Below are 57,671 nucleotides of genomic sequence, written 5' to 3'. Positions count from 1 at the left end.
AATCTTAAGGACCTAAAGCCTTCAAACTGAGCCATTAAATATTAGCCGTAAAATCTGCTGCTCGACAAAACTGTGGGAATAATAACGGTAAATAAGCTAAACGCCTTCTTTTATTTGCGCTAGCGAGGTTTGGTATCAGCTCTAGGGCAAAGAAAATACGCCGCAGCTGACAGTTTTAATCTGCATATCCGCGATATCACGCTAACAGGTATGAACTCAGCATCAAGCTCAAACCCGTTTCTAAATTTTACCTATGATCCGCTGATGCCTTGGGTCAACCTCAAAATAAACGCAACTGAAACGGCTCGATTTATAGCTGCGCATCACATCCTTGCTCGCATCTTTAGCCCTTAGTCTGTATACTCCGCGACCTTATTATCCCAACTTTAATGTTTTGGCTTAGAGTGGGTGAAGCGCATGTTTCATTTTGAGGCTTGTTTGTCACAATCCCCGTTAGCAAATACCTAGGAAAGCTCCTTTGATCTCTACCGCGAACATCACGATGCAGTTTGGCCCTGAGCCATTGTTTGAAAACATTTCAGCGAAATTTGGCAACGGTCACCGCTATGGTTTGATCGGCGCGAATGGCTGTGGCAAATCGACCTTTATGAAGATCCTCAGCGGAGCGTTAGTGCCAACCTCTGGCAATGTGTCCATCACGCCTGGCTTAAAAGTCGGTACCCTAAGCCAAGATCAGTTCGCGTTTGAACAATACAGTGTGATCGATGCGGTGATCATGGGGGATGTTGCCCTGTGGAAAGTCAAACAGGAACGCGATGCAATCTACGCCAATCCGAATATGACCGAAGAAGATGGCATGCGCGTTGGCGATCTTGAAAGTGAATTTGCCGAAATGGATGGCTACAGCGCCGAAAGCCGCGCCGGTGAAATTCTGCTCGAAGCGGGTATTGAAGAATCTTTCCATTACGGCCTAATGCAACAAGTCGCACCGGGTTGGAAACTACGAGTCCTGTTGGCACAAGCACTATTTGCCAACCCAGATATTTTGCTGCTCGACGAACCAACCAACAACTTGGACATACATACCATTAGCTGGTTAGAAGCCGAGTTGAACAAACGCAAATGCACCATGATCATTATTTCCCATGATAGGCATTTCTTGAATGCCGTATGTACCCACATGGCCGATATCGATTACGGCGAACTGCGCATTTACCCTGGTAACTACGAATACTTCCTTGCACAATCGTCTTTGATCCGTGAACAATTATTATCGGGCAACGCCAAGAAAAGTGCTGAAATCGAAGAACTGCAAGACTTCGTCAACCGCTTCGGTGCCAACGCATCTAAGGCAAAACAAGCCAGCTCGCGCGCGAAAAAAATGGACAAGATCAAGCTTGATGAAGTGAAATCATCAAGCCGTATTCACCCTTCTATTCGTTTCGATGCCGGCAAGAAAATGCATCGCCAAGCACTGATCCTCGAAGATTTGGCCCACGGGTTTGATGGTGAGCTGCTATTCGAAGGCGGCGACTTAATCCTCGAAGCCGGTGCAAAATTAGCGATTATCGGCGAAAACGGCGTGGGTAAAACCACTTTCCTACGTTGCTTAGTCAATGATTTAGAACATAATAAAGGCTTGATCAAGTGGTCAGAAAACGCATCAATCGGCTACTGTCCACAAGACAGCAGTGACGAATTTGATAATGACTACACGTTAATGGATTGGATGTCACAGTGGCGCCAACCTAAGCACAACGATCTTATGGTACGCGCCATGTTAGGCCGTCTGCTGTTCACCGAAGATGACGCGAACAAGAAAGCCCGTAACTGTTCAGGTGGTGAGAAAAACCGCTTGTTATTCGGTAAGTTAATGATGCAAGACATCAATGTGCTAATCATGGACGAACCGACTAACCACATGGACATGGAAGCCATCGAAGCACTCAATAATGCGTTGAAAGACTTTGAAGGCACTTTGATATTCGTCAGTCATGACCGTGAGTTTGTATCGTCACTCGCAACACGTATCATTGATATTAAAGATAAAAAAGTGATTAACTTCCAAGGCACTTTCGATGAGTACCTTTCAAGCCAAGCTGAAATGGAAGCGAGAAAAAGCGCGTAATGTTATTCGGCTAACTTACGTCGATTAACCCAGCGTTATCGCATAAAAAAGTCGTCATTGGTTATCCTGTGACGACTTTTTGTTGGGCTAAATCTGACTAGTTACTCATTAGCTTATTAATTTTTTTAACCAATATCTCACGATTTTTAGCCAGTTTAAAAATTGTCGGCAAATGTCGAATGACTATCGGCTCAGACTCGAATACCGCATTGCGATCTTTGGCCTGAATATAATCACGGATCTGAAGCATCATCTGTTTATTAAATGCCCAAAGTGAATGACCTTTAAACTCAAGGGAATAAAATGCGTCATTGGGCCATTCAAGTCGATGTTTCTGTTTTGCCATACACTGATAACAACAAATAAGACCAAGATCTGTACCATCTGTAAAAGCACTGTTCGCCCTATGTTCCCAAGTCGAAGTACCTTGGTATTTTTCTGGCAATTTTTCCCGCCAAGAAGCATCCAATAGCGGAGGGAAAAACAGCACACCAGGCCATTTATGGGCAAACCTTTGATTAAACTGCTTGATCTCAAACTGCCTACCCTCAAATAAATGCACATCTTTTTTCTCTAAACGAAAAACATGGGCAAAGGTAAAAGTGGCGCAGCCAGTACAATGGGGGCAAGTAACCTCAACTCCGTTTGGCAGGCTAAAAAACTCATAAAATCCTGTCATAGATACGACATTCCAAATGATTTAGAGACTAATTTGGAGCTCATCAATTTTCCAACCACCTTCATTTATCATGCTAATTCTTTGTTTTTCATTCGCCTCCGATGCATTACCACAGAGATCTTTTTGTGCATATTCAAGAACGGCCGTATCCCCTTCTATCACCTGCGACACTAAGGTGAGTGCTTTGCACTTGGCAGTCGCTTTTGAAAATGAAAGATAAGATGCGATCACTTCATCGCGGGACTGCTTCATCTGCTGCATATACTGTGGGAACTTAGACTCAACATCCGCTTGCTTACGTTGGGTATAGTAAGCCTTGTCCTCTTGATAACTCATCCCCTGCTGTACCTTAGCATTGTACTCGTCATAGACTTCGCTCGGCGATTTAGGCGTTGTACAACCTATCAGCACAAGCACAGATATGGGCAGTAAGAAAATCGATTTCATCATCTAACCTCCAAAACTAGACATGTATTATCAATAAATTCCATGGTGCATTCATCTGCTTGTTGTCACTGAACGAGTGCGCCATATATGTCTACCAAATACTCCTTATTCTCTTTGAAATCAATTACCTTGGCAGAAATTAAACCTTTACTATCAACAGGTAACAAAATCAATGAAGATAAAATGTAATGCCACCAAGATAACATGTAAATAGTTCATTGATTACTTTAGCTTGGCAGCGTTGCTCATTCAATTGCAGCACAGTTGCTTACCTTGGCGAGTGCTAAAAATAAGTGCCATAAAGCTGTGAGCATGCTCTAAATTGCAGTATTTGACAGGTCATTGTCTAATGCGTTAAAAGGCACAAAGGTCTTTTTATCGAGCCAGAGAGGCGAGCGATTTTGTCCTGCAAGCTGATAAGCCCAAGTAGTAATGGCTTCAGAGCGATCACTCTCACAGACGAAATATCGACTGAGTTCAGAGTGTAACGTTTGGCCATGCTGGATAATATTTTGCTCATACCAGTTATCTTTATGGTGCTGAGCGGCAAGATGATCGCGTTTTTGATTATTACAACTGCTATGTGCGAGGACAAAATTATGGCCTAAATCATTAGGATATCGTGCCCAAGGGATAAAATGATCCACTTCGCCTGTTTCTTTTAATGATTTTTGGCAATAGAAGCATTGGCCTTTTTGAATATCAAGCAGTACAGGTCTAGCATGGGTGATCGTCTGTCTGTCGCTACCAAACAGAAACTCACTTAAATTGCCTTTACTGCCTATAATGACCTGATTTGCTGGAAACTCGGCGATTTTTTGTACCCATTGAGTACGAGCCAATGACACCACTAAATCGTGAAATCGCCTGAAGCAAAATGCGATACCCGGATTCAACTCGATGTAATTTTTCGTTTTATCATGGGGATAAAGAAAACATTCTTCATTACGTGACAAGTTTTGTAAGCGCCATAAGGGGCCATCTTTAAACGTACCGCGCGTTTTACGCAATAAAGCTGGATAACTAAGATGCACTTTTAACTGGGATAGACTGTTAACACCTTGATGGCGTAGTTCAATCAAACTGTTGATCAAGGCTGATTGCTTTCCACTATTTTGGATCAGGACAAAATACCCATCATTGGCACCAAAAGGCAAAGAGTGTTGCCAGTAAAGTTCAATAAACTTCTCTACCAAATCATCAATACTGATCGCGGTTTTCAGCGCAGGATCGGCATTGAGTATTAATGGCCGTTCGATACAGATATCGGCGATCGCATGCAGTAAGGCAAATTTGTAAGTTGCAACGAAATCCCCTTCAACTAACAGACGTTGTAAATAGCTAATAAATTCAACTTGTCTTCTCGCATCAATCGGCATTCAGTCGCTCCTGAATAATAACGCTTGCTTCAGGTGCATTTACGTTTGGCATCAGTTTGGGTGTAAAAACTAGCGTCTGCCAATGCACTTGTGAGCGACCGAGTTTATCGGTTTCATCTTGGCTCAAATCTAAAAGTTGTAGCTGACAATCTGCAGCCAGTGTGAGCAGCTCATCGACACTGACTGGGTGCATAACGCGCGCATCGGGGCTTGGGCCATGGCGCAAACTGATGACTAAAAGTCCAGTCGAATTGAGTAAGCGTGAGAGTGTTACTAGTGCAAGTGGGCGCTCTGAGGAAGATAAATGCATCCACACAGCGCTGAGTAAAATCAGATCAAACTGTTGCGCTAGGCCAACCACTTTTTGCAACTGAGGTAAACCATCCTCAATCCAACGCACGGGTAGATCCCGAGTTAACACCTGCCCCATTTTCGCTAAAACAACCGCAGGTTCGACTGCAATAATTTGTGTCTTTTTGCTCTGTGCTTTTTCGGCTAAATAATACACATCCCGCCCAGAACCAGCTCCCACATCCAATATCGACAATGTATTTTGGGTGAGTAGAGGCAAAAGATGATGCAACCAACTCGAATGCACTTCTTCAAAGGTTTTAGACAAATACTGTGCCGCGAGTATTTCGGCGTGGTCATTATAAAACACTGTGCTCACTGACAACGATCCTTTTGCAACAAGTGATTATTTTTACAGACGCTAACTTATCACAATCGTATTTGATAAAAAATACATGTCATCATTATCATGCTGTTTTGCATAAAATATTTAGCATTATGCAGCTCGCGATCACTGTGCTGATTTCGGCTATTCGCCCCAATATTCTTATCAATGCCTATGCAATCTCAGCATTTTCCCGTCGTTTTTTTCGCAGTGGTTTACACTCTATGAGTGAGTGTAAAGATAAGTGCAATTGATTGAATCTGTTACATGCTTCTCCAGAGCAGTTTCCATTTCAGTGTGGGAGTGAACGGGTTTTAACGTCTTGGCGTAGCGTCTATATAGAGATTAAGACCTAGGGCTCAATTATTTAGGATATCTATTGCCTATGAGTTTTGAAGATTCGTTAGAGCAACTTAAACGACAGTTTTTACATGCACTGCCGGATAAAAAGAAACAAATCATTACCTTGTGGATTTCATTGCGTAAAAATTGGGACGCTCACATGCTGTCTGCCGTGTACCGAGAGGTGCATAACTTAAAAGGGTCGAGCGAGACCTTTGGGTTGTCAGATACCAAACACATAGTCGATAAACTGGAGTTGCTGCTTAAGGGGCTGCTCAATGCGCCAGCCCCCGAACTTCCTACTATCAAAGGCTTAGATACCCTCTTCCACCAGTTGTTACAAAACAATATGCGTGGCCAACCGTCGGCGCCAGTAGTAGAGGCGCAAATGCAGCAAAGCCCCTATAAACCGTCAAAGGCGCGCCATGAGCACCATATTGCCATCATAGAAGACGATGGTAATGTCGGTGCGATGATCACAAAGCAGCTGCGAGAGTTCGGTTTTAGTGTGCAGCATTTTTTGAATTTCACGAGCTTTTTGGTGGTGCAAAATGAAACGCCCTTCGATCTGATTCTATTGGATTTAATTCTGCCCGATTGGACTGAAGAGGCCTTGTTCGAAGCCGCCACTGAGTTTGAGAAGAACAATACCCGAGTGTTTGTTTTATCCTCGCGGGGGGATTTTGACATGCGGCTATTGGCCATTCGTGCCAACGTCAGCGAATATTTTGTTAAACCTGCGGAAACCACTTTATTGGTGCGCAAAATCCATCAATCTCTCAAAATGTCAGAGAAACAGCCGCTTAAGGTGTTACTGGTGGATGATCAACAATCTATGGTGGATTACTTTTCAAGCCTGTTACGCAGCCATGGTTTGATGGTAAAAGGGTTGTCCAGTGCCGAGCAAGTCTTGCCTGCCCTTGAGCAATTTGAGCCTGATTTGTTTATCTTCGATTTGTACATGCCCGAAGTGAACGGGCTTGAGCTGGCAAAGATGATCCGCCAATTGGATAAATACACCTCGAGCCCAATTCTCGTGTTGAGCTCAGACGATACAATGCAGAATAAAGTCAGCATCATACAAGCGGGATCAGATGACTTAATTTCAAAGCAAACCGCGCCGAGTTTATTCGTCGCGCAGGTGATTTCCCGTGCTCAGCGGGGTCATGACATTCGCAGTTCGGCTAGTCGCGACAGCTTAACTGGGCTGTTAAACCATACCCAAATTCTGGTGGCTGCGAGACGCTGTTTTAACGTAGCGAAACGGATTAACTCTCAAGTTTGTATTGCCATGTTCGATTTAGATCACTTCAAAAAGGTCAACGATACTTATGGTCATTCCGGTGGTGATAAGGTGTTGTTGGCATTTGCCCACCTGTTACAACAATCCTTACGTCAAACTGACTTTACCGGCCGCTACGGTGGTGAAGAATTTATGTTAGTGCTGCCAGATATGCAAAAACCACTGGCGATTGCCAAGTTGAATGCGATCCGTGAAAGCTTTAGCCATATCGTATTTGTTGAAGATGGCGTCGAATTTAAGGTGACGCTCAGCGGCGGTTTAGCCTTTTCGGATCAATGTGAGGAATTTCAAGATTGCCTGTTACTGGCAGATAAAAACCTTTACGAAGCTAAGCGTTTAGGTAGAAATCAGCTCGTGGTTTCTCCGACTGACTAACCCTAAACAGAATGAGCCACTGCAGCGCACAAATCAGTTCGGCGTAATGCTCTTCCTGCGAGACTCACGCTCTATTCGTTACTTTTTAATCCCACTCAGCGTGGGCGGTCACAGTGAGCTTAAATGGTTAATGAGCTTGCTCGGCATCTGCGATAACTCCACCACATAATCTACTGCACGGCACTTTATTGCTTCTCGTGGCATGCCAAATACCACACAACTTTGTTCATCTTGGGCAAATGTAGTGACGCCTTTTTGGTGTAGCGCCACCATGCCTTCGGCGCCATCTTTGCCCATACCAGTTAAAATCATCGCGCTCATATTGGGCGCGGCACATTGGGCCAAGGCCGTAAACATCACATCGACCGAAGGTCTGTGGCCACTGACCTTTTCATCTTGGGTTAATTTGACTTTATAACTACCACCCACTTTGATGATCTCAAGGTGATGATCCCCAGGGGCAACATAGGCATAACTAGGTAAGAGTCGTTCCCCATGCTCGGCTTCTTTGACAGTGATCCGTGACTGTCGGTTTAAACGTTCCGCAAAAGTTCGGGTAAACCCCGCGGGCATATGTTGGGTGATCACTATCGGCGGCATAGCCGCGGGTAAATGTTGTAATACATAAAGAATGGCTTCAGTACCGCCAGTAGATGCGCCTATCGCGACTAAATGCTGTGTCAGGGTTGTATTGGCCAATACTGGTCGCTTACTTGAAACAGGGCGTACTGGCTCAACAAATTTCTGCGGCTTGATGATTTTAGCTTTCGCGGCAGATTTGATCTTATCTAAAATCAAATCCTGATAATCATGGATACCTTGGGGCGAGTCTAATTTCGGTTTAGGGATAAAATCCACCGCGCCTAAGGACAAGGCGTTAAATGTCGCATCAGCGCCCTGCTCGGTTAACGATGAAATCATCACTACTGCAGTGGGTCTGGCTTTCATCAAGCGGTCCAAAAATGTTAAACCGTCTACTTTGGGCATTTCAATGTCTAAGGTAATCACATCGGGGCAAAATTGGTTCACCAGATCCTTGGCCTCATAGGCATCGGCAGCGAGCCCAACCAGAGACAGTTCAGAGTCAGCCTCAATCATTTTACCGAGCAAGCTGCGCATCAGCGCAGAATCGTCAACAACTAACACTTTGATCGTCATAACTTAATCACCAAATAGTTCAACGTCGCCGCCCGAAGGTAAATTACGAACCCGTAAACGGTACTCACTTTCCCTGTCAAGAATTGTGCTGTTATGCATGGATTTAATTTTACGGACTTTCACTTTTCCCGAATGGGGGAAAAAATACACTTTGCGCGGATACACATCGAGTAAATCGGCAGCAACGATAGGGATATTTTCCAGATTGAGGTATTCAATCACAAACTCAGCATTACGCTCACCAATGTTGTGCACAGTAAAACTACGTAACATATTACCGCCCCCAAACACCTTAGCTTCGAGTGAATTACGCTGTGCGCCAAGCTTGAGCAAGTCGTTGATTAACAACTCCATGGCATACACGCCGTAACGGGCTGAATCGGCGAGCACCCCAGTACAATTACTATTGTCACTTGGCAATAAAAAGTGATTCATTCCACCAATTTTGAGCTTAGGGTCATACAAGCACACTGAGACGCAGGAGCCTAATACTGTCACTATCATGGTATCTTCACGGGTTGCAAAATACTCGCCGGGTAATATTTTTACCGCATCGCAACCAAAATGATGATCGTGATAGCGATTCGGCTCTGCAATAGCATATTCGATATTAGGTTTTAGCACTCATGAGCCCCTTCACTGGCCGATAGGTTGTTTGACCAACGGCAGTGATGATTTGCGGGAACATATTAAAATTTTCCGAATGTCCCGCAATATAAAGCCCATCCTCACTAAGGGAGTTCATCATGTGTTTTAATATGACTTCCTGTGTTTCTTTATCAAAATAAATCATTACATTACGGCAAAAAATCACATCGATTGGTGTTTTTAGCGGCCAAAAAGAATCGAGTAAATTGATGCGGGTAAACTTGAGCATCTGCTTTAATTCGGGCACAACGCGCACATTACCCAACTGTGAACCCCTTCCACGGTGAAAAAAACGTTTCTTACGGATATCGCTGACAGTATCAATACGATCTAAGGGATAAATGCCCATTTCAGCCTTTTTAAGCACGCCGCTGTCGATATCGGAAGCAATGATCTCGATAGGCGTTTTAAAACTGTTGAAATGTTCAGCGACGACAATCGCAATCGAGTAAGGTTCTTCCCCTGTGCTACTGGCAGCACACCAGATCCTGCGGGTATCTGGGTTATCGATTAAATACTGTTTTAACACCTCAAAGTGATGTGGCTCCCGAAAAAATGCTGTTTGATTAGTGGTTAACGCATTGATAAATTCTTGGTGTTCGTTTTCATGGCTTAACAGATACTCAAAATAAGCCGAAAATCCGGCTAATTTCAATGTTCTGATCCGCCGCACTAAACGGCTATACACCATAGCATCCTTGCTATCGGCGAGTTTGATCCCTGCTAAGCGGTACAGCGTCGTCCTCGCGGTATTAAAGTGCACCGAGGTATAGGCAAACTCTCGTTCCAATGGTTTGTTTTCACTCAATTAAAATTCTTCCCATTCATCTTGATCTTGCTTAATGGGCTTCATCGCATTGGTTTTAGGTTTCTCTGTCACTCTGGCTCTTACCATAGGTTGAAGCTGCTGTTTGATGGGTTTCATCGCCTTCGCTTTGGGCGCCGCTAATCTCGCGTTGCTGCGTCTTGGGGCTTCATCTTCGTCGTCCACGCGAAAACTGGCAACACTGTCTGAGAGTTGCTGCGCTTGGGATTGCATGCTTTCCGCTGCAGCGGCCGCTTCTTCAACCAATGCCGCATTTTGTTGCGTCATTTCATCCATTTGCACTACGGCTTTGCTGATCTCATCGATACCGATGGCCTGCTCATTAGAGGCTGAGGCAATTTCCGCCATGATGTCGTTCACCCGTTTAATGGCGATGACAATTTCCTTCATGGTATCGCCGGACTTACCGACAAGGCTGTTGCCACTCTCGATTTTAGACACGGAATCCGATATCAATGCCTTGATATCTTTAGCGGCATTGGCCGAGCGTTGGGCTAAGCTGCGCACTTCTGATGCGACTACAGCAAAGCCGCGGCCTTGTTCGCCCGCCCGCGCCGCTTCAACCGCAGCATTGAGCGCTAAGATATTGGTTTGGAAAGCAATGCCATCGATAACACCAATAATGTCGGCAATCTTACGCGCCGATTCATTAATCGATGCCATGGTCTGGACGACTTGCTGGATAAGCTCACCGCCATCCACTGCGACTTCAGCCGCTTTAGAGGCTAAGGCATTGGCTTGACTGGCGTTATCCGCATTGAGTTTCACTGTACCTGTGAGTTCCTCCATGCTGGCCGAGGTTTGCTCTAGGCTCGAAGCTTGCTCTTCGGTGCGGCTGGATAAATCTGCGTTACCTTGGGCTATTTCTGCCGAAGCGGTATTGATGGTATCCGCAGCTCGTTGAATATCTTGGATCATGAAGGATAACTTTTCAGCAGTTTGATTTGAGTAATTTTTCAAATCATCAAAGGTGCCTTCATAATCGTTATAAATGCGAGTGGTCAAATCGCCATCCGCTAGCGCCATCAGCACACGCGCCACATCTTGCAATCCACGTTCCGAGGTTTCAATTAACGAGTTTAAATTGTTCGCCAGCATTAAAAAGAAACCTTGCTTGCCATCTGTTTCCGCCCTTTGGGAGAAATCACCTGCCGCTGCGGCTGTGACTATGCGGGAAATTTCCTGCTCAGTTTGGACTTCAATGGTGCGGTCGAGCCATTCAACCACAGTCCCTAAGCGCTCACCTTCTTTAGACACTATGGGGCTAGCGGTTAAACGAAAGTGGCAACTGGCCACCTTAATAAGCGATTCATATTTACGGTCTAATTTATCGAGTAAACTTGCTTGGTGGGCAGGATTGCGGTGGAAGATATCCATAGAGCTGCCGAGGATTTTATCCACGGAAAAATGCGGTAAGGCTTGTCTGATCTCACTTTCAGAATGGCGCAACATAGTTTCGACCGAGCGATTCATATAAATGATCGTACGGTTAGCATCGGCTATCATGACGTTGGTACTGGTATTATTGAGCGCTTCGAGGATGCGCTGGGTTGCTCGCTCGGCTTCGATACTTTCGGTGCGGTCTATCCACTCAACACCTGTGCCTAAATGCTTATTTTCAGCGGTGATAATCGGCGTCAGAATCAACCTAAAGGTACGTTTGCCTATGGTGATTTGCGCGGTATGGGATTGGGTTAGACGTTCTAATAAATTGCGCTGATGTGCAGGATTTTTATGGAAAATGTCGATATTACTGCCGATCAGTTTGGCAACCGAGAACTGAGGTAACTCTTTACGAATATCGTCCTCTGCCTCTTGCAGTAAACGGACGACGGCTTTATTCGCATAAATAATATTGCGCTGACTGTCAGCGATCATAAAGCTGTTGCCACTGTTATCAAGTAGCTGAAAATAGCGCTGACGCTCTTCATCCCTTTGCTCACGCGCCTCATCATTGCCAAAAAAATTGAAAATACTCATTATTGTTACTCCTGATCAGTCAGACTATTTGCATCAATTAGACCCAGCTCATCACTGCTGATCAGAGCCTGAATATTTACTAAAATGATCATCTTATCCTCGACCGTGGCTAAGCCTTTGAGGTAGCGGCTATCGAACGCCACCCCAAATTCTGGGGCGGGTAAGATTTCCTCCGCCGACAGCTTAATCACATCGGAGACGGCATCGACCACTATGCCGACTATACGTTCAAACACGTTGAGCATAATAACGATAGTGAACTCGTTATAAGTGGCGGTTCCAACAGCAAATTTCATCCGCAAATCCACTATGGGCACTATGTCACCGCGCAAATTAATCACGCCTTTTATAAAACTGGGGGCGTTGGCGATTTTAGTGACCGACTCATAACCGCGAATTTCTTTGACGGACATAATGTCAAGGGCGTAGTGCTCTTCGCCTAACATAAAGCTTAAAAACTCCACCTCATCATGGGCGTTGTATTCCACTTTGGCGGTCATAGTTGATCGACTCTCCATGGCTATTTCCTTAATTTTTAATGTGCAGAGCGAGCGATTCGACATCGAGGATCAACGCGACGCTACCATCGCCCATGATGGTGGCGCCGGAAACTCCGGGGATCCTGCGATAATGTTTTTCAAGACTTTTAATCACCACTTGCTGCTGGCCAACTAAGGCATCAACGCACAGGCCAAAGCGCTTGTGGTTGCTTTCGAGCAATACGACTATGCCCTCTTCTGGGCAGCGGGCATTGGGCTCAATTTCCATCAGCTGATAAAGATTGAGCAGAGGTAAGTACTCTTCACGTACTTTTAAGAGTCTTTCTTTGGCGAGAAATTTAAGTTGTTCCGTTTGCGGCTGAATAGATTCTATGATGTGCACTAAGGGCAAAATGTAGATCTGATTTCCCACAGAAACCGTCATACCATCGACAATGGCGAGCGTGAGTGGCAACTGGATTTCAAAGGTTGAGCCTTGGCCCTCAGTGGACTCAATATCAATGCGTCCACCTAAGGCTTCAATATTACGGCGCACCACATCCATACCGACACCACGGCCAGACACATCTGTGACTTCCTCCGCAGTTGAAAATCCTGCGGCAAAAATCAATTGCCAAACTTGCTTGTCGCTACTGTTATCAGCCACTTGCAAACCGTTTTCCCGCGCCTTTTGAATAATGCGTTCACGATTTAAGCCTGCGCCGTTATCGTGCACAGCGATAACGATATTGCCGCCCCTTTGACTGGCTTTAAGGGATAACACACCTACTTCGGATTTACCCGCTGCGAGCCGTTTTTCAGGTTTTTCGATACCGTGATCTAAACTATTGCGCACTAAGTGGGTCAGCGGATCGACGAGCTTTTCAATCATTCCCTTGTCAATTTCTGTGTTGCCACCTTCAATCACGAGATTGACGTTTTTACCCAGTTGCTCAGAAAGATCCCTCACCAAACGATTGAAACGGTTAAACACAAAAGATACCGGCAGCATACGTACCGACATCACAGCTTCTTGCATCTCACGGGTATTACGTTCCAATTCATTGAGTGCGGTCTTGAGTCGCTCACCTAAATCGCCCGTCATCTCGTTACCAATGAGGGTCAACATAGACTGAGTGATCACCAGCTCGCCCGCGAGATTAACCAGGGTATCTATTTTGGAGGTTTCGACCCTTAAGGTGGCATCTTGGGCTGGCGTGGCTGATTTTTTAGTCGCGGTTTTCACCTCTGTGGTATTGGGCTTTGGGGCAACGGATGAGTTTGATGTTGCATTTGAACTCAGTATTGCAGGCGAGCTTGCTTTCACAGAAGGACTCGTGGGCACGGTTGAATCAGGTACGGTGGGCTCAGTCGCTTTGGCTTTAAATAGGGTGTTTTTGGATTGGCTACTTCCAGTTTCCTGGGCTTGATGTGCTCGAGTGGTCGCTGGCTTATAAACCTTCTGCACTAGCGGTTTTGAACTTAATAACTCGATTTCATTGGCGAAGGATTCTGGCGTTAATGCTTCAAAAAAACCAAAGCCTAACTCATCATCGTCAATTGTCACATCACACAGCTCAGCAGTACGCTCTTTATTATTTGCCACACTGTCAGCGCTGATGTCTTCCGCTTGATAAGCCTCATCAAAAAATCCAAAGTCTTCACCTTCGATGGCAATATCACGTGCTATTTCATCTTCAAAAAATCCAAAACCCAGATCTTCTGCCTCCACTGGTTCGGTGGGTGTTGCATTTATGATGGGAGTGCTAGCGGCGTCTGTACCATTACGTATCGCAACTGATGAACTAAAAGGCTCACCATTTAACGCCGCAACCAACTGACTTTTACTGTATTCGACCTCCTGCCAATCAATCTGCTCTTCTTCGCGGTACAAGCTCAAGATATGGGATAACGTGTCCACAGTACTCAGCAGTAAATCGATAATAGATGACGTTAATTGGAAGTTACCCTTACGCGTTTTATCCAGCAGGTTTTCCATCACATGGGTGACACTGGTTAATGCGGTAAAACCAAAAATACCACTGCCGCCTTTTATAGAATGTGCAGCACGGAAAATGGTGTTCAGTTCTTCAGGATCGGGAGAAGCAAGGTCCAATGCCAATAGCAATTGTTCCATATTTTCAAGATGTTCATGACTTTCTTCAAAAAAGACCTGATGGAACTCGGCCATATTGATGGACATAGCGCACCCCGTTGCAGTTAACCCAGCACTTTAGCCGTAATAGCCAACAACTTTTGAGGATCAAAGGGTTTTACCATCCATCCCGTCGCACCCGCGGCTTTCCCTTGGGCTTTCATATCATCGCCCGCTTCCGTGGTGAGCATAATGATCGGCGTACGCATAAATGCCGACATAGCACGTAAGGATTTAATTAAGGTCAGCCCATCCATTCGAGGCATGTTTTGGTCTGTCAGAATGAAGTCAAATCTTTGCCCATTACAGATATCAAGGGCTTCTCGACCATCTTTGGCCAGTACCACTTGATAATTAGCCGATTTAAGGGTCGCTTCGACCATTTGTCGAATCGCTGCGGAATCATCAACAATTAATATTCTTTTACTCATGCGCTATTCCATTATGACTTTAGTTATATTCCCTGGCGGTACTAATTCGTAGGTCTTAGATAATGTTTTCACCAGTAAGAGACCGCGCCCAGACAACTGAGGAATGTCCGCCATCAAATTTTCATCACCCTCAAAGCCTTTGCCACTGTCAGCCACGCTAATATGTAATTCATCCTGCGATGAACGCCAGATGATGCTCACTTTTACCCAATCATTTTCCGTGAGCCTATCTGCAAAACTGTCCCTAATACTATGGTACAGTTCGAAGCCTTCTGGATCATTTTTTAGTCGAGAATCTAATTTTAGTACACCATGATCAATAGCGTTGCTAAATAACTCTGCGACAACAGTAAAAACCCGTTGACAGAAATTGGTCGCAAATCCCAATATACTGAGGAACTGATTCAATGAACTTAAATAATCAGCGCTGAGTAACATAGGCCCTGCAATACTGACATCCCAGCAGAACTCTCCATCCATAATGGCTTTAATACGACTAACATCACGATCTTGATGCCAAGTGTTTAATCGTTCAAAATCTAAGGTACAAATAGTGATGTCATCGGCAATATTTTCAGCAGAACAGTACTCATGCATATTGTTCTCTAAATATTTGACTAGACCACCTGACAAATGAATAAATAGATCTTTTAATTTATCAATGCCAAATGGATTGCCGTCATGGGTATATTGCTCTATTAAACCATCACTAAAAAGGCAAGCATGCCCATGGGATGGTAAATCAACCGTAACAATATCCGCTATAAAAGTATGCGGAGGTAAAATACCAAGGGCCATATTTGTCGATTTAAATTTATCGATGGATTGATTACTGACTGAACGAGAATGGTCAGTTTCTTTAATATTGTGGTTTGTTAAACAGTCAATTCCACCCGTTTGAATATACACGGGGGGCATACCACCATTCCAAATGTGTAATTTATTACGATTAAAATCGGCTTCTAAAATAATACAGGCAACAAATCTGTCTTCAGGGTTTTCTCGGTGGAGCTTAGCATTCAGTTCATAAATAAACGTAACTAAAGAAAATCCCTTTGAAACCATGGCCCTAAATGTACTGGCAACACGCATGATGGGCATGGCTGCACTCAGGCCATGACCCGTTGAATCGGCGAGAATTAAGAAGAAATTGCCATTAGGCGCTATGCCATTGAGGATAATATCACCGCTAAAATTGGCACTGGCTTGGCAGTAAGTATGTACAAAATCAAAGTCAGTATTATCAATATTGACTAAGTGCTCAAATAAATGCCGGGCCATGTGTTCTTCTCGGGCCTTTTCATAAAGCATTTTTTCGAGTTCAATTCTTTGATGTTCTACTTTATGCTGAAGTTGCACTCGGGTAAGTAAACATTCAACCTTGTACCAAAATATTTCAACATTTATCGGTTTAACAACAAAATCCAAAACCCCCATTCTAAAACAGGCTAATACGGATTGATTTTCTTTTGTCTCGCTCATGACTATAACAGGTGTTTCTTTTTTGTCCTTATTCAACTTATCCAGTAACGCCAGTGCGGTACCATCCTTTAACCAATAGTTAATCAGAATTAAATCAACCGTATTTTGCGTTATTTCAAATAAACCTTCTTCTAGATCACTACAGACAATGACGTTGTAACCTTTGCTATGAATAAAGTCACTGATCCTTTGACTCGCAATAGCGTCATCATCGATAACTAAAATAAAATGTTCCGGCTGAGTAAGCGATACCATAATGAGTGTTACTCTATGATGTATATTTTCTGCATATTGGCAATACTAAGGATTTCATTCGCCTGACCATGTGCAGCTTTTACAGACGTAGAAATATGTAACTCCTGCGCCTTACGATGCAGCAATACCATCATGCCTAAAGCAGAACTATCAAGGTAAAGCACTCGACCAAAATCTAAAATAATATGGTTAACCTCTGGAAGCGTTAAAATATCTTGATAATCACTGGTGAATTTCTTGTGGTAATAAAAGTCAAAGCGCTCTGGCAATGAAATAACTTTAATATTTGACATTTTGTTATCCCTAATTAAAAGAGTTCAATTTCACCACAGGTAATTTGATCCCTTGAAACGGGATTATGAGTATCCTGACGTCTGCGACTCATTTGTATTGTGATGTCATCACCCTTAATGCCAAACTCCTGTTGTGACATAGTGGTGACGCGATTGAGCGATTCTTTTAAATGGTTTAGGGACTGATTTGTGTAAATCAGGCTTTGGGAAGTAATATCACTGAACTGCAATCCCCGAATAGTATCCGAGATGGCTTGTTCTAGTTCATGTGCCGATGAATCGATACGTTCAATCACTTGAGAATCCTTCTCTGCTTTAACGATAATCTGCCTTAGTGCAGTATCTATATCCTTTTTGGCATCAATAATATAAGTCATATCTTGAGCGGCGACTTTACTCACGTGTACGGTTAATTGCTCAATCTGAATTTGAATTGATTTAAGCTGTTTTTGTATGCTTTCACTAAAACCTGCGCTACGAGTGGATAAAGCGCGCACTTCATCTGCCACAACGGCAAAGCCTCTACCCGCATCACCCGCCCGCGCCGCTTCAATTGCCGCATTTAAAGCGAGCAAATTAGTCTGGGACGAGATTTGATCTATGTCTTGCAAGGCTTTCATTGCTTGAGGCATAGACTCGTAGATGAGATTCACTTTTTCCAACAACTCCATAGTTGATGCCGACATTTCTATGGTGGATTGAATAAAGCGCTCTAACGTCATTGAGGTATTGTTGGCAAATTGTTTCATTTGGTCTGAATGGAATAACTCAGCATCGTCAGTGCTTTGAACAAGAGCGGAAATGAACCCTGTTTGCTCGGTCATTAATCGCCCTAAGCCATCAAACGATTCTCCCAGCAGATTGACCGCATCGCCCTGCACCGCAAGTACGCTGTCAATGTTAGATTCACAACTGTTGAGTGTGGTGATCGTTTCTTGATATAGACTGACGTGAGCTTGCCAATCGGCGGCAAGTTGGTTGTTTGAGGACTTATCATCATGCTGTTGAACTGATTGTATTTGCTTGTGCTGAAAAGATTGCCACAGCAACATAATCAACACGGAAATAATCGGCCCCATAGCCCAGAATGTCATTAAGCTAAGCAGATATCCAATGCCTGCCGCACTCACTGCAACGACCCCATCCTTGAATGTCATATCTATTTCACAATAATTGTACAGTGATTAAAAAGTAGTTTGGTACTGAGCAATTTTCAAACATGAAAGTGAAATTTTTCACATTGTTACGTGTGGCAATGCGGAAAATGCAGTTATCCCGTTAGAAATCCTCAGTATTGGGCGCAAATCTTCAGTAAATCGCTGTAAATTCATGATTTGCTAATAAACTTACCTTTATAGAACCCTAAACTTAACTGTGCAGTCCTCATACCCTAGGTTACACTGGAAGCGTCATTGATTGGGATGGAATCGCTTATGAGTCAACGTACATTACACTCCTTATTTAAACCGACTTCCGTTGCCATTATCGGCGCTTCGAATACTGAGAAACGCGCGGGTAATGTGCTGATGAAAAACCTGCTCTCCAGCGGTTTTTCGGGGCCTATCATGCCAGTCACCCCTAAATATCGGGCTGTGATGGGCGTGCTCGCCTATCCCAATATTGAAGCGTTACCCATCAAACCCGATTTAGCCGTTATCTGTACCCGCGCTTGCCGTGTGCCCGCCATCGTTGAAACCCTGGCGCAATTTGGCTGTAAAGTGGCGATAATTATGGCGTCGGGCATGGCGCAGGAATTTAACGAAGATGGCGTGAGTCTGCTCGACCTAACCATGCAAAATGCCAAGCGTTACGGGATGCGTATTCTGGGGCCAAATAGCTTAGGTATGCTATTACCCCCATTGGGATTAAACGCCAGCTTAGCCCACGCCAGCGCCCTACCGGGTAAAATTGCCTTCGTGTCTCAATCCGCCGCCATTTGTACAACGGTACTCGATTGGGCGAATAACAAAGGTATTGGCTTTTCGTCCTTTATCTCTCTGGGCGATGCCACCGACATTAACTTTGACGAATTGCTCGATTACCTTGGTCGCGACAGTCGCACCAGTGCCATCATGCTTTATATCGATTCTGTGAATGAGAAACGCCATTTTCTCTCCGCTGCCCGAGCCGCCTCACGCAATAAACCGATTCTGGTGATTAAATCTGGTCGCAGCGCCGAAGGGGCCCGCGCTGCAAAATTACATACGGGCGGCGTTGGCGGTAACGATGCCGTGTATGAAGCCGCATTTCGCCGTGCGGGTATGCTACGGGTTAACGACTTAATTGAACTGTTTGCCGCGGTTGAAAGCCTTGCGCATTCCAATCCGCTGCAAGGGGAACGCTTAGGGATTATCAGTAACGGTGGCGGCCCCGCAGTATTAGCGGTGGATGAACTCATTATGCGCGGCGGTAAATTGGCAGAATTGTCAGATGACACCATAGCCAAATTAGAGGCCGTGTTACCTAATACTTGGTCAAGGCAAAATCCCATCGATATCATTGGTGATGCGAACGCGTCACGATATGCTAAAGCCTTGACTATCTTGATGGATTCCAATGAGCTGGATGCCATTTTGGTACTGCACTCGCCTTCGGCGCTCGGTGAAAGCGTTGAAATCGCCGATGCCTTGATTAGCGTGATCCACGCGCATCCGAAAAAGAATCGCCTTAATATTTTAACCAACTGGAGCGGCGAAGACTCAGCCTATCAGGCGCGAAAACGCTTCACTAAGGGCGGCATATCCACCTATCGTACGCCCGAAGGCGCCGTGGGTGCTTTTATGCACATGGTTGAATACCGCCGCAACCAAAAACTACTGCAAGAAGTACCGCAATCGATCCCCGACAATATTCCTACCGATAGCCACACGGCGCGCACATTACTGCAAGCGGCTCAAGCGAAAGGTAAATCGGTACTCGAAACCCACGAGGCGAGTCCTATTTTGCGCGCCTATGGACTGAACACGATAGACACTTGGTTTGTGAAAGATGCCGATGAAGCGGTCGCCATCGCTAATGAAGCGGGCTATCCCTTAGCGTTAAAAGTGCAGTCTCCGAATATCTTGCATAAGTCCGATGTGCACGGAGTGATGCTCAATCTAACCTCGGCCGAAGATATCCGCCACGCCGCGAGTGCCATTACCCAAAGGGTGCATCAAGCCAATCCCGAAGCCATTATCGAAGGCATGATAGTGCAAAAGATGGCGTTGACCGCTGGCGCACAGGAAATCCGTGTTGCTGTGATCAGCGATCCTGTCTTTGGTCCAGCAATTTGTTTGGGTGAAGGCGGTTCAGAGTGGGATCCCACCAATGACGCCGCCGTTGCCTTGCCGCCACTGAATATGGCACTGGCGCGGTATATGGTGATCCAAGCGTTAAAAACCCATAAGTTGAAAGACAGGCATTTACCGCTCGGTTTAGACATGAATGCCCTGTGCGTGATGTTAACGCAAATATCCCATATTATTATCGATTGCCCTGAAATCGCCTCGTTAGATTTAAACCCAGTACTGGCCGCGGGTGAAAACATCACTCTGCTCGATGTGAATATCCGTTTGCATGATGCCAATGCCGACAGTTCATCGCGGATGGCCATCATGCCCTATCCGAAGGAATTAGAAGAATTCGCCGAGCTAAAAAATGGCCTTAAGGTAATGCTAAGGCCGATTTTGCCCGAAGATGAACCTAAACATTTGGCCTTCGATAATTCGCTATCCGATGAAGACAGATACAAACGCTATTTTGGGGTGCGCTCGAAAATGACCCATGAAGAAATGGCGGTATTAACTCAAATCGATTACGCCCGTGAGATGGCCTTTATCGCCACAGCTAAGGGACCCGATGGCGATGACATCACCTTAGGTGCCGTGCGTGCATCTATTGACCCTGATAATACCGAGGCCGAGTTTGCCATGGCGGTGCGTGGCGATCATCAAGGTATAGGGTTAGGTAAGTTGTTACTCGAAAAACTAATCAAATATTATCAGGCCAACGACACGCCCGTGCTCACTGGCTTTACCATGTTTGAGAATCGCAATATGGCCAGTCTTGCCAAGAGTCTCGGTTTTAAAGTGACCTTCGATATGGAGGAGCATTTGATCAAAATGCACATGGATTTAAAACCGCCCAGTGATCAATAGCACCTACCCAGACGAACAAAAACGCCGCAAATCATTGCGGCGTTTTTTTATCCTAAGTAAATGATTATTTAGCGAAATAACGACCTAGCTAATACTTAACGCCTTGAAACATCGACACTCGCCCCCACATTCTCAGCCTCTAACACAGTTACGACCTTCGGACTTAGCTTGGTACAGTGCTTTATCGGCGCGACTAAACAGCGTTTCAGCATCATCCCCCTGTTGCAATGAGGCCATCCCAATCGAGACAGTAATCGCGCCAAGGGAAAGTTTTTTGTCTTTCCCTACCGTTAAGCGCCGCTCAGAAATACGTTCACGCAGATTTTCAGCCACTTGCAATGCGTCGTGAAAATGGGTGTTAGGTAGCACCACCACAAATTCTTCGCCGCCATAACGCGCAACAAAGTCATCCCCACGCACACATTGCTTTAAGGCTAATGCGACATAGGCCAATACTTTATCACCCGTTAAATGACCATAGGTGTCGTTAAAGGCTTTAAAATTATCGATATCAATCAGTAAGAGACTACAGCGGGTCTGGTGATCTTGTGAACGGTAGATTTGATCCTGAATACTCAATTCATAGGCGCGGCGATTATGCAGAGACGTTAATTGGTCTGTCATAGCCGCGAGGCTAAGATTTTCCATTTCCGACTTAAGATTTTGTACTTCTTGACCCATGGTACACAGACTTTGCTCCATCTCACGGTTGTTGATAAGTAGCATCTGCATCTCATCGACCACACCATCAACCAGCTCGTTCAAGGTATTGATATCGGGATTAGTCTGTAATCGCAAACCAAACTCGGCTAATGAGCCAGAAAATGCCGCGGTTCCTTGACTCAACTGGCTGATTTTATTCAACAGGCTATTGATCAAGATTTGTGTTTCAATCTGAACATTTTCAATCACTTCTGGTGACTGTTCTTGGATAAAGGTTTTATAAAGACTGGTATTAACTTCCTTGGTAAAAGAGACCGAATTCGCCAAAAAACCATCAATCGCGCGATTTAAATCGAGATTTGTACCTGCAAAATATTCATACCAAACAGTGTAATTTTCAGGAGTAACAGGAATATCGAGGGCAGACATTTGCGGCACGGCCAAACGCAAAATTTGCGCGGCAGAATCAAGTTCTTTATTTTCTGCAGTAGAAGACATAAATCGCGAACCATAGATTTGTTATGTTTTTGTATATATTAAGTTAACTCAACTGATTCAATTTGGATATGGGAGAAATCAATTATTATGACAGGGAGCAAAAGAAAAGAGGATGTTGCCATCCTCTTCCTCATCATGGTCTTGAACCAACTAGAACGAGCAAAACCTCGCGACAATTAAGTCCACAATTAACCGCGGCAGCGAGCAAAGATATCTAATTCAGGCTGATATACCGCAGTTTTGATATTCATTAGTCCCAATAGACTATCGAATAAATTGTCATGGGAGAAACCACCTTTAGCCGCATGCTCAGCCAAACAATCCATATCCAATTGATTATCTTGGCTAAAATCTTTTGACACCCAAGCAAGCATAGGAATGCTCGTCTGCTCAATCGGTGCGATACTGTAAGGTGCGCCATGTAAATACATGCCTTTTTCGCCTAAAGACTCGCCATGATCGCTCAGATACAACATGGCTGGATCAAATTTATCTTGTTGGTTTTCTAACTTTTTAACCACTTCGCTAATAATATAGTCAGTGTACAAAATACTATTGTCATAGGTGTTCATCAGCTCATCTTCACTGCAGTTTTGTATATCACTGCGCTGACAATCCGGTGTGAACTTACGGTGTTCTGCCGGATAACGTAAGAAATAAGTCGGGCCATGACTACCAATAACATGCAATACAATCACAGTATCTTTGCGTTCTGCGTTGGCTAAGGCTTCATCTAATTTGTTCAGTAACACTTGATCAAAACAATATTGGCCAGTGCACAACTTAGGATCACTGTTCAAATCAATGGTTATGTTTTCAACTTGGTCACACACCCCTTTACAGCCAGAATCATTGTCAAACCACTGCACTTTAATACCACCATGATCCAACACATCAACGGCGGTGTCTTGAGCATAGGCACGGCGTGAATCGTAATCTTCCCGTCCCATGCGAGAAAACATGCAAGGCAAAGATACCGCGGTTGCCGTGCCACATGAATGGGTATCTTTAAAGACTATTAATCCTTGGTCTTGGGTATGGGCGTTGGTTGGCTTGTCGTAGCCATAATACTGATAACTCATTGAACGCGCGGTTTCCCCCACGACGAGGACTAATAAATTCGGTTTACCATTTGAGTTGGCACTGACATTTTTTGCATCAAGGCCAAGTTGCTGATATTCCATTGGCGTTTGCAAGTACTGCACATTGATGTACTTAGACACAGCACCAATAAAATATGTCGGCACGATGTAACGTTTTAGCTCGTCGTTGTTACGGCCAAAGGCCGCGTAATCTTGAAAATAGAAGAAAGCAATAATGCCCAGTCCTGCCAACATCGCTAGCATAAAAAGCACTTTATGCAGTAGTTCTTTTAGGAAAGGTTTGTACTGAATATCCGCTTTATAGATAAGGTACGCGGGTAAAATTCCCGTCAGTAACATATTCATTATCGAAGCAAAATTCACATACATGAACGCTTCGGCATGATTGGTTTGAAAAGTGTTTTCTATCATGCCGTAATCGAAAACGACATTGTATTGGTAGGCAGCGAAGAACACACTCGATGATAACAAGGTGAGTAAGATGAAAAACGGTTTAACGAGATACTTCACCGTAAATAAGGAAAATATAAAACTGAGTGCAAAGGTTAAAAACAACGGCACAGTAGCGATGAAGATAGGATCGACATCAGGTTGTTTTTCAATGCCTTTCTTAATGATGCCAAACAATGGGATATTGAAAATACAGACGTAAAATAACGCTGTGATAAAAGTGAATCGATTCACCGATAGAGTCTTAAATCTTGCTAACACTGATAGCTCTCACTCAAATTAGTTGTTTGTCGAGAATAACTTAGTATTCTTAAGGTAGTCTTAGCCTTTGACAGTGAAATTTTTTCGCAATAGTAGCAAGCTCTCGGCAATGGCTCAAATTATCTGTGGGTATTGTTAACATTAAATAATAAACTTAAAAAAACGGCCGAACCTCAATAAGTTCGACCGTTTTCTGCTCCCCAACCTATTAGGGTCTTGCTCGGTTTTACCAGTGAAGAGTTAACAATTCATGCTAACCCAGCGGTAATTATCTTAATTGCTGTAATAAGTAGGCAAACGCCATTGAATTAAGTTCCGCGGCTTGATTATTATCTGCAGCGCCGGCGTGGCCACCTTCAATATTTTCGTAGTACAAAACATCAATTCCCATGTCTTTCATCTTAGCAACCATCTTACGGGCGTGACCTGGGTGAACCCTGTCATCACGGGTCGATGTGGTGAAAAAGACCTTTGGATAATGCACGTCTTTATGCAGATTATGGTACGGAGAGTACGTTTTAATGTAAGCCCATTCCTCAGGAATATCCGGATTACCGTATTCGCCCATCCAGCTGGCACCGGCGAGTAACTTATTGAATCTAAACATGTCAAGCAGAGGTACTTGGCACACGACAGCGTTGTACAGATCCGGTCTGCGGGTAAATGCCGCCCCCATTAACAGGCCGCCGTTACTGCCACCTTGGATGCCTAAATGTTTACTTGACGTGATTTTACGGGCAATCAAATCTTCCGCTATCGCCTCGAAATCCTCATAGGCTTTATGTCGATTTTGCTTTAACGCCGCTTGATGCCAAGCTGGGCCATATTCGCCACCGCCACGAATGTTAGATAACACATATACGCCGCCCTGCTCTAACCAGTTCTTACCAATGGTGGCCGAATAGGATGGACGCAGTGAGACTTCAAACCCACCATAGCCATAAAGTAGCGTAGGATTAGTGCCATCTAACTTAAGATCCTTAGCCATCACCACAAAGTACGGTACTTTAGTGCCATCTTTAGACGTCGCAAAGTATTGCTCAGTTTTAAACTTATCCGCAGCAAACTGTTGCGGCATACCTTTAATTTTCTTCGGATTTAAGGTTTTTGCATTAACCGTATAGAGGCTTGAAGGCTCAAGAAAACTGGTGTAATTCACGAAAAAATCATCACTGTCTTGCTCAACGTCCATTACCGTCAGGGCGCCATTCGCTTCGAATGGGACTTGGGTGCTTTGCCAAGCGCCCTTTTCGTCTTGCTCATACCGTACTAATTTGCTTTTCACGTTATCGAGCCAATTAACGAAAATCGCACTCTGACTAAAACTAAGCTGCGCTATCGATGCGGTCTGAGTCGGGCTCACAAATAAACTGAATTTGGCTTTTTGGGCGATAAGATCCGCCACATCGGCATACACGACCGCGCCTTGCTTAAAGTTACCGTCTTTATTTGTTAAATCGCTCTTTAACTCAATAAATAACTTACCTTTAAAATAACCTTTAATCTCAGCATCTTGAGGTAATGGCAACCCTATAAGTTTGCCATCTTGATAGACATATTGGCTGGCGGTATAAAAAGTATGTGCCTCGGTGACTAAACTCAGCGGCGTTTTATTATCGAATAAAACCCAGCCTGATACAGCGACAGAGGTTTTGTCACCAGTGAAAATCGGTTTTGCTTGCTCGAGTGCTGTACCACGTTGCCAGAGTTTCACCTCCCGTGGATAACCTGAGTCAGTCATGCTTTGACCATCACCAAAATCAGTACCGACAAAGGCGTGGTCTTTATCTATCCAGCTCAGACTTGATTTGGCTTCTTTCAAAAAGAATGGCTTATCTTTGGTGGCAACAAAGGATTTAGTATTTAAATTAAATTCTCGCACTTCCACCGCATCGGCACCGCCGCGGGAAAGTGAGACAAAACAGCGCTCATTTTCGGGATACTGACAGCTAATATCCTTAAATACCCAATTGACGGATTCAGCTTTACCTAGGGCATCGATATCAAGCACGGTTTCCCATTTGGGATCGGGTTTAGCATATTCTTCCATGGTAGTGCGGCGGTAAATACCGCGCACATGGGTATCATCCTTCCAAAAGTTGTATAACTTGTCGCCAATGTGGGTCGCGTAGGGAATGCGTTCTTTATCGTTCAAGATGGCGAGACTGTTCGCCACTAAGGTATCAAAACCTTTAAACGCTTTAATTTCAGCGGCAGATGCAGCATTTTGGGTTTTCACCCATTCCATCGGCTTTGCGCCTTCAACATCTTCTAACCAAATATATTTATCTTCTTCTGCGTGAAGTTGACCGCTCATACCGAGCACTCCTGCAATGCACCAAGGCAGTAATTTATTATTCATTCTATTCCTTTTAAACAAAGTCCATCTTGAGATCTGCCCTTACATTACCTTAATTAATATCCAGTTCAACTATTAATCCAACAAGAATGTAACAAAAGGTAAGGTACTGTAATAGTGATGATTAATCTAGAATGAATCGCGTTTTTAAAGATGTCATGCTATAAAAAAGCGTCCACGAGGGACGCTTTTTAGTGGATGAAATAGGGTAAATTAAAACTCGTTATTCATACGAGACAACAAATTGAGCAGTACGATTCGTTCCTCACTGCTCATTTTAGCGGTGAGATCTGTAGTGAGTTGTAGATGTAATGCATCATGTTCGAGGAACAAAGTTTGGCCCTTTTCGGTTAACTCCACCAGAATCGAACGACGATCGCTTTCATGGGGACGACGTACAACCCACTCAGCTTCTACCATTTTGTCGATTTGAACCGTTAGTGTGCCTGTTGTGACACCAATTTTATCTGCCAGTTCTTTCATTCTCATAGCGCCGTGCACGCCGAGTAACTCAATGGTGTGCACCTGCGATAGGCTAAAACCTTTGTCACGCACAATGGCGTGTTCCCAAGACGACAGCTTTTCGTAAAATTCAATAATCACATGATTTAATGCATGATCTGTTGAATGTGCGGCCGTTGAATGAGCAGTAGGCAAATGCGGCTCACTTGAATTCAGGTTTGATGAATGATGATGTTTAACAGTCATTTAGGCTTCCTTAGCCATACACTCGCGCTGACGGCAAGTATGGAGTTCAATAGTGATATGGGCCAATTCAGGAAATTGTGATAGTAACTGATTAAAATAACTGACATCTTTCGGTGAATGGGACACGATAGACACCATAATAGCATGGTGATCGGCACTCACTCGCCAAAGATGTAAATCGGCCACTTGATGATCCGGTACGGCCTCAAGAGTTTCCATAACTTTACGCTGTAATGACGCTTTAACACCACCGTCCAGTAAGATAGGACTCGTTTGCTGAATGAGGCCCCATGACCAACGGCTAATAATCACAGCACCCACGATACCCATAACCGGATCGAGCCAAGTCAGTCCCATGTATTTACCAAACAACAAGGCCGCAATGGCGAGCACTGACGTTAACGCATCGGCTAATACGTGAAAATAAGCGGCGCGTAGATTGTGATCATGACCACCGTGTGCCTTCTGACTCTCATGCTCATGCTCATGCTCATGCTCAGCAGCATGGTGCTCCTGTTTATGATGGCAATGGCTATGATCTTGATGACTTTCAACATGTGCATGTGAGTCATCATGTGTATGTGGACCCGCACCATGTGAATGAGCCGTATGGACGTGATCGTCATGGGAGGAGTGTGCTTCGCAGCTGTGATGAGCATGCTCATCTTCATGATCATCTTGATGTCCATGATCGTGACTATGACCATGAGCGTGCCCGTGGTGATGCCCATGGTCGTGGGTATGGTGATCTTTGAGTAAAAATACACTCAGCACATTAACGCTCAAACCTATGACAGCCACAAATATGGCTTCGTTAAAATGGATTTGCTCAGGGTTAATCAGTCGCATTCCCGATTCAATCAACATCACCAGTGCCACAAGTCCTAGCGCTATTGCGCTGGTATAACCGCCAAGCACACTCACTTTGCCAGTACCGAAAGCAAATGCAGGATCGTTAGCGTGTTTACGGGCATAGGAATAGGCGAATAACGTGATCATAAAGGCCGCGGCATGGGTTCCCATGTGCCAACCGTCGGCGAGCAGTGCCATAGAACCGTAGATGGTTCCGGCAGCAATTTCAGCCACCATAGTGATCACGGTTAAATACAGTACATAGCGAGTGTTCTTCTCGCCATCGCGGTTCTGACTCGAAAACTCATGGGCGTGCTGCCACTGGGCGAGTGAGTGCCCTTGGCTTCTTCCCGTAGTAGCTTGATGCCCTGTCGCTTGCTCGGCTGTCATTGATTTCATTGTATGGCCCCTGCTCCATTTCTATCGCTATTAATGGTAAAAAACTTGTCGCTTGAATTATAGTTTGAAAATCAAAATATATGAAGATCAAATTAACTATTTATCAAGATATACTGTTTTCAAACTTTTAAACGTGTATTTGAATACCATAATGCATCTGCGCATCTGCGCACCTGCCATCAGTCGAGACACTGATATGTGAATTAAGATAGGCAGCTAGACTAGGCAAAGGATATCAGGCAAGGTTTAATGGATTAGCGCTTGATTTATGAGTAAAAACAGCTCACATAGCTGAGTTAGATTGGCTTTATTACAGCCTTACGCAGTTATAGACAGACACAGCGGTGGCTTTTCAGTGCAAGTTGAAATCCAAGTTTTAAGGTTTTTATCTAGGCTATTTCATATATTTTTCGCATGATATTAGTCATAAAACAGCCACAGCAAAGAATTGAAATAGCTGCGAACTTAACAAAATAAATCATTGGAAAGTGTAATTAACCCTTATTATTCAGATTGATAAAAATTATTTGAGTAAAACTAGATTTTTTATTGAATAATTTAACCCTTTTTTACCTCTGCTGCGTTTATAGGGAGCAGAACACAGACAAATTTATCGACATCAATTCAGTTCGATTAGGAGAAACAAAATGAAATTGAAGACCTTATTTAGCGTTAGCGCTGTTCCCCTTGCATTTGCAGTATTGTCATTCAATGCCGCGGCGGTGAGCCCACCACATCCAACAGGGTTAAATGCGCCTATGATCAGTATTCAACGTTTCGATCCAAAAGATTACAGCGCACAGGAAGCCACTAAGATGTTCCCTGCTCCGGCAGCAGGTATGGTGCAGCACATTTTAAGTTTACCTAAATTAGAAAACGAAGATGACTACATGGTCGAAATCCAAATTGGTCAGACTCAAATGGTTGATTGCAATAAGCATGGATTAAACGGGGAATTGAAGGAACTGACAGTGCAAGGTTGGGGTTATAACTACTATCAAGTGGATGAAATCGCTGAAGGCCCAAGCACTATGATGGCCTGTTTCGAATTGGCGAAGAAAGAAGCTTTTGTACGTATTCCGGGTGAACTAAAAATGCGCTATGACAGTCGCTTGCCTAAGGTGTTTTATCTACCAGAAGGCGCTGAACTGCGTTTCAGAACTTGGAAAGTAGATTCAACCTATCAATATTCCAAGTAAATAGCCGAATTTAACTCTTGCGTCATCAATCAAATGCGCTTCGAGTCTTTGCTGATTGATAAAAGCAAAGACTCGAAGCGCATTAACTAGAATCGTTTTATTCTAACGACTTGCATAATTTCTATTTCAAAACCTGCCACAGTTTCTGTCTCTGGGTAATAGATGACATTGATCTTTTGCCCTTGCAGATTACGATACTTTTTGACCCGTCTAAATTTAAACGGTACGTCACAATCTTCAATCATAACAGTATGTTGTATCCACTCTGCCTTTTCCCTTTGCATATGCGAAACCACAGTCACACCTTCAGAGTGAACCAAATGTTCATGGGTGGCTAACATCTTTTTTACGGCCTTATTCATGTTCAACTCTTTTATCATCTAGTTGCGACAACAGTGACTCAACTTTCTGTTTAATTTCAGCATATCTCAATTTTTCACAGCGGCCGAAACCACTCAACTTACGCACTTGAAAACGACTCACCAAAGGAACTGACATACCAGCAAGGCAACGACAATAGGTATCAAGTGATAAAGCATCTATGCCTTTGGCCGTTAAATGATGCTTCAACTCATGCAAATCAGCCAATATCTGCTGATCTGTCGGCCAAGTCGGTTCCGTCGAATAACTCAACTTAGCGAAATGACCACGGCAGACACTACAATGACCGCAGACAGCCGGCGTCTCATTATCATCAAAATAACGGGATAAATTGTGGCTTAAGCACGTCTCAAGTTCAAAAAAACGGACTAACTGCGCTATTCGCGCAATTTCTTTCTGCTCTTTATCAATAAAATAATAGTACAGCTCATCGATGAGTTCCGGACGCGCTAATGTGGCAACATCCACCCGATACACATCGGTAATTCGTTTGGTTTCTAATTCAATCAACTGATGTTCAGCTAAATATTCCAGCGCGGCCAACACACGACTGCGTTCATGGCCCGTCGCACTGTACAAGGCATCAAAATCTAACGCGCCCCATATTTTCTTCATCTGCGTATGATTAAAAATTTGCGTCAAAAAGGCCTGCCGCTCTGGATTAAAGCGGCTCAGAATGACATGTTTATCCATTAAAAATTTGTAATTAACATCGGCGTAGTAAGCAAATAACGGCTTAACCACACCTAGAATTTCTAGCTGCACAAGTAACGTTTTTAACGGCAACTGGCGAATATTGCTCGCCGTCGACACGCCATTAAGCTGACATTCCCACTGACCAGAATCTTGTTCAAGTCGAATAGCTTCAATGACTTGCGCTATACCTTCTCGCTCAGGCGTATCGCCATACACAAAATTTTCAACGGTATTGAGTCCGTCAAGATTGGCTAAAGTCACACAATGGGATAACGCACCATCACGCCCTGCTCTGCCGATTTCTTGACTGTAGTTTTCAATGGATTTAGGCAAATCATAGTGGATCACAAAACGGATATTGCTCTTATCTATTCCCATACCAAAGGCGATGGTAGCAACAACCACTTGCAGCTTATCCTGCATAAAATCATTTTGAATTTGTTGACGTTTTTCATCTTCAAATCCAGCATGATAGGCACTGGCGACTATGCCTTGTTGGCTCAAGAGTCGTGCGACTGTTTCGGCGGTTTGCTGTAACGTCACATACACAATACCAGCACCTGAGAATGATGTTATCTGGTTAACCAGTAAGGCATTTTTCTCTTGCGTCGACACGGGCAGAACAGTCAAATCTAAATTGGGTCGATAAAATCCCGTTTGTACTATGTGTTCGGGCGCGATATCGAAGCGCTTGGCCATATCCAGTTTCACTTTACGTGTCGCGGTGGCCGTCAGTAACAGTACCAGCGGGATCTCAAGCTCGCGCCGATAATCGGGTAATTTAAGATAATCAGGCCGAAAATTGTGGCCCCATTCTGAAATACAATGCGCCTCATCGACGACCAACATAGACAGCGGAACCGATTGAATAAACTGCCTAAAGCGTTCATTTTTGAAACGTTCCACCGAGACCATTAAAATTTTCAATTTGCCAGAGCGCGCATCTGTCATCACTTGCTGACTCTGCTCGGCGCTTAAGGTTGAATCTATGCTGGCCGCATGAATTCCCTTAGATTGTAAAAATTCCAGCTGATCTTTCATCAAGGCGAGTAAAGGCGAAATCACTAAACTCAAATGGGGTAACTGCAATGCTGTAAATTGATAACAAAGGGATTTACCAGAACCTGTCGGGAAAATCGCTAAACTCGACTTCCCTGCTAAAAGTTGTGTTATCGTTTGCGCTTGACCAGGGCGAAATTCAGAAAAACCGAAATCCTGCTGCAACAAACTAACGTATGGATTGGTTTCCGGAATGGGATTGAACATCAACCGTCCTTTACACTTATCCTTACCACCCACAAAATTCGGGCATACCGCAAGAAAAAGATTCAGCATTAAGTGAGTCGACTAGTCTAGCAAATTTTGACGTACTTTACGGAGTTAATTAGCAACAACTGAGTTTTCAAGCCAACTTAACTGCTCATCAGCAGCGTAATTATAGGTGCGAATTTTGTTGCAAGACTATGATTAATATATAATTAATTTAATTTTTTAGTCAGCAATTAAATATGAAAATAAAACCGATTTGTAAAAATTCGATCCGATATCTCCTATAAAAAAACAAGACGTCAGATGAATCTCAGCAAAAAATACATCTCCGATAAATTGAGCATTTAAGGTTTTCTAGCAAGATATAGATTGATCAGCGACGTCAGTTTGTCCTGAAATCTTTCTTCAAAACCATCAATGTCACGCCCTATAGAGACTAAATATTTAGTTGCCTGCTCACGCGAAAGCAGCTTATTTGCAAGACTATATTGCATCTCTTCTAAGGTTTTATCATATCTTGGGATCAATACCCAAGTGCCGACATCGACGTCAAAATGTTGCATCGCTTTCTGGGCTAAAGCACAAAAAGCCTCAATATGATCTACGCCATCAGGTCCGAGACAGCCAGGTTCAATTCGGCATAAAACCGCAATTTTCCTATCGTTTGCAATACTTAAACTCATCTCTAATGCCCCGCGTTATCTAGTCGTAAACATAAGATCTTAACAGTAATTTTACGTGTCTGCACAGATAAGTCACGGCTAACTTACCCTTATTAGATAATCCATTTTAGGCAATAGAACAACTTTAAAATCATATTCTTCAAAACATAGATCCGCGGTTATTTTGTTCTATTCATCAATAATGTCGTCTACAACATCCTCATCAGTATGTTGTAAAATATTAAGCGAAATATTTTCATTATGCTCTGACAATAGGGTATCAATGGCTTGGTCAAAACTGTCTAACTTTTGAGTTTCCATATAACGTTTTAACCTCAAAATAATATCCCTGCTCAGCTCAATATGAGACTTTTTTTGCCGTTTTTTTATTTGAGATAATTCTTTGCGAACCATACGCCAGCCAAAATCCGTAAAATACTGATTGAGCATTTTGTTTACATTAGTAAGCTCGTTGTCGATCCGCTGTGCCTTTTTGCGTAATCGGACTAATTCATTTAGTTGTGTTACCAACTTAGTATAGGAAACCGTTTGTAACTCAGCGTCACAAAACCAATCTGGTTTAGATACCACAGCTTCAGGATTGATAAGGCGATAAATTAAGGGTAAGGCAAAAATTAATTCTGCTTCCTCAAGCAATAATAATTTTCTTCCTGCTGTCGGTTTGTCTTGTTGATATATCCAAGCTTGCGGTTCCATAAATACGTTTCTTTAGTTAAGCATGCGTCTAATGCAGATGAAATAAATCGGTCCTTATGCTAGTACAAATCGATAAGTATTAATATATGGTTCAACCATTTTTTGTGTGTGATATCGATTCCTTGTGCTTCCCTTTTACTTTAGGAAGAATAACTCAACTCGTATCAGGTCAAATACCTAATAAGCTGTTGTACTTATTAGCTTAAATTTCAGCCAATAGATAAGCCTAGTTTAGCGGCATTCCATTCAACAAAGTCAATAAAATGGTTAAACCATTCTTTAAAGTTGTGATTCTTTGGCTAACCAAGTTCGAAACCACCGCATATAGAAAGTACAAATTTCATACTATTTTTGCTTTTAATTCTATATCCGCATACTTAATCGCCATTGTCCAAATGGCTTTATCTTGGCTATTTTTTAAACTAAAAAAACCAACTAAATGCTATTTAATGCGCCCTATTCCGATAACAGAAGTTTATTTGAACAAATAAGCACTCTACCAGTGATAATGACGATTATCACTGGTAGATGTAGGCGTGATTTGCGTATAATTACGCCTTCTTAATTCGATATCAGGTGACTTCAACGGCATGTCTAAAATGATCCGGACAAATAATAACGCTCAAAATAACACCAATGTATCGAATGAAAGAGTGACTGGATCAGATCATCACAATAATAACCGTGCTGAACAGCTACGTTTTTTTGAAGAGACTTTCCTGCCACAATCTGTTCGAAGTGATTATTTAAGTGCTGCCGAAGAAACTGAATATGAAATTTCAGCCAACACCCGCCGTGTTTATAATACGAGCTTTAGTCTATTTAGCCGTTATTGTGCCGAACACCAACTGCAGGCCCTTCCCGCAGATCCCCGTAGCGTGATTTCATTTATTGGTCATCAGAAAGAATTGATCCAAGAGAGTACTGGAGTACAACTTTCTAAACAGACATTAACGACTCGACTCGCGGCGATTCGCTACCACCATATTCAAGCGGGATTCCACTCACCTACCGAGCACCCTCTGGTGATCAGAGTGATGCGCGGTTTAAGCAGAAATCAATCTCGCCATGTGAGTGATTATGATCAACAACCGATTATGTATAATGAAGTGGAAATGCTCATTCAAGCTATCGATGAACAAGTGCAGCCATTAACCCGAGCAAGAGACAAAGCCATTATTCAGTTAGGATTACAAGGTGGATTTCGCCGTTCTGAACTTGCAGATATAAAAGTTCAATATGTCAGTTTTTTACGCAATAAGCTAAAAGTTCGCCTACCTTATTCGAAGAGTAATCAGCAAGGTCAACGGGAATGGAAAGACCTACCGGATCATGAACCTTTTGCAGCACTCAACGCGGTAAAAAATTGGTTATCACTAGCCAATATAGAGGATGGACATTTATTTAGATCGCTTTCCCGTGATGGGAAATATTTACGCCCTTATCAAATAGTAGAACATCACTCTGAAGCTAATTCAAGTTTACATAAAAATAGTGGTTTTCTCACGGGAGACGATATTTATCGCATCATTAAAAAATATTGCACAAAAGCGGGCCTACCTGCAAAATTTTATGGTGCCCACAGTCTGCGTAGTGGTTGTGTCACTCAACTCCATGAAAATGATAAAGATCATTTATACATTATGGCCAGAACTGGCCATACCGATCCGCGCTCACTTCGCCATTATTTAAAACCAAGAGACTAAAACCCAAGAGACTAAACTAGATCATGACTCGATAAGGATCAGTTAGTCTTTTATCAAAAATTAAATAGAAATTATAACGTTAAAATAAATTTATCATGATTATGAATAAAAATGATATTCAGTAATTTATATTTAAATAATTTAAGCTTGAAAATAATTAAAGCAATAATTTCACATTATATATTTTTATCTTGGATACAAGATTTGACATTATAGCAAAATAAAAATTCTAATTGAGATACTGCGACCTCAGCATCTTAGACCATAGCAAACTGCTGGTTAACATTTTCATAGCATATCGGGTTTATTGCTCACTGCAGTATTATTGTAATATAAAATCATCTTTATTGTCATATTGATACTTTAGCCTTAGTCACGAAATTTAATCCATCGTACTAGCCGGAGTAATATATGAGTAAGGCCACCTTTGATCCTACACTTTATAATAAAAGTAATAACGAGCCATTTAACCAAGTGTTGGATAAACATTTATCTCGCCGTAACTTCGTCAAAAGTGGTTTAGGCCTCAGTGCTATGACAGCTTTTGCCAGTGTAGGCTTAACTGCTTGCGGATCAGATGACGCCCCTGTTACAAAACCTGTTGATCCAGTGACACCTTTGCCACCGACAAAAAGTACCGCCAAGCTAAACTTTACGTCAGTTGCGGGTTCTCGTTTAGATGCCGTCGTTGTGCCAGAAGGCTATACAGCGCAAGTACTTGCACCATGGGGCACGCCATTAAATGCAAAAGCAGCACCATGGAAAAGTGATGGTAGTAACACTGCCGATGACCAAGCGAACTCAGTCGGTATGCACCACGATGGCATGCATTTCTTTCCATTAAATGATACGGGTAATGACGGTTTACTTTGCATTAACCATGAATATATTGATGAAGTTGCATTACATCCTGCAGGACAAACTTTTGATCCTACTTCAGGTTTGCGCACGATTATCGATGAGGTACGTAAAGAAATCAACGCCCATGGCGTATCGGTTGTACGTATAAAACTGGTTAATAATCAATGGGAAGTGGTTAGCAATGATAACCATAACCGCCGATTCACCGGTGCGACTGTAATGGATATTAGCGGTCCTCTCGCCTACTCTTCTCTACTCGAAACCCGCTACTCTCCCGACGGTAGTCAGGCTCGCGGTACATTAAATAACTGCGGCAATGGTTACACGCCTTGGGGCACTTATTTAACCTGTGAAGAAAACTGGCCAGGCTATTTCGCTAACCGTGGTACGTTAACTGCCGAGCAAAATCGCATCGGGATCAGCAAAACCAGCACACGTTATGGCTGGGATGATCTTGCAGGTCATGATGAGGAACGTCTCGATGAATTCGCGCGTTTTGATGTCACGCCAAAAGGTGCAAGTGCTCAAGATGACTATCGTAATGAAGCGAATGGTCACGGTTATATTGTTGAAATTGACCCTTTCAATCCAACATCGCGCGCAGTAAAACGTACCGCGCTTGGTCGTTTCCGCCATGAAGGCTGTACCTTTGGCAAGTTAACCGAAGGTAAGCCAGTAGTGTTCTATTCTGGCCACGATTCACAATTCGAATACCTCTATAAATTTGTCTCGGCCGCGGCGTGGGATGCAAAAGATGCTGACAGCAGCAATCGCATACAAACTGGCGATAAGTATATGAATGAAGGTACTTTATATGCAGCTAAGTTTAATGCCAACGGTGGTGGTGTTTGGTTGCCTTTAACCTTAGATAGCCAGACTACAGACGGAAAAACCCTAGGCAATACTTTCGCTAGCTTAGCCGAGATTATTTTGAACACCGCAGGCGCAGCGGATCTTGTTGGTGCAACACCTATGGATCGCCCTGAATGGTGTGCTGTCGATCCTTTCACAGGTTCAATTTATTTGACCTTGACCAACAACTCAAAACGAACTGAAACCAATCCAGCGAACCCAAGATTGAAAAACCACTTTGGCCATATTATTCGTTGGGATGAAAGTGACAAAGATACTGAATTTACATGGGATATCTTCGTATTCGGATCACCAAGTGATGGTAACGCAGAGACAAACTTATCAGGCTTAACGGATCTTAACCAATTTGCCAGCCCAGACGGTTTGGCCTTCGATCAACGCGGTATTTTGTGGGTTCAAACCGACAATGGAGCCAAGGAGGTCGCAGAAGAAACCAACGATCAGATGCTAGCAATAGTGCCTTCAACGCTTGTTGATGGCCAAGAGAAACAGCTCGGCGTAACGGCTGATAACCAAATGGAATTAAAGCGTTTCTTCGTTGGACCAAACGACTGTGAGGTTACGGGTTTTGCTATTAGCCCTGATTACACTTCTGTTTTTGCTAACATTCAGCATCCCGGTAATTGGCCTTATTCGTCCAATGCCGCTGAAAAAACGCCTGCGGGCACGACATTACGCCCTCGCGCCGCTACGGTCGTTATCCGTAAGTTAGATGGCAAAGAAGTCGCGGTATAAACAATTATGCTTGTGCGAGGTATCTTCTTAAATATGAAGTTCCTATAAGTTAATTGCTACACATAACAAATCCCCTCACTGTAGGGGATTTGTTATTTAAGAAGATAGTTAACTAGCCTTTTTCAAAATTGATTAAATCCAACATCTATTAACTCTTACTACGACTTGCTTGTTCAAAAGCCAGTTCAAAAGCATCGGTAAAATCTGTAATTGGCAGAAGGTCCTCACGGCAACGGCGATTGCGGCCAAGTAAGGAAGATTCAACAAACAAATCAAACCAAGTACTTAAGGCTTTGCCATTAGCCGCTTCGCCAATCGCTCCTAAAGCCAATGATGCCACCTCGGCGGTGCCAAGTTGAAAATCATGACTACCTTTACGCAATGCATAGGTCGCGAGCGTGTCGGGATCGAAGGAAAGCAACGGCAGTGAGTGTAAGTAAGGACTCTTACGGAACATTTTAATCGCTTCACGCCAACTGCCATCGAGCATGATTAGCAGCGGCCGTTTACCTTCGGCCAATGTCGACATCGGCACTTGGTTCAGTACGGTTTGCCCTTGCTCTGCATATTGGGCAGGAAACACTAAATAGGGTTGATATTGCGGCGAATTCAGCAAAGCAAGCAACTCAGCTTCAGGTTCTGTACGTGACCAAATATAGGCGTGGGTATCAGGAATAAGATCCGCAATGAGTCGTCCACTATTAGTCGGCTTTAACACCTCATCGTTATACATAATCAGCAGGAAACTGGCGTGAGTATCTAACTGACGGCGTAGTGCACAGGTACAGAACTGCTCACCTAAGAGACATAATGGACAGCGGATCAGTTTTTTACCGCGGGCACCAAAGGGTTTAGTCGAAATAGACTTACGGTACTGATATAAATGGTGCACTGCATGGGGGGCTAAAGCCATAAAAACCAATTCTCTATCAAACTTATTAAGGATCGCGACCACATCAGTTAGCACTTTTAATCGCGGTGGCGCAGTTTATCCCTTGGCCATCAATGGTGCAATCGCACAATACATTATCGTGATAAAAGGCCGGTGTCAGTGGTTGATGGTTTCATCTGTAGCCTAACGTCAGCGAGATAATTTTAGAGCACCGAGCAATTATCCCTTAAAAAAGCTGTAATGTATTAATCTGTGTTACCACTTAGCATGCAACACTAAATCGACCAAATTAACGTTTAACTTACCTATTGGGGGAGTATTTAAGCTAAATATCAGTAATGACTTAACTTAGTGTGGAATTGCCCTAATATCATGCGAAAATCTACTCTACAAATACAGTTTCGATGAAAGGTCAATTATGCAACAAAAAGCCCCGATCGCTTTAATACCACTACTAAACGGCATCCTCATCTCTGCGGCCCTATTCTCTCATGCCACTGCAGCCAAAACACTTAATACCAAAGACATCCAGTCAATTGTAGATTCCGCAGTTAAACCACTGATGGCCGAGTATGCTATTCCCGGTGCAGTAATTGGCATCACCATAGAAGGTAAACAGTATTTTTACCAATATGGCGTCAGTTCTAAAACCTCAGGGCAAAGTGTGACTGAAGATACCCTGTTCGAGATTGGCTCTATCAGTAAAACCTTTACCGCAACACTGGCTAACTATGCACAGGGCGAAGGTAAATTAACACTCACGGATATGGCCAGTGATTATGTTCCAGCATTAAAAGGCAGCCATTTTGATAAGATTAGTCTCATCAATTTAGCCACCCACACAGCGGGTGATTTGCCGATGCAAGTTCCTGATAAGGTCACTAATAATGCAGAGTTAATGGATTACCTTAAGCATTGGCAACCATCATTTGCCGCGGGGACCCATAGGAATTACGCCAATCCGAGTATTGGGCTGCTTGGCATGATTGCCGCGCAGAGTTTAGGGCAAACGTTTCCACAAGTACTTGAGCAAACACTATTTCCACAATTGGGTATGACAAACAGCTATCTCAAGGTTCCTAGCAACAAAATGGCCGATTATGCCCAAGGCTATGATAAGCAAGACATGCCAGTGCGAGTCAATCCCGGTGTATTAGCCGATGAAGCCTATGGCGTTAAAACCTCTGCCAAGGATTTACTGCAATTTGTTGAGGCCAATATGCAAATGCACCCGCTTGCCAAACCACTGCAAACGGCACTCGATGAGACCCACACGGGATACTTTGATGTGGGCATGATGACCCAAGATATGATTTGGGAGCATTACTCATATCCTATTGATCTTGATAAAATACTTATGAGCCATACTCAGGAAGTCGTGTTTGGCAGTACACCCGTTAAACCCATAGTGCCGCCCCTCGCGCCGCAGCAAAATGTGTGGATCAATAAAACAGGTTCTACTGGCGGTTTTGCCGCTTATGCAGCATTTATTCCTGCAAAAAAACTCGGCATTGTACTGCTGAGTAATAAAAACTACCCCGTTCCGCCACGTGTCACTGTGGGCTACCAGATTTTAACTGGGATCGAAAAGTTGCAAAAATAACCATGCACTAGGATAGAGGAGGTAAGTATATTGGTGCTATCTCCTTTTTCTTAACAATATTCTTGTCGCTACTGATTTATGGCTGACACCTTGCTGCTAACTCACAGTTTCCTTGCAATCTCTCTTTTCTCATGGCGGCTTGTAAGAAAAGATGCACCGCAGGGTTAATCCTTGCGTTAATTCATTTGCAACTCATCGACCTAGTTAACAGACAAATAACCTATCGTAAGTTTAGCTTTACAGCTTAAAATCAGGATAAAAACTTATGCATCGCATTAAAAATTATTTCGTTAAATCAATATGATTGACACTTGAAGTTACGCTTTTAGGGAGTAAGATGCGCGCAAATACCTTAAGTGACCTTTTTCGGAAATATCATGTCAGGCACGCCACATTCTCCTATTCATCACGATGTCGCTCCAGCGGCGAGTCAGTCTAGCCTACTGTTAATGATTGTCTTTATGGTCGCCTGTGGCCAAATGGCGCAGACGATTTTTGTTCCAGCCCTTCCGCAAATCGCACTCGGGCTCCATGTGGACGCCAGCCAACTACAAGCCGTGATGGCCTGTTACTTACTCTCCTACGGGATGTTTCAATTTGTGTATGGCCCAGTGTCAGATCGCGTTGGCCGTAAAATGCCACTCATCGTGGGTATCGCAATTTTCGTTCTAGGCGCTGTGTTCGCGGCGAAAGCCACAAGTTTTAACCAACTGATAATGGCAAGCCTTATCCAAGGATTAGGCACAGCCAGCGCAGGCGCATTATGCCGGAGCATTCCCCGCGATCATTACTTTGGCGACCGACTGGTAAAATTTAATAGCTATGTCTCTATGGCTGTAGTGTTTTTACCTTTGCTTGCACCATTTATCGGCAGCGCCACTGCAGCCTATTTCGGCTGGCAAGCCGTATACTGGGTATTAGCGGGATTCGGTGTCGCGGTCTGGCTGTTGTTAATATTCCTCTTTAAAGAGTCTTTACCTAAGGCGCAACGGGAACATCAAGCCGTTTTCAAATCCTATAAGCATGTCCTGCGCCATAGAGCATTTCGCGCTTATTTATTTTCATTGATCGCCACCTTTGCCGGTATTGCGGCGTTTGAAGCAATTGCTGGCGTACTCTATGGCCAATATCTCGGACTGACACCTTTTATGGTCAGTTGTTATTTTGTTGCGCCAATTCCTGGCTACTTACTGGGGGCTCTCATCGCGGGCCGACAGAATAAGCCACAAAGGGTTGTTTACCAAGGTGTTGCGTTACTCGGTGCTGGCGCATTATTTATGTTGATCCCAGGTCTTTTTAATTTAGTGGTTGGCTGGAGTTTACTTATTGGATCAATTTTATTCTTCAGTGGCGCAGGCATGCTGTTCCCTACCCTAACATCTGCTGCGTTAGAGCCATTTCCACGTCAGGCGGGGATTGCGGGCGCATTACTGGGGGGATTACAAAATTTTGGTGCCGGACTTGCCGCATTAACTATGTCTTTAGTGCCTATGGGCGGCCAGTTGAGCATAGGTTTATTAAGTGCTGTAATGGTGGTTTTAGTGATTCTGTCTCTTTATTACGCCAAAGATCAAAATGATACTCACCAGAATTTAATGCCACAGATTTAATGGATATGATTTGAAGCGACAATTCATCTATTACCATCAGTCAATAAAAAGCCCACATTGTTGTGGGCTTTTTAAATCGATAACACACTGTAATAAATCAAAAATATCGATTAATTTATTGCTTCTATAGCTTTAATCGTTACAGAATGCGACGCAGTAAAAAATCAGCTTTAAGGCGACGAATTCTAGTCATGATCTTCTTCACTGGCGCAGGATAGCTCTGTAAGGTGTCTACTTGGCTGTAGTGATATAACCGCTGTGTGTGTTCCAGAATATGTGCCTGCTCGGCTTCAAACTGGGCTTTCCAGCAGCCAATTTCATCTTGGATCAACAAACCATTCTCAAGATCCAGCGCCCAAGCTCTTGGATTCAAGTTCGAGCCTGTGATCAAATGCTTATTACCGTCGGCACTGATGCCCTTGAGGTGATAACTGTTGATACCATGTTTCCACAAATGGATATTCAGCTGACCATTATCAATCGCCCACTGTTGGCGTTTAGCGAACTTACGCAATGATTGCTCATACATATAGGGCAATGCACCTATGGTCGAGAAATCCTGCTCTGGCGGAATATAAAAATCGTTAGCCGTCTTGTCGCCCACAACGATATCGATGCGTTTGCCATTGCGTAAATGCTTCGCTAAAGCGCGCACTAAAATGTACGGCGGATTAAAATAGGGCGTGCAAATAAACAGCGAGCCTTTTGACTCTTCCACCAAGGCGACAACCACTTTATTGAGCAAGTTTTTCTTACGTCCTAGCCCAAGTAACGGCGTGATGCGATTGCCATCACGGGTCTCCTTAAACTGATACTCAGCATCAGACAGTCTCAGCTTAAAGCTACGCATGTCCGTCTTTGGTGGTAGCACTTCTTGCTCAGCATCTTGCGTTAATGAACACACAGCTGGATCAGAAATGATATTTTTCTGGATCATCGCGCGCATACTGCGCGCTAATTCGGCAGACTCAATCAAGTGATAACGATCGAAACGGTACTTATCGTGTTGTTGCAAATAGATATTATTGAGACTGGCACCGCTATAGATCACCGCATCATCGATAATAAATCCCTTAAGATGCAACACACCCATAAATTCACGGGATTTGACGGGTACACCTAAGATATCGATGGGATGTTCGGCTTCAGCCATAACTCTGCGGTACATCAAATAGTTACCGCTATCACCTTTATGGCCAATCAAGCCACGTCTCGCACGGTGAAAATCGACTAACACTTTGATATCAAGCGTTGGATTTGCCGCTTTGGCATCCATGAGGGCTTGTAATATCTCACGACCCGCTTCGTCATCTTCTAAATACAGCGCCGCAATATAAATACTGTGCTTGGCGCTCGCAATACGAGCGAGTAATTCTGCCTTGAAACGGCATGGCGTGAGCAACCACGTTAAAGCCTCGGGTTGAACGGCTATTCCACCAAGCTTATCTAGCAAGGCATCCTCCTTTAAACATGCTGACCACCCCGATAGGAAGCGCTGGGGTTCAGTGATAAAAACATCACAGCAATATGTGTTAACTCTGGATAGGCCTCTGTCACTGCCAACCTGATCGTTTGTTCTACTTTAAGATGTATATCAGGGTCCTTAGGGAACCAGAGTAACTCAACTTGGACAAAGCGTTGATCAATTTTTCCATTTCGAAAACTGATGCTTGGGATCCAATCTAATGTGAAACTCTCTGCATTACCTTTACATATATCCGCCAATGACTGCAGTAATGTTTGGCTGAACGCTGCAACGACCGCTTGTGGTAAGCCGCGCATACTAATATGTGGCATGGTTTAGTTGTTACCTAAGAACCTAAAATCGTAAGGGGTAGAAATTACCGACTTCACCTCGTCTCGGCAAGACTTTTCTCCCAAAAGTCTTGTTAAACCTAACGGTTTTGCTGGTAATTTGACCTCACGCGATTTTATTCCACTTCAGTGCACCGATTTACCTAAAAATCTTCTTCATTTATCCTTGCTTGAAATCGCATTTTACGGCGAGTATTCTCGGCATTATTTGCCCGTCCACACAATATTTCGCCCCTAAATAGGGTGATTCTTAACGCTACAAATCAGTCCAAATTTCACTAAACTGCACCCAAAATGTCTGCCAAATCACAAAATAATCTTCAAACCCATTTCATTCACCCCGAATCCAGTGATTTAGCGTAAACTAAACCGCCTATTTGCGATTAGACCACACGATACAAGATTAAGAACTATGAACAAAAAAATTCTGCTGACGTTAGCACTGACATTGCTGTTTGCTTGGGGTATTTTCCATTTTAAAACCCAGTTAGGGTTACTCATCCTGCCGTTGTTTATTGGGCTAGTATTGTTTGTTACCCTACGTTTATATCGCTTGATGGAAAAGGATGACGGCAGCAGTGAGGATTAACCGCACACAATACCAACCTAATCTTAATGATGTTTTGATAAAAATGGCCAATAGCTAACATGGAAACGTTACTGAAAACCACTCTATATGCCGGCCTACTCCTAGCCGCAAGTCATAATATGGCCTATGCAGAGCAACATGATTCTAGGCCGATAAGTGCTCAAACCACTTCGCTTAGCCAAGCAATCAGTAAGATCAGCCCTCGACATTCACAAATCGCCTTACTGGCAATGAATATGTCGAACAATCAAGTGATCTATAGCCAACAAGCTGAGACCTTGTTTATTCCAGCCAGTACCCAAAAGCTGCTCACGGCAGTCAGTGCTATGGCTCAGCTTGGACCTGATTTTCGTTATGTCACACAATTATGGACAGATGCACCAATACGCAAAGGCCATATCGCAGGCAGTGCTTATCTGCGTTTTAGTGGCGATCCCACGCTGACTCAAGCCGATCTCAAGGCCATTTTTGCCAATCTCGTAAAACAAGGCATTAATCGCATTGATGGACATCTGTATTTGCTCGGCGATAAGCAGGAACAATTGCAAGCTCCGGGTTGGGTTTGGGATGATTTGGGCATTTGTTTTGCCGCGCCAGTGTCGAGTTATATTATCAATCAGAACTGCGTCTATGGTCAGTTTAGCCCCAGCTCTACCAGCAAACCTTCACAGGTAAGTCTGCGCGCGGGGAGTTATGGAGTCAAAATCAGCAGCGATGCGGTGTTTGATCAAAAGGCGAACCGCGAATTTTGCCAACTTGATATGGTCAGATTAGGTCAAAATAACTACCATTTACGCGGCTGTTACCCTGGCGGTGAGGCGATACCACTGGCGATTGCGGTCAGCGATCCGTTCAAATTTGCCCAAGATAACCTCACCTCCCTACTTAAAGGCGAGATGTCTCTTGCGGGTAAAGTACAACTCGGCACTAGCTTACCCCAAAAGGCAAAACTAATTGCCAGCCATAGCTCTGCGCCCTTACCTGAGCTGCTCGAAACTATGCTGCTCAAGTCAGATAATTTGATTGCCGATAGCCTTTTTAAGCAACTTGGTAAAAGTTATTTTAAGACCCAAGGCAGCTTTACCAATGGTGCCGCTGCTATGCAGCGAATTTTAACGAATTTAGGCATAGATTTGAGTAACGCCAATATTGTGGATGGTTCAGGATTGTCACGCTATAACTTACTCAACGCCAAGCAGTTAGCAGCAGTGTTGGCGCTAATCCACCAAGATAGCCGCTTTAGTCCGTTAATCACGAGTCTGCCACAGGCGGGGATCAGCGGCACCTTAAGATATCGTATGGGCTACAACAAGCCGCCGCTTAAACAGCAAATTTTTGCTAAAACAGGCTCGATGCAAGGCGTGTCTAATTTAGCGGGCTTTATCCGTTTGCCCCAGCATAACGATACCCTGTTTGTAATCCTTGAGAATGGCATGAGTCCTGAATTGAAAAATCAGCATAACCCCTCATTCAATGCCGAGTTTCTTAAACAATTGATTTCAGTGCTGCAACCGTCATCAACCACTGCGACTGTGAATACTGCGGCTCACTAGAGTCATTAATTAATCGCTACAGAGTAAAAAACTTGCATAAAAAAGCACTGAGTCATCAGTGCTTTTTCAGTTTTTATCTAAACGAATATACCGAAGCCTTGTTAAAACAACTCCGCAGGCATCGCCATAGTCGTCGCATCACCAGCTCTGACTTGGGCGATATGGTAGTCCGCTTTTGGCAATAACTTATCAAAATAGAACTTAGCTAAATAGACTTTCTGCTCGGCGAAAGCTTTATCTTCATGATCCGCGACCTTATCGACCATAGCCAACCAGTAGAAACCATACAGGGTGTAACCAAAGGCATCTAAAAAGTCGACCGCGCAGGCATTAATAAGTGCAGGCTGAGCCACTTTGCGATCATTAACTGACTCGGCGACTATAACTAATGCATCTAAACGTGCGCATACTGCCGCCACTTTCACCGCATCAACATGGGTGAATGCCCGCATTTGTGCCTTCAAGTCTGCCACAAATTCGTTTAATGCGGCTAAGTTATCGCCAGTGACTTTACGACCGAGGAAATCGATGGCTTGAATGCCATTGGTGCCTTCATAAATCTGAGCGATACGAGTATCACGAACTAATTGCTCAATACCTGTTTCACGAATATAACCATGTCCACCAAAGACTTGTTGCGCCATGATAGTCGCATCTAGACCCCGATCGGTTAAAAATGCTTTCGCCACTGGCGTTAACAAACCCACATAACGCGCCGCTTTAGCCTTAACCTCATCTTGGGCATATTTTGCTAAATCCAGCTGTTGTCCTGTAAACACAGACAAAGCACGGCCCGCTTCTGTCATCGCACGAATGGTCAACAACATACGGCGCACATCGCCATGGACAATAATGGGATCAGAATCACTGCCCGTCGGAGAGCCGCCAGCGGCGATGCCTTGATTACGCTCTTTAGCATAATCGGCCGCCATCTGGTACGCCGCCTGCGCACTGCCAAGCCCTTGAATACCTATCGCTAAACGCTCATAGTTCATCATAGTGAACATGCATACGAGGCCACGATTAGGCTCACCAATCAAGAAGCCTTGGGCATTCTCAAAGTTCATCACACAGGTCGCAGAACCTTTAAGGCCCATCTTATGCTCGATAGACCCCACTGATACACCATTGGCATTGGCTAAGCTGCCATCGGTATTTACCGATATTTTAGGTACAAGGAAGAGTGAAATCCCTTTGCTATCCGGTAGCTTAGCAAGCACTAAGTGGATGACGTTTTCAGTTAAATCATGATCGCCACCCGTGATAAAAATCTTGCTGCCCGTGATGGCATAACTACCATCATCCTGCGGTAAAGCTCGAGTGCGAATATTACGCAGATCAGAACCCGCTTGCGGCTCCGTCATATCCATAGCACCCGCCCATTCGCCGGAATATAACTTAGGCAAATAAGCTTGTTTCAATTCTTCGCTGCCGTGGGCATTGATACATAAAGCCGCCCCCGCGGTTAACGAGCCATAAAGTGTAAACGCATTACAAGCACTGTAAGCCATTTCGTCGACTAAGATCCCCAGCATCTTCGGCATCCCCATGCCACCAAATTCAGGATCGCCACACAAACCAATCCAACCGCCCTGGGAATACTGCTCATAAACGGCTTTGTAGCCATCAGGGGTAATCACTTGATTGTCTTGATGCAACACGCCCTGCTCATCGCCCGTCCGGTTCAGCGGATGGATCAACTCACTGCTGATCTTGGCTGCTTCTTCCAAAATGGCATTAGCAGTGTCGATATCGACCATTTCTGCAATCTCAGGCAATTGTGCCCAAGTGTTTGGAGCATCAAATACCTGTTCCAGTAGGAAACGCATATCCGTCAACGGGGCTTGGTAAGGATTCATTGGTAGACTCTTAAACGTAGGATTAAAACAGTTGTTTTAATTTATACCAGTTCACTGTAGAAAACAATCTCATTACAAATACAGCTGTGAATAATATGGAGGTACGTGAGCAAAGTATAAATTCAACCCATAAAAAAAACCTTAAGCCTGAACTTAAGGGTCTCTATTTTATAAGCTTTACCACAGGATTGTAGCAGCGTTAGCTCACAAGCTTGTGGCAATTACCACATTAAATCATCAGGAATTGCGTAATCTGCATAGGGATCATCTTCAACGACCACAGCTTTAGATTCATCCTGTTGCCACAGATAACCACACCACTGCGGCACCAGCAGTTTAACTCGCTCGGCTAACTTATGTGGTACTAAGTAACTCTTATCTTCGTAACGCACTATGCCTAACTGCCCTTTAAGCAATTCTGCCTGCAGTTTTTCATCTATGTATAAAGAATAAATTTTATTATCAAGAGTATAGTTAAATTTCACTTCAGCATAAGCTGGGATCTTAATCGCAGACTTAGTGAACTCTGTGATTAAACCGCGCACCTGTCCACGCTCAGATGCCTCAGCAAAACGTTGCTCATTTAGCACTTTATCTTTTTGCGCCTGCAACCGTTTTTGCTCGGCCACTTCTTGCTTAAAAGCACTTGAGCCATCATCAACTCGTGATTTTTTGTCACGGCGTTTTTGAGTCTTAACGTCGCGAACCTTTTGTTTACTGGCAAGCCCTGCTTTGAGTAGCTGCTCTTGTAATGCATTAGCCATGGATCATTACCTACTTAATTTCTATAAAATCAAAGTTCTCGATTTTGAATATCAATAATCTAAAACCAAACTACATTTTTGCGGCCAGTTCGCCAAGCTCTGTCATCGCTATACTGGCGCCGCCAAGTGACCAACCGCCATCGACCGGCAGCACAACTCCCGTAATATAGGAAGCTAATTCAGAGCCTAAGAATAGCGCGGCATTGGCGATATCCTGACCTGCGCCATTGCGTTTTAGCGGAACGGATTGGGCAACCTTTTGCTGTAATGCGGCGCTGGGTGCAAGGCGATTAAAACCTTCAGTATTGGCGATGGGGCCAGGCATAATCGAATTAATTCTCAGCCCTTCACAGCCCCACTCTAACGCTAAAGTTCGCGTCAGCATATCCACACCCGCTTTAGCCGCACAAACATGCACTTGCATTGGCATAGCGATCGAAGCCTGCGGCGCCGAAATCTGGATAATATTGCCATTGGGGCGACGCAGCAAAGGATAAGCCTGCTTTAGCACTTGAAAACTGCCGAGCAAATCAATGTCCATCACCGACTTAAAACCATTGGCCGAAAGCTTTGCGGCGCTGGCGGGGAAATTCCCCGCCGCGCCGCTGACCAACACATCGATAAAACCAAACTCAGAAGCGATTTTATCAAAACCGACTTCAAGGGCGCTAAGATCGCGCACATCAAAACTCACACCCAAATGAATACCGTCAGGATTGGCCTGTTGCAACTGCAATACCGCGGCATCAATTTTATCTTGACTGCGGCTCGCAACGGCCACATTTGCGCCAGCCTGTGCGAACGCAATGGCAATCGCGAGATTTATCCCACTGGTTCCTCCGACAACGACAACATTTTTACCTTGATAGTTAAACATCGTAGCATTAAACATGGGCGTTCTCCGTGAACAGTGAGATATGCACTCAGGGTGTGATTAAGTATTTTACTTTGTAATTCAACATACTATTTCAATTTTTATCAATCATATCAAGGATACCAACAAGCGATTCCAAGCCTTTTTTATTTAAACGACGGTCAAACGACTTTCAAACCGCGCTTTAGACGGCTAGTGTGGCGTCTATGCCAATGATTGGTGAATCGCTTGCAATGCCGCTAACGGATCGGCAGCTTTGGTGATTGGGCGGCCAATCACTAAGTAATCAGAACCCGCTGCTATCGCTTGAGGTGGAGTCATCACGCGGTGTTGATCGCCAGCATCACTGCCAACTGGGCGGATCCCCGGCGTCACGAGCTTGAAATCATGACCTAACAGTGATTTCAAGGCTGTCGCTTCTTGGGCGGAACACACCACGCCATCGAGTCCCGCTTGCTGCGTGAGCTTCGCCAAACGTTGCACATGCTCAAACGCAGGAACATTGATGCCGAGTAATTTAAGATCGTCATCACTCATCGAGGTTAATACCGTGACCGCGATCAGCATAGGCGCTTTATCGCCGTATGGCAGTAATGCTTTTTTAGCCGCTTCCATCATGGCTAAGCCACCACTGGCATGTACGTTCGTCATCCATACGCCCAGCTCTGCGGCTGCGGCCACGGCTTTGGCGACAGTATTGGGAATATCGTGAAATTTCAAATCAAGGAATAAATCAAAACCACGATCATGGATATCTTTCACCAGTTGCGGGCCAAACAAGGTAAACATTTCTTTGCCGACTTTAAGGCGGCACATGTTGGGATCGAGTTTTTCTATCAGTTGTAAAGCATGGTTTTTATTATCGTAATCAAGCGCTACGAGGATAGGTTTAGTCGTCATCATCTCTCCAACTGGGTTACACAAACTGTGTATTCTTCTAATAGATTATTCGCCGTCTAGGCCTCGGATCCGTTTAATGCTGCCCCAGTTTTTACAGGAAGGACAATGCCAGTAAAGCGCATGGGAAGGAAAACCACACTCCTTACAACGGTAACTCGGACGGAATTTAATTTGTTGTTCAACGAGCTGCTCCAGCATAGTTAAACTTTGCTTAGCTTGCCCTTCTTCGGCTTGGCGCAAATGCATCTGCATCAAGTGCTGAAAACCTTTCATGGTCGGATGGCGATATAACGCATCGAGCACCATGGTCTCTGCCGCTTTAATCTCATCAAGACTTATCATGTGCTGCGCTAAGGCGACAACCACTGATGCACCCGCACCATCGGCCATGGCCCCTGCGAGTAACTCTTGGAAGCCTTCTTTATCTTGCGTGTCGCGATAAACTTGTTTAGCTGTGGGGATTGCATCGGCAAAAAGCTCGATATCGGCTTTTTTTAGTTGCAGCAGCATTTGCTTACACTGGGCATAATCTTGAATATCGAGGAATTTTTTCGCTAGGGTCAATAATGCACGACCGCATTGAGGATCTTGCTTCAGCGCTTGCTGTAGCAGTTTAATTTTCTGCGCATCATCACTGGCTTCATCGGCTAATTGGCAATAGAAATGTGCCGTTAACGGCTTTAAAACTTGCTGACGCTTACGACTCAAACGCTTAGTGATATCAATGGCTTTCTGCCACTCTTTAATCACCTGATAAATAGCAATAAGCTGTGTTTCAGATTCTTCACTGTGATCGTCTTGGCTGACCAAGTTAATAAAGATTTCTTCAGCTCTGTCGTAAAAACCTGCTGCTAGATAATCTTTACCCAGCTCCATCATAGCGATGTCACGCTGCTCATTGGTTAATGTAGGCCGCGCGATTAAATTTTGATGGATACGAATAGAGCGGTCGACCTCGCCTCGCTTACGGAACAGCGAACCGAGTGACAGATGGGTATCGATGGTTTCATCGTCAACATCTAGCATACTGATAAACAAATCGACGGCTTTATCCGATTCGTTCGACAGTAAGAAATTGAGGCCAGTAAAATAATCCCGGCTCAATTGTTTACGTTGATTACTTTGATTCTGCCTTATGCTCCGTCGCCCCATATACCAACCATAGGCGGCAGCAATGGGAAGCAACAGAAAGAGGATCTCAAGCATATTAGGCGTCTACATCCTGAGGGATTTTAGCGATCACTTGATTTAGTTTCTTTTTAGTTGCCGCTAAACTTAATTTCAAGCGAACAATATAGTAGCTAGCAAATAACCAACTCAAAATAAAACCAGCAAAAAAGACAATCGCTAAGACAACAGGTAAACGATATTCACCCTGTGCGACAAAATAGCTGATGGTCACCACTTGTTCGTTGCGCGCGCCAAAAATCAACGCCAGAATAAATAACAGTGCCACAAGCACAGTTGCTACAAATGATTTCACGCTGCACTCCCTAAACGCGTTTCAATTTAATGATTATCCAAGAAATTTACTAAGCTGACCAGCATTGCCTTGCAATAGATACAAAAAAGCCTCCTAACGGAGGCTTTTTACTATGCGGTCAATCACACATTAACGGCGTCAACACGCTCGCGCAGTTCTTTGCCTGGCTTAAAGTGCGGGACGTATTTACCTTCCAAATCGACTGATGAACCAGTCTTTGGATTACGGCCAGTCCGCGGTGCACGATAGTGAAGCGAGAAACTACCAAAGCCACGGATCTCAATACGATCACCGCTTTCTAATGTTGTTGCCATTTGCTCCAACATTTCTTTGATTGCGCCTTCAACCTCTTTCGCCGACAGCTGCGACTGCCTGGTGGCGAGTTTTTCGATAAGTTCAGATTTCGTCATCCTAGCTATCCCCTATTATCAAGCCAAACACAGTCGCCTAATGGGGAGAGATGTCTCCCCAAACAACAGGCGATTATTTACGAGCTGCTTTAAACGCTTCAGCCATTGCATTACTAATAACAGCGTCATCTTGTTTGTTCAGAGTCGCCATTACTTCTTTCTCTTCAGCTTCGTCTTTCGCTTTGATTGACAGGCTGATAGAGCGGTTCTTACGGTCAACACCCATGAACTTAGCTTCGATTGCATCACCTACATTATAGACAGTAGATGCATCTTCGATACGCTCACGTGAAATGTCAGCTACACGGATGTAACCTTCAACAGTGTCAGCCAGTTCAACAGTCACACCTTTAGCATCAACAGCAGAAACAGTACCGTTTACGATAGTACCTTTCTTCTTGTCAGCCAAGTATGCGTTGAATGGATCATCTTCAGTTTGCTTAACACCTAAGCTGATGCGCTCACGCTCTGGATCTACAGACAGAACCACTGCATGGATTTCATCGCCTTTCTTGTATTCAGAAACTGCGTCTTCGCCAGTACCGTTCCAAGAAATGTCAGACAGGTGAACTAGACCATCGATACCACCGTCAAGACCGATAAAGATACCGAAGTCAGTGATTGACTTGATCTTACCAGAAACCTTGTCGCCTTTGTTGTAACGAGTTGCGAAGTCATCCCATGGATTAGTCTTACATTGTTTCAGACCTAGAGAAATACGACGACGCTCTTCATCGATGTCCAGAACCAGAACTTCAACTTCATCACCTAAGTTAACCACTTTAGATGGGTGAATGTTCTTGTTAGTCCAATCCATTTCAGAAACGTGAACCAGACCTTCAACGCCTTCTTCGATTTCTACGAAGCAACCGTAGTCAGTTAGGTTAGTAACGCGACCAGTTAAACGTGTGTTTTCTGGGTAGCGTTTGCTGATTTCTAACCATGGATCTTCGCCAAGTTGTTTCAGACCTAGAGACACACGAGTGCGCTCACGATCGTACTTCAGTACTTTAACGTTGATTTCATCGCCAACATTGACGATTTCTGATGGATGTTTAACACGTTTCCACGCCATATCTGTGATATGTAGCAGACCGTCAACACCACCTAAATCTACGAATGCACCGTAGTCAGTCAGGTTCTTAACGATACCCTTAACTGCTTGACCTTCTTGCAGGTTTTCTAACAGTGCATCACGCTCAGCGCTGCTTTCTGATTCGATAACTGCACGACGAGAAACAACAACGTTGTTACGCTTCTGGTCTAGCTTGATAACTTTGAATTCTAATTCTTTGTACTCTAAGTGAGCGGTGTCGCGAACTGGGCGCACGTCAACTAGAGAACCTGGTAAGAAGGCACGGATACCGTTTAATTCAACAGTGAAACCGCCTTTAACTTTACCATTGATGATACCGATTACAGTTTCAGCATCTTCATAAGCTTTTTCCAGAACGATCCAAGCTTCATGACGTTTCGCTTTTTCGCGAGACAGTTGAGTCTCACCGAAGCCGTCTTCAACAGAGTCAAGAGCTACGTCAACTTCATCGCCAACTTGAATTTCTAAAACGCCTTGAGCGTTTTTGAATTGTTCAGCTGGGATTGGGCTTTCAGACTTCAGACCCGCGTCAACCAGTACCATACCGTTTTTGATTGATACAACAGTACCACGAACGATAGAGCCTGGACGGAATTCCAGAGTTTGAAGGGATTGTTCAAATAGATCAGCAAAAGATTCAGTCATGTTTAGGTTACTTTCTTTATTAAACCACTGTCCGTCCTAGACGTGGAGTCAGTCAAATTATCCGTATCATCCTTAATACGAATACCTATCCGGTGGACTAACTTAGTTAGTGCCGGATAATTTTTGGTTGATAAAGTTAAGCGCAAGCGCTAGCACTTCATCAATACCCTTACCGCTAGTATCGATAATGAGCGCGTCATCGGCTGGGACTAAAGGAGCCACCGGACGATTCATATCGCGGTCATCACGTTCGATAATTTCACTTAAAAGGCGCTCGATATTAACATCGAAGCCCTTGTCCTGCAACTGATTATAGCGTCTTTGGGCACGCTCTTCAGCTGAGGCGGTTAAATATAATTTTGCCGGCGCACTTGGGAAAACCACTGTTCCCATGTCGCGACCATCGGCAATTAATCCTGGCGCCGTTTTAAAGGCCCGTTGGCGACGTAATAAGGCTTCTCTCACCCGTGGAAAGGCAGCGACTTTTGAAGCGGCATTCGAGCACTCTTGGGTGCGAATGTCGTTGGTGACGTCTTCACCTTCCAATATCACTTGAACCGGATCTTTATCATTGCCTGTTAGAAACTTCACATCCAGATGTGCCGCTAACAACGTGATAGACTCTTCATTTTCCAGTTCAACGTTATGATGAATTGCTGCAAGCGCAAGAACTCGGTAAATGGCACCACTATCAAGTAGTTGCCAACCTAGATGCTGAGCCAATAATTGACTAATTGTACCTTTGCCAGCACCACTTGGGCCGTCGATTGTGACTACAGGAGCCCGTTCAGACATACATTCCTCCGCAAAAAATAACCATCATCCGTGAGTTCATCAAGTGAGCCCCCGAAAATGAGCGCGCCGCATTGTACAACAAAAGACAAACAAAATCCGTGGATTTTTTATGAAGATTAGAAGCCGCACAAATACGGCTTGCTATTCTTGACATTGATGGTTGTAACAATGACGAAACAAACAGACTTAGCCTTGCAGGCTCGCAAACTGCTTAAAGTAGTCAGGGAATGTTTTAGAAGTACAATCTGGATCATTGATGGTGATACCGCAATCGGCAAATGCCAGCATAGAAAAGCACATGGCCATGCGGTGATCATTGTAGGTATCAATTTCAGCGGTGTTAATCACGGCAGGCGGGGTGATTTTAATGTAGTCATTCCCCTCTTCAACCTCGGCGCCCACTTTTCGCAGTTCAGTTGCCATAGCCGCTAACCGGTCGGTTTCTTTAATACGCCAGTTATAGATATTGCGAATAACCGTCGTGCCTTTAGCAAATAAGGCTGCGGTTGCAATGGTCATGGCAGCATCGGGAATGTGGTTCATGTCTAAGTCGACGGCCGTTAATTGGGAGCCGCGGGCAATAATATAGTCATCGCCCCACTCGATATCTGCGCCCATTTTTTCGAGCACATCGGCAAATTTTACATCGCCTTGAATACTCAAACGACCCACACCCGTGACTTTGACTTCGCCGCCCTTAATCGCCCCTGCCGCGAGGAAATACGATGCCGATGACGCATCGCCTTCTACCAGTACTTTACCCGGTGATATATAACGCTGGCCTGCAACAAGCTCAAAACGCGCGTAGTCATGGTTAATGACGTTAACGCCGAACTGCGCCATCAAGGCGATAGTAATATCGATATAAGGCTTAGAGACTAACTCGCCTTTGACATGGATATTGACGCTGCCCTTAGCAAGCGGCGCAACCATCAACAAAGCCGTTAAAAACTGGCTCGATAAATCGCCTGCAATTTCAACATCACCGCCATTAAGGCCAGTGGCATTAATCGTCAGTGGCGGGAAACCGTCATTTTTAAGATAAACAATATTGGCACCGAGTTGCCTTAAGGCATCGACTAAATCGCCAATCGGACGCTCTTCCATACGTGGTTCGCCCGTGAGAGTAAATTCACCTTGGCCTAAGGTTAAGGCGGCGCATAAGGGGCGCATTGCGGTACCCGCATTGCCTAAAAACAATTCCTGCGCGGATGCTGAGGAAATCACACCACCTAAACCATCGAGTTCACACACAGTATTGTTTTGCGATAAACGGTAGTTCATCCCTAACTGCTTGAGGGAGGCCAACATGTGGCGGATATCATCTGAGTCGAGCAGATTGGTGAGCGTGGTCGTACCTTGGGCTAAGGTGGCCAATAATAAGGCTCGATTTGAAATACTTTTTGAGCCCGGAATATTGATTTCACCGCGGACTTGCACAACAGGTTCAAGACGTAATTGCTTCATGAATAAATCTTCTTTCTCTATAGGGCGTCATCATCACGATCACGCGGACTGAATACGCAAAATGGCAACTTCACGCTACAGCGCGTCAAGTTAAGATTACAAATAAAAGGAGATTGGGGCCTTGTTGGTGCTTCGTCGTTATAAAATTACCGATTGTCGCTAAGGATTCAACCGTTTTTTCGAGAAAAATGACATTTTGGTCAGATTATTTGCTGAGAACAGTGTAAAAATAACAAAAACGCAAAATTTAAGCGGTTAATTTATGATTTAACCGTATTTTTGGCAGGCTTTTTTGCCAAGATAACTAGCGTGTAATCACAGTTTTCACTTTAATTACTTTACCTTTCCGCGCTATTCTAGCCTCCAAACGATAAATAACGCATATCTGATACGAACAATCACGTTTGCACTATAACCAGAAAGGTAGATGGAGCTATGTTTAACTCACTCATCGCAATGCCAGCAGATCCCATCCTTGGCTTGTTGACTCAGTACCGCGAAGACACCCACCCGCAAAAAGTTGATTTAGGTGTGGGCGTTTATAAAGACCCTACAGGCGTGACCCCGATCCTGAGCTGCGTGAAAAAAGCCGAGAAATTCCGTCTCGATACCGAAACCACTAAAGTGTATATTGGCCCAACAGGCTCACCACAATTCAACACCTTGATGACGGAATTAGCCTTTGGTACTGGCCACTGTGCCATTATCGCTAACCGTATCCGCACTGTATCGACCCCCGGTGGTACAGGCGCGCTGCGCGTGGCGGGTGACTTTATCAAACGCTGCAACCCGAATGCTGTGTTATGGGTAAGCGATCCAACGTGGGCAAACCATATCGGTTTATTCGAAGCGGCTGGCATTACTGTTAAAACCTATCCTTACTATGACTACGATAGCAAATCATTGAAATTTGATGAGATGCTTGCCGCATTATCGCAAGTAAGTCCTGATGATGTGGTGTTATTCCACGCCTGTTGCCATAACCCAAGCGGAATGGATTTAACCACAGAGCAATGGGATAAAGTGGTTGCCCTGACAAAAGAGCAAGGCTTTACACCACTGATTGACATGGCCTACCAAGGCTTTGGTGATGGCGTGGATATTGATGCCTACGGCGTGCGTCATATGGCGGCAGCGGTCGATAATATGATCCTGTGCAGCTCATGCTCGAAAAACTTCGGTTTGTACCGTGAGCGTATTGGTTCCTGCTCTGTGATTGCCAAAGATGCCAATACCGCCAATATCGCGCAATCTGTGCTGCTTTATGTGGTTCGCTGCCTCTACTCTATGCCACCTGCCCATGGCGCAGCGATTGTTGAGACGATTTTAGGATCGGCAGAATTAACCCAAGAATGGCTTGATGAGCTGAAAGTGATGCGCGATCGCATCAACGGCAACCGCGCCATTTTAGTGAATAAACTTAAAGCCAACGGCGTAAACCGTGACTTTAGCTTTATCGCCCGCCAAAAAGGTATGTTCTCTTTCCTTGGGGTGGCTCCAGAGCAAGTGGCGCGCCTACAAAAAGAATTCAGCATCTATATGGTAGGTTCAAGCCGCATCAGTATTGCTGGGATCAGTGAAGATAACGTTGATTACTTAGCTCAATCGATTGCTAAAGTGCTTTAAGCCGCTGAGTTTATCTGCACCGCTCACTCTGCTGTATTCCCGCAATAAAGGGATACAGCAGAGTTCATTTACCGCCTCAAGTGTTAAATTTTTCAATCATCCCACCCGATCAGTTTTGGCAGTTCATTAACCTCAGTTTCATATCCACAATATGACAAGCAA

General features: G+C 44.2%; 46 protein-coding genes and 1 pseudogene. 11 read left to right on the top strand and 36 right to left on the bottom strand.

The genetic code is table 11. The annotated features are described in order from the left end of the window. Window positions 1-478 precede the first annotated feature (478 nt). Window positions 479-2,089, top strand: a complete 1,611-nt coding sequence (locus tag GWI56_RS13765; RefSeq protein ID WP_198573204.1) for an ABC-F family ATPase — start codon at window positions 479-481, stop codon at window positions 2,087-2,089. A gap of 97 nt (window positions 2,090-2,186) precedes the next feature. Here GWI56_RS13765 and GWI56_RS13760 read toward each other — a convergent pair whose 3' ends face one another. From GWI56_RS13760 to GWI56_RS13745, 4 genes are all read right to left on the bottom strand, one after another. Beyond that, the gene (locus tag GWI56_RS13760) at window positions 2,187-2,768 is read right to left on the bottom strand and encodes a hypothetical protein (RefSeq protein WP_198573203.1); all 582 of its coding nucleotides are present in this window, start codon (window positions 2,766-2,768) and stop codon (window positions 2,187-2,189) included. A 21-nt stretch (window positions 2,769-2,789) separates the two neighbouring features. Next, complete coding sequence (locus GWI56_RS13755) at window positions 2,790-3,218, bottom strand: hypothetical protein (RefSeq protein WP_198573202.1); 429 nt, start codon at window positions 3,216-3,218, stop codon at window positions 2,790-2,792. A gap of 314 nt (window positions 3,219-3,532) precedes the next feature. Beyond that, on the bottom strand, window positions 3,533-4,594 hold the full coding sequence (locus GWI56_RS13750) for an HNH endonuclease signature motif containing protein (protein WP_198573201.1): 1,062 nt from the start codon (window positions 4,592-4,594) through the stop codon (window positions 3,533-3,535). Continuing rightward, window positions 4,584-5,264, bottom strand: a complete 681-nt coding sequence (locus GWI56_RS13745) for a class I SAM-dependent methyltransferase (protein ID WP_198573200.1) — start codon at window positions 5,262-5,264, stop codon at window positions 4,584-4,586. The genes GWI56_RS13750 and GWI56_RS13745 overlap by 11 nt, the downstream gene beginning before the upstream one ends. A 391-nt stretch (window positions 5,265-5,655) precedes the next feature. Here GWI56_RS13745 and GWI56_RS13740 point away from each other — a divergent pair, with 391 nt between their 5' ends. Then, entirely contained in the window at window positions 5,656-7,290 is a 1,635-nt protein-coding gene (locus GWI56_RS13740) for a diguanylate cyclase (protein ID WP_198573199.1), read from the top strand. A 108-nt stretch (window positions 7,291-7,398) separates the two neighbouring features. On the opposite strand, the gene GWI56_RS13735 is transcribed toward GWI56_RS13740, so the two are convergent. Genes GWI56_RS13735 through GWI56_RS13690 form a run of 10 tightly spaced genes read right to left on the bottom strand, consistent with a single transcriptional unit; the run spans window position 7,399 to window position 18,154 of the window. Next, window positions 7,399-8,448 carry a chemotaxis response regulator protein-glutamate methylesterase gene (locus GWI56_RS13735; protein ID WP_198573198.1) on the bottom strand — a complete coding sequence of 350 codons (1,050 nt, stop codon included), beginning with the start codon at window positions 8,446-8,448 and terminating at the stop codon, window positions 7,399-7,401. 3 nt (window positions 8,449-8,451) lie between these two features. Further along, window positions 8,452-9,072 (bottom strand): chemoreceptor glutamine deamidase CheD, encoded by a 621-nt coding sequence (gene cheD / locus GWI56_RS13730; RefSeq protein WP_105252529.1) that lies wholly within the window; start codon window positions 9,070-9,072, stop codon window positions 8,452-8,454. After that, complete coding sequence (locus GWI56_RS13725) at window positions 9,059-9,904, bottom strand: CheR family methyltransferase (RefSeq protein ID WP_028759906.1); 846 nt, start codon at window positions 9,902-9,904, stop codon at window positions 9,059-9,061. Before GWI56_RS13725 ends, cheD begins: the two co-directional genes overlap by 14 nt. Continuing rightward, window positions 9,905-11,902 (bottom strand): methyl-accepting chemotaxis protein, encoded by a 1,998-nt coding sequence (locus GWI56_RS13720; protein ID WP_198573197.1) that lies wholly within the window; start codon window positions 11,900-11,902, stop codon window positions 9,905-9,907. A 5-nt stretch (window positions 11,903-11,907) separates the two neighbouring features. Continuing rightward, on the bottom strand, window positions 11,908-12,420 hold the full coding sequence (locus GWI56_RS13715; protein WP_049821692.1) for a chemotaxis protein CheW: 513 nt from the start codon (window positions 12,418-12,420) through the stop codon (window positions 11,908-11,910). Window positions 12,421-12,430: 10 nt separating this feature from the next. Further along, the gene (locus tag GWI56_RS13710; protein WP_198573196.1) at window positions 12,431-14,584 is read right to left on the bottom strand and encodes a chemotaxis protein CheA; all 2,154 of its coding nucleotides are present in this window, start codon (window positions 14,582-14,584) and stop codon (window positions 12,431-12,433) included. A gap of 17 nt (window positions 14,585-14,601) precedes the next feature. Continuing rightward, complete coding sequence (locus tag GWI56_RS13705) at window positions 14,602-14,967, bottom strand: response regulator (RefSeq protein ID WP_028759902.1); 366 nt, start codon at window positions 14,965-14,967, stop codon at window positions 14,602-14,604. A gap of 3 nt (window positions 14,968-14,970) precedes the next feature. After that, complete coding sequence (locus GWI56_RS13700; RefSeq protein WP_198573195.1) at window positions 14,971-16,704, bottom strand: SpoIIE family protein phosphatase; 1,734 nt, start codon at window positions 16,702-16,704, stop codon at window positions 14,971-14,973. A gap of 8 nt (window positions 16,705-16,712) precedes the next feature. After that, window positions 16,713-16,997, bottom strand: a complete 285-nt coding sequence (locus GWI56_RS13695) for an STAS domain-containing protein (RefSeq protein ID WP_198573194.1) — start codon at window positions 16,995-16,997, stop codon at window positions 16,713-16,715. Between the two features lie 14 nt (window positions 16,998-17,011). Further along, window positions 17,012-18,154 carry a methyl-accepting chemotaxis protein gene (locus GWI56_RS13690; protein WP_198573193.1) on the bottom strand — a complete coding sequence of 381 codons (1,143 nt, stop codon included), beginning with the start codon at window positions 18,152-18,154 and terminating at the stop codon, window positions 17,012-17,014. A gap of 276 nt (window positions 18,155-18,430) precedes the next feature. Here GWI56_RS13690 and GWI56_RS13685 point away from each other — a divergent pair, with 276 nt between their 5' ends. Beyond that, window positions 18,431-21,136: an acetate--CoA ligase family protein gene (locus GWI56_RS13685; protein WP_198573192.1), complete on the top strand. Its 2,706-nt coding sequence runs from the start codon at window positions 18,431-18,433 to the stop codon at window positions 21,134-21,136. 132 nt (window positions 21,137-21,268) lie between these two features. On the opposite strand, the gene GWI56_RS13680 is transcribed toward GWI56_RS13685, so the two are convergent. The 5 genes from GWI56_RS13680 to GWI56_RS13660 all read right to left on the bottom strand — a co-directional run bounded on the left by GWI56_RS13680 (window position 21,269) and on the right by GWI56_RS13660 (window position 28,429). Continuing rightward, window positions 21,269-22,297, bottom strand: a complete 1,029-nt coding sequence (locus GWI56_RS13680; RefSeq protein ID WP_028759897.1) for a GGDEF domain-containing protein — start codon at window positions 22,295-22,297, stop codon at window positions 21,269-21,271. Window positions 22,298-22,485: 188 nt separating this feature from the next. Continuing rightward, window positions 22,486-24,111: a phosphoethanolamine--lipid A transferase gene (locus tag GWI56_RS13675; protein ID WP_198573191.1), complete on the bottom strand. Its 1,626-nt coding sequence runs from the start codon at window positions 24,109-24,111 to the stop codon at window positions 22,486-22,488. Between the two features lie 268 nt (window positions 24,112-24,379). After that, window positions 24,380-26,473 (bottom strand): prolyl oligopeptidase family serine peptidase, encoded by a 2,094-nt coding sequence (locus tag GWI56_RS13670; protein WP_198573190.1) that lies wholly within the window; start codon window positions 26,471-26,473, stop codon window positions 24,380-24,382. Between the two features lie 210 nt (window positions 26,474-26,683). After that, on the bottom strand, window positions 26,684-27,178 hold the full coding sequence (locus GWI56_RS13665) for a MarR family transcriptional regulator (protein WP_198573189.1): 495 nt from the start codon (window positions 27,176-27,178) through the stop codon (window positions 26,684-26,686). Continuing rightward, window positions 27,179-28,429, bottom strand: coding sequence for a cation diffusion facilitator family transporter (locus GWI56_RS13660; protein ID WP_198573188.1), 1,251 nt, complete (start codon window positions 28,427-28,429; stop codon window positions 27,179-27,181). 647 nt (window positions 28,430-29,076) lie between these two features. Between GWI56_RS13660 and eco the strand changes: the two genes are divergently transcribed. After that, window positions 29,077-29,628: a serine protease inhibitor ecotin gene (eco, locus tag GWI56_RS13655; protein WP_198573187.1), complete on the top strand. Its 552-nt coding sequence runs from the start codon at window positions 29,077-29,079 to the stop codon at window positions 29,626-29,628. An 86-nt stretch (window positions 29,629-29,714) separates the two neighbouring features. On the opposite strand, the gene GWI56_RS13650 is transcribed toward eco, so the two are convergent. The 4 genes from GWI56_RS13650 to GWI56_RS13635 all read right to left on the bottom strand — a co-directional run bounded on the left by GWI56_RS13650 (window position 29,715) and on the right by GWI56_RS13635 (window position 33,353). Further along, window positions 29,715-29,990, bottom strand: a complete 276-nt coding sequence (locus tag GWI56_RS13650) for a hypothetical protein (protein ID WP_028759892.1) — start codon at window positions 29,988-29,990, stop codon at window positions 29,715-29,717. Further along, window positions 29,983-31,971 (bottom strand): RecQ family ATP-dependent DNA helicase, encoded by a 1,989-nt coding sequence (locus GWI56_RS13645; protein ID WP_198573186.1) that lies wholly within the window; start codon window positions 31,969-31,971, stop codon window positions 29,983-29,985. Before GWI56_RS13645 ends, GWI56_RS13650 begins: the two co-directional genes overlap by 8 nt. 347 nt (window positions 31,972-32,318) lie before the next feature. Then, the gene (locus GWI56_RS13640) at window positions 32,319-32,657 is read right to left on the bottom strand and encodes a hypothetical protein (RefSeq protein ID WP_105252539.1); all 339 of its coding nucleotides are present in this window, start codon (window positions 32,655-32,657) and stop codon (window positions 32,319-32,321) included. A gap of 168 nt (window positions 32,658-32,825) precedes the next feature. Then, window positions 32,826-33,353: a hypothetical protein gene (locus tag GWI56_RS13635; RefSeq protein ID WP_198573185.1), complete on the bottom strand. Its 528-nt coding sequence runs from the start codon at window positions 33,351-33,353 to the stop codon at window positions 32,826-32,828. 590 nt (window positions 33,354-33,943) lie between these two features. On the opposite strand from GWI56_RS13635, the gene GWI56_RS13630 reads away from it, so the two are divergent. Both GWI56_RS13630 and GWI56_RS13625 read left to right on the top strand, forming a co-directional pair. Beyond that, on the top strand, window positions 33,944-35,059 hold the full coding sequence (locus tag GWI56_RS13630; RefSeq protein WP_198573184.1) for a tyrosine-type recombinase/integrase: 1,116 nt from the start codon (window positions 33,944-33,946) through the stop codon (window positions 35,057-35,059). A gap of 411 nt (window positions 35,060-35,470) precedes the next feature. Then, window positions 35,471-37,528, top strand: coding sequence for a PhoX family phosphatase (locus GWI56_RS13625; RefSeq protein WP_028759887.1), 2,058 nt, complete (start codon window positions 35,471-35,473; stop codon window positions 37,526-37,528). Between the two features lie 148 nt (window positions 37,529-37,676). On the opposite strand, the gene GWI56_RS13620 is transcribed toward GWI56_RS13625, so the two are convergent. Continuing rightward, window positions 37,677-38,441 carry a tRNA-uridine aminocarboxypropyltransferase gene (locus GWI56_RS13620; protein WP_131524052.1) on the bottom strand — a complete coding sequence of 255 codons (765 nt, stop codon included), beginning with the start codon at window positions 38,439-38,441 and terminating at the stop codon, window positions 37,677-37,679. 397 nt (window positions 38,442-38,838) lie between these two features. Between GWI56_RS13620 and ampC the strand changes: the two genes are divergently transcribed. Further along, on the top strand, window positions 38,839-40,023 hold the full coding sequence (gene ampC, locus GWI56_RS13615) for a class C beta-lactamase (RefSeq protein WP_198573183.1): 1,185 nt from the start codon (window positions 38,839-38,841) through the stop codon (window positions 40,021-40,023). A gap of 377 nt (window positions 40,024-40,400) precedes the next feature. Continuing rightward, on the top strand, window positions 40,401-41,633 hold the full coding sequence (emrD, locus tag GWI56_RS13610) for a multidrug efflux MFS transporter EmrD (RefSeq protein ID WP_198573182.1): 1,233 nt from the start codon (window positions 40,401-40,403) through the stop codon (window positions 41,631-41,633). Window positions 41,634-41,772: 139 nt separating this feature from the next. Here emrD and pssA read toward each other — a convergent pair whose 3' ends face one another. Both pssA and GWI56_RS13600 read right to left on the bottom strand, forming a co-directional pair. Continuing rightward, window positions 41,773-43,086 carry a CDP-diacylglycerol--serine O-phosphatidyltransferase gene (gene pssA / locus GWI56_RS13605; protein WP_198573181.1) on the bottom strand — a complete coding sequence of 438 codons (1,314 nt, stop codon included), beginning with the start codon at window positions 43,084-43,086 and terminating at the stop codon, window positions 41,773-41,775. Window positions 43,087-43,097: 11 nt separating this feature from the next. Beyond that, a complete protein-coding gene (locus GWI56_RS13600) occupies window positions 43,098-43,430 on the bottom strand; it encodes a DUF1904 domain-containing protein (protein ID WP_028759882.1) in 333 nt (110 codons plus the stop codon). A 430-nt stretch (window positions 43,431-43,860) separates the two neighbouring features. On the opposite strand from GWI56_RS13600, the gene GWI56_RS13595 reads away from it, so the two are divergent. Next, complete coding sequence (locus GWI56_RS13595; RefSeq protein ID WP_006081710.1) at window positions 43,861-44,037, top strand: hypothetical protein; 177 nt, start codon at window positions 43,861-43,863, stop codon at window positions 44,035-44,037. A gap of 59 nt (window positions 44,038-44,096) precedes the next feature. After that, complete coding sequence (gene dacB / locus GWI56_RS13590; protein WP_198573180.1) at window positions 44,097-45,590, top strand: D-alanyl-D-alanine carboxypeptidase/D-alanyl-D-alanine-endopeptidase; 1,494 nt, start codon at window positions 44,097-44,099, stop codon at window positions 45,588-45,590. Between the two features lie 101 nt (window positions 45,591-45,691). Here the strand turns inward: dacB and GWI56_RS13585 are convergent, their stop codons facing one another. The 10 genes and pseudogenes from GWI56_RS13585 to aroA all read right to left on the bottom strand — a co-directional run bounded on the left by GWI56_RS13585 (window position 45,692) and on the right by aroA (window position 55,883). Beyond that, on the bottom strand, window positions 45,692-47,449 hold the full coding sequence (locus GWI56_RS13585; protein ID WP_198573179.1) for an acyl-CoA dehydrogenase family protein: 1,758 nt from the start codon (window positions 47,447-47,449) through the stop codon (window positions 45,692-45,694). Between the two features lie 221 nt (window positions 47,450-47,670). After that, window positions 47,671-48,213 carry a DUF2058 domain-containing protein gene (locus tag GWI56_RS13580; protein WP_006086757.1) on the bottom strand — a complete coding sequence of 181 codons (543 nt, stop codon included), beginning with the start codon at window positions 48,211-48,213 and terminating at the stop codon, window positions 47,671-47,673. Window positions 48,214-48,283: 70 nt separating this feature from the next. Continuing rightward, entirely contained in the window at window positions 48,284-49,105 is an 822-nt protein-coding gene (locus tag GWI56_RS13575) for an SDR family oxidoreductase (protein ID WP_028759878.1), read from the bottom strand. Window positions 49,106-49,291: 186 nt separating this feature from the next. After that, on the bottom strand, window positions 49,292-49,987 hold the full coding sequence (pyrF, locus tag GWI56_RS13570; protein ID WP_113940395.1) for an orotidine-5'-phosphate decarboxylase: 696 nt from the start codon (window positions 49,985-49,987) through the stop codon (window positions 49,292-49,294). A 45-nt stretch (window positions 49,988-50,032) separates the two neighbouring features. Then, window positions 50,033-51,193, bottom strand: a complete 1,161-nt coding sequence (gene lapB / locus GWI56_RS13565) for a lipopolysaccharide assembly protein LapB (protein WP_113940394.1) — start codon at window positions 51,191-51,193, stop codon at window positions 50,033-50,035. A 1-nt stretch (window position 51,194) separates the two neighbouring features. Then, the gene (locus GWI56_RS13560; RefSeq protein WP_028759876.1) at window positions 51,195-51,470 is read right to left on the bottom strand and encodes a lipopolysaccharide assembly protein LapA domain-containing protein; all 276 of its coding nucleotides are present in this window, start codon (window positions 51,468-51,470) and stop codon (window positions 51,195-51,197) included. Between the two features lie 122 nt (window positions 51,471-51,592). Continuing rightward, complete coding sequence (ihfB, locus tag GWI56_RS13555; protein ID WP_006081718.1) at window positions 51,593-51,880, bottom strand: integration host factor subunit beta; 288 nt, start codon at window positions 51,878-51,880, stop codon at window positions 51,593-51,595. Window positions 51,881-51,953: 73 nt separating this feature from the next. Next, a pseudogene (gene rpsA, locus GWI56_RS13550) lies at window positions 51,954-53,624 on the bottom strand (30S ribosomal protein S1); the annotation flags it as partial. 99 nt (window positions 53,625-53,723) lie between these two features. After that, window positions 53,724-54,416: a (d)CMP kinase gene (gene cmk / locus GWI56_RS13545; RefSeq protein WP_028759874.1), complete on the bottom strand. Its 693-nt coding sequence runs from the start codon at window positions 54,414-54,416 to the stop codon at window positions 53,724-53,726. Between the two features lie 186 nt (window positions 54,417-54,602). After that, window positions 54,603-55,883, bottom strand: a complete 1,281-nt coding sequence (gene aroA, locus GWI56_RS13540) for a 3-phosphoshikimate 1-carboxyvinyltransferase (RefSeq protein ID WP_198573178.1) — start codon at window positions 55,881-55,883, stop codon at window positions 54,603-54,605. A 435-nt stretch (window positions 55,884-56,318) separates the two neighbouring features. Here aroA and GWI56_RS13535 point away from each other — a divergent pair, with 435 nt between their 5' ends. Continuing rightward, window positions 56,319-57,509, top strand: a complete 1,191-nt coding sequence (locus GWI56_RS13535; protein WP_198573177.1) for an amino acid aminotransferase — start codon at window positions 56,319-56,321, stop codon at window positions 57,507-57,509. Window positions 57,510-57,671: the final 162 nt, after the last annotated feature.

Origin of the sequence: Shewanella sp. DW31 (assembly GCF_015767295.1) — a bacterium.
GTDB lineage: Bacteria > Pseudomonadota > Gammaproteobacteria > Enterobacterales > Shewanellaceae > Shewanella > Shewanella oncorhynchi.
Note: the sequence above shows the minus strand (reverse complement) of the source record. Positions and strands in the feature narration are given on the sequence as shown.

Bases quoted from the DNA above. Each gene is read 5' to 3' on its own strand.
- GWI56_RS13580 (WP_006086757.1), bottom strand. From the start codon at position 48,213: ATGGCTAATGCATTACAAGAGCAGCTACTCAAAGCAGGGCTTGCCAGT.
- GWI56_RS13585 (WP_198573179.1), bottom strand. From the start codon at position 47,449: ATGAATCCTTACCAAGCCCCGTTGACGGATATGCGTTTCCTACTGGAA.
- GWI56_RS13750 (WP_198573201.1), bottom strand. From the start codon at position 4,594: ATGCCGATTGATGCGAGAAGACAAGTTGAATTTATTAGCTATTTACAA.
- GWI56_RS13740 (WP_198573199.1), top strand. From the start codon at position 5,656: ATGAGTTTTGAAGATTCGTTAGAGCAACTTAAACGACAGTTTTTACAT.
- GWI56_RS13715 (WP_049821692.1), bottom strand. From the start codon at position 12,420: ATGGAGAGTCGATCAACTATGACCGCCAAAGTGGAATACAACGCCCAT.
- eco (WP_198573187.1), top strand. From the start codon at position 29,077: ATGAAATTGAAGACCTTATTTAGCGTTAGCGCTGTTCCCCTTGCATTT.
- lapB (WP_113940394.1), bottom strand. From the start codon at position 51,193: ATGCTTGAGATCCTCTTTCTGTTGCTTCCCATTGCTGCCGCCTATGGT.
- ihfB (WP_006081718.1), bottom strand. From the start codon at position 51,880: ATGACGAAATCTGAACTTATCGAAAAACTCGCCACCAGGCAGTCGCAG.
- GWI56_RS13755 (WP_198573202.1), bottom strand. From the start codon at position 3,218: ATGATGAAATCGATTTTCTTACTGCCCATATCTGTGCTTGTGCTGATA.
- GWI56_RS13760 (WP_198573203.1), bottom strand. From the start codon at position 2,768: ATGACAGGATTTTATGAGTTTTTTAGCCTGCCAAACGGAGTTGAGGTT.
- GWI56_RS13680 (WP_028759897.1), bottom strand. From the start codon at position 22,297: ATGTCTTCTACTGCAGAAAATAAAGAACTTGATTCTGCCGCGCAAATT.
- GWI56_RS13735 (WP_198573198.1), bottom strand. From the start codon at position 8,448: ATGACGATCAAAGTGTTAGTTGTTGACGATTCTGCGCTGATGCGCAGC.
- GWI56_RS13685 (WP_198573192.1), top strand. From the start codon at position 18,431: ATGAGTCAACGTACATTACACTCCTTATTTAAACCGACTTCCGTTGCC.
- GWI56_RS13670 (WP_198573190.1), bottom strand. From the start codon at position 26,473: ATGAATAATAAATTACTGCCTTGGTGCATTGCAGGAGTGCTCGGTATG.
- GWI56_RS13575 (WP_028759878.1), bottom strand. From the start codon at position 49,105: ATGTTTAATGCTACGATGTTTAACTATCAAGGTAAAAATGTTGTCGTT.
- GWI56_RS13720 (WP_198573197.1), bottom strand. From the start codon at position 11,902: ATGAGTATTTTCAATTTTTTTGGCAATGATGAGGCGCGTGAGCAAAGG.
- GWI56_RS13645 (WP_198573186.1), bottom strand. From the start codon at position 31,971: ATGTTCAATCCCATTCCGGAAACCAATCCATACGTTAGTTTGTTGCAG.
- GWI56_RS13705 (WP_028759902.1), bottom strand. From the start codon at position 14,967: ATGAGTAAAAGAATATTAATTGTTGATGATTCCGCAGCGATTCGACAA.
- dacB (WP_198573180.1), top strand. From the start codon at position 44,097: ATGGAAACGTTACTGAAAACCACTCTATATGCCGGCCTACTCCTAGCC.
- GWI56_RS13635 (WP_198573185.1), bottom strand. From the start codon at position 33,353: ATGGAACCGCAAGCTTGGATATATCAACAAGACAAACCGACAGCAGGA.
- pyrF (WP_113940395.1), bottom strand. From the start codon at position 49,987: ATGACGACTAAACCTATCCTCGTAGCGCTTGATTACGATAATAAAAAC.
- GWI56_RS13695 (WP_198573194.1), bottom strand. From the start codon at position 16,997: ATGTCAAATATTAAAGTTATTTCATTGCCAGAGCGCTTTGACTTTTAT.
- GWI56_RS13620 (WP_131524052.1), bottom strand. From the start codon at position 38,441: ATGGCTTTAGCCCCCCATGCAGTGCACCATTTATATCAGTACCGTAAG.
- GWI56_RS13630 (WP_198573184.1), top strand. From the start codon at position 33,944: ATGTCTAAAATGATCCGGACAAATAATAACGCTCAAAATAACACCAAT.
- GWI56_RS13595 (WP_006081710.1), top strand. From the start codon at position 43,861: ATGAACAAAAAAATTCTGCTGACGTTAGCACTGACATTGCTGTTTGCT.
- GWI56_RS13710 (WP_198573196.1), bottom strand. From the start codon at position 14,584: ATGTCCATCAATATGGCCGAGTTCCATCAGGTCTTTTTTGAAGAAAGT.
- GWI56_RS13660 (WP_198573188.1), bottom strand. From the start codon at position 28,429: ATGAAATCAATGACAGCCGAGCAAGCGACAGGGCATCAAGCTACTACG.
- GWI56_RS13535 (WP_198573177.1), top strand. From the start codon at position 56,319: ATGTTTAACTCACTCATCGCAATGCCAGCAGATCCCATCCTTGGCTTG.
- GWI56_RS13650 (WP_028759892.1), bottom strand. From the start codon at position 29,990: ATGAATAAGGCCGTAAAAAAGATGTTAGCCACCCATGAACATTTGGTT.
- ampC (WP_198573183.1), top strand. From the start codon at position 38,839: ATGCAACAAAAAGCCCCGATCGCTTTAATACCACTACTAAACGGCATC.
- GWI56_RS13690 (WP_198573193.1), bottom strand. From the start codon at position 18,154: ATGACATTCAAGGATGGGGTCGTTGCAGTGAGTGCGGCAGGCATTGGA.
- emrD (WP_198573182.1), top strand. From the start codon at position 40,401: ATGTCAGGCACGCCACATTCTCCTATTCATCACGATGTCGCTCCAGCG.
- GWI56_RS13600 (WP_028759882.1), bottom strand. From the start codon at position 43,430: ATGCCACATATTAGTATGCGCGGCTTACCACAAGCGGTCGTTGCAGCG.
- GWI56_RS13625 (WP_028759887.1), top strand. From the start codon at position 35,471: ATGAGTAAGGCCACCTTTGATCCTACACTTTATAATAAAAGTAATAAC.
- GWI56_RS13700 (WP_198573195.1), bottom strand. From the start codon at position 16,704: ATGGTATCGCTTACTCAGCCGGAACATTTTATTTTAGTTATCGATGAT.
- GWI56_RS13665 (WP_198573189.1), bottom strand. From the start codon at position 27,178: ATGACTGTTAAACATCATCATTCATCAAACCTGAATTCAAGTGAGCCG.
- aroA (WP_198573178.1), bottom strand. From the start codon at position 55,883: ATGAAGCAATTACGTCTTGAACCTGTTGTGCAAGTCCGCGGTGAAATC.
- GWI56_RS13640 (WP_105252539.1), bottom strand. From the start codon at position 32,657: ATGAGTTTAAGTATTGCAAACGATAGGAAAATTGCGGTTTTATGCCGA.
- cmk (WP_028759874.1), bottom strand. From the start codon at position 54,416: ATGTCTGAACGGGCTCCTGTAGTCACAATCGACGGCCCAAGTGGTGCT.